Here is a 56,059-nt window from a genome sequence, read left to right on the forward strand (position 1 = left end):
CCGACTGCTCAAACGCCTCGCCGATCTCGGGTGTCAAGTGGTTCCCATGGCTCATGCTGTCTAGCGCTTCCTAGTAGTTCGATGACATGAGCCTTGCCGTCCTACGCAGCCGGGCGCTGACCGGCATCGCCGCGCCGCCGGTGCGGGTCGAGACCCACCTTGCCAACGGCCTGCCGGCCTTCACCATCGTCGGCCTGGCCGACACCGGCGTGCGCGAAAGCCGCGAGCGCGTACGCGCCGCCATCCTCAACAGCGGCTACGAGTTTCCCAACCGCCGCATCACCGTCAACCTGGCCCCGGCCGACCTGCCCAAGGAATCCGGCCGCTTCGACCTGGCCATCGCGCTCGGCATCCTGGCCGCCAGCGGCCAGATCCCGTCCGAGGCACTGGATGCGCATGAGTTCGCCGCCGAGCTGTCCCTGTCCGGCGAACTGCGCCCCGTGCGCGGCGCGCTGGCCATGGCCATGGGCCTGGCGCGCGACAACGCCGCCCGCGCCGCCTCCGGCGAGGCGCCGCGCGCCTTCCTGGTGGCCGCAGGCAATGGCGCCGAAGCCGCGCTGATCGAGGACCTGGCGGTGCATGCCGCCGCCACGCTGCGCCAGGCCTGCGACCACCTCTGCCCACTGCCGGAGGCGCGGCTGCCCCGCGCCATGCCGGCGTTGCTGCCCGCCACCACGGACCGCGGCCCCGACATGCGCGACGTGCGCGGCCAGGCGCAGGCACGCCGGGCCATGGAAGTGGCGGCCGCCGGCCAGCACTCCGCCCTGCTGGTGGGCCCGCCGGGCACCGGCAAGTCGATGCTGGCGCAGCGCCTGCCCGGGCTGCTGCCGCCGATGACGCTGCAGGAAGCACTAGAGTCCGCCGCGGTCATGAGCCTGACGCCGGGCGGCTTCCGCACCGCGCTATGGGGCCAGCGCCCGTGCCGGTCGCCGCACCACACGGCATCCGGGCCGGCCATGGGCGGCGGCGGCGGCAACCCGCGCCCGGGCGAGATCTCGCTGGCACACCACGGCGTGCTGTTCCTGGACGAGCTGCCCGAGTTCGACCGCAGGGTGTTGGAAGTCCTGCGCGAGCCGCTGGAATCCGGCCGTATCACCATCGCCCGCGCCGCCGGCCACGCCGACTTCCCCGCCTGCTTCCAGTTCGTCGCCGCGATGAACCCCTGCCCGTGCGGCTACCTCGGCCATCCCGACCGCCCCTGCCGCTGCACGCCCGACCAGGTGCGGCGCTACCAGTCCCGCATCTCCGGCCCGATGCTCGACCGCATCGACCTGCAGGTGGAAGTCCCCGCGCAGGACCAGGGCGAGATGCTCGACGGCCCGCCCGGCGAACCCAGCGCCATGGTGCGCACCCGCGTGCTGGCCGCGCGCGAGCGCCAGCTGGCCCGGCAGGGCAAGCCCAACAATGAACTGGGCGGACGCGAGATCGAACAGAACTGCACGATGGAACCGCAGGCGCAGGCGCTGCTGCGCGGCGCGATGACGCGGCTGGCGTGGTCGGCGCGGTCGTACTACCGCGTGCTGAAGGTGGCCCGCACCATCGCGGACCTGGAAGGTGTCGAGGTGCTGACCGCCGCGCACGTGGGCGAGGCGATCCAGTATCGGCGGGCGTTGCGGATGGCGGGCGGTTGAATGCCTAACCTACCAGCGAAGCCAGCGTCGCAGCCCCCACCGGATCCATCTCCTTTGGCACCTCGCGCCGCGCCAGGCACCCCTGCATGTCCGACGCGATCGCCTTGCCCAGTTCCACGCCCCATTGGTCATAAGCGTGGATGCCCCAGATCGCAGCCTGCACGAAGACCTTGTGCTCGTACAGCGCGATCAGCGCGCCCAGCGATGCGGCGTCGAGCGTGTCCAGCCAGAGCAGGCTGACCGGCACGTTGCCGGGGAAGGTGCGATGCGGCGCGAGCCGCTCGGCTTCCTGCGGCGGCAGGCCGGATGCCGACAGGGCGGCCAGCGTTTCATCGTGGCTGCGTCCGCAGGACAGCGCGCTGGCCTGCGCCAGCAGATTGGCCAGCACCAGCTGGTGATGCTTCTGCGCCTGCGGCAGCGGCACCTCGCAGCGGCGCATGCCGATCAGGTCGGCAGGCACCAGGTGCGTGCCCTGGTGCAGCAGCTGGAAGTAGGCGTGCTGCCCGTCCAGGCCCAGGCCGCCCCAGACGATGGGGCCGGTATCGTGGCCCACTACCCTGCCCGCCGCGTCCACGCGCTTGCCGCACGACTCCATGTCCTGCTGCTGCAGGTAGGCGGGCAGCCTGGCCAGCGGCGCCGCGTAGGGCGCGACCAGTTGCGTCGGCGCGCCCAGAAAATTGCGGTTCCAGATGCCGCATAGTGCCATCGCCACCGGCAGGTTTTGCGCCAGCGGGGCGCTGCGGAAATGCGTGTCCATGGCGTGCGCGCCATCCAGCAGCGCGCGGAACTGGCGCGGGCCGGCGGCGATCATCACCGGCAGGCCGATGGCCGACCACAGCGAATAGCGCCCGCCGACCCAGTCCCAGAAGCGGAACACCTGCTGCGGCAGGTAGCCCTCGGCCACCGCACGCGCGGCGTTGGCGGTGATCGCGGCGAACTGTGCCGGCACTTGCTCCTCCGGGCAGCCGTGGTCCAGCAACCATTGCCGCGCCGAGGCGGCGTTGATCAGCGTGTCGTGCGTGGTGAAGGTCTTGGACGAGACCAGGAACAGCGTGGCAGCGGGATCGGCATGGCGCAGCACGGCGTATAGCTGCGCCGGGTCCGGGTTGGAGACGAAATGCAGCTGCACGGCGCTGGCGTGCGCGGCCAGCGCCTCACAGGCCATGCGCGGTCCCAAATCGGAACCGCCGATGCCGAGGGTGACCACATGCCGGACCGGCGCGCCGCCGAAGCCGCGCACGCTGCCCTGGCGCACGGCATCGGCAAAGCCGCAGGCGCGCGTCAGTTCCGCTTCGATTTCCGCCGCCAGCTGGCTGCCCCAGGGTGGATCCGCGTCGGCGCCGCCACGCAGCGCGACATGCAGCACGGCGCGGCCCTCGGTGGCGTTGACGGGCTCGCCGGCGAGCATGGCGTCGCGCTGCGCTTCGATGCCCGCGTCTTGCGCCAGGGCCAGCAGCGCTTCATGGACAGCGCGGCTGATGCGCTGCCGCGTGAAGTCCAGTTCGATGCCGGCAGCCGACAAGCGCGCGTAGTCGCCGCGGCCCGGCTCGTGCACCAGTTCACGCAGATGCGGCAGCGGCTGCGCCGCCAGCGCGGCGAGAGCCCGCCATGCAGGGCGTTCGGTCAGCCGCATCACGCCTCCTCCGACCACTGCACGCCTTCGCGCGCCATGAACGCCGACGATGCCGCCGGGCCCCAGGTGCCGGCGGTATAGGGGCGCGGGTTCGCGTCCTGCTGGCGCCACGCTTCCAGGATCGGGTCGACCCAGGTCCAGGCGGCCTGCAGTTCATCGCGCCGCACGAACAGCGCCAGCCGTCCGCGGATCACGTCGAGCAGCAGGCGCTCGTAGGCTTCGGCGCGCCGGGAGGTGAAGGCCGAGTCCAGGTTCAGCGCCAGGCTCAGCGGTTTCAGCTTCATGCCCTCGCCCGGCTGCTTGACCATCAGCGTCAGCCGCACCGACTCTTCCGGCTGCAGCCGGATCACCATGCGGTTGGGCTGGAGCGTGCTGCCGGCATCGAAGATCGAATGCGGCACCTCGGCGAAGTTGATCACCACCTCGGTCACGCGCTCCTGCATGCGCTTGCCGGTGCGCAGGTAGAACGGCACCTTGTTCCAGCGCCACGTGCCCAGCTCGGCGCGCATCGCGACGAAGGTCTCGGTGCGGCTGTCGGGCGGAATGCCTTCTTCCTGCAGGTAGCCGCGCACCAGCTCGCCGGCGATGGCGCCCGCGGTGTACTGGCCGCGCACGGTATTGCGGCGCACGTCCTCGGGCGACATCGGCCGCAGCGAGCGCAGCACCTTGAGCTTTTCATCGCGCACCGCATCGGAGGTGAGCGATGCCGGCGGCTCCATCGCCAGGATGCTGACCAGCTGCAGCAGGTGGTTCTGCACCATGTCGCGCATGGCGCCGGCCTCGTCGTAGAAGCCGCCGCGCGTGCCAACGCCCACGGTCTCGGCCACGGTGATCTGCACGCTGCGCACGAACGGCGTGCGCCACAGCGGCTCGAAGATCGAATTGCCGAAGCGCAGCGCCATCAGGTTCTGCACCGTTTCCTTTCCCAGGTAGTGGTCGATCCGGTAGGTGCGGTCCTCGCTGAAGTAGCGGCTGACCACCTCGCCGATGCCGATGGCCGAGGCCAGGTCCACGCCCAGCGGTTTTTCCAGCACCAGCCGGGTGTCGTTGGCGATCAGGCCATGGCTGGCAAGGTTGTCGCAGGTGGCCGCGAACAAGCCGGGCGGCATCGCCATGTAGTAGATGCGCAGCGCGTCCTGGCGCAGCTGCGCGGCCAGCGCCGGATAGTCCCCGGACTGCGAGGCGTCAACGTGCACGAAATCCAGCCGCTGCAGGAAGGTCTGCCATTTGGCCGGCTCGAGGTAGCGCGCATCGACAAAGGGTTGCGCGCTTTCATCGGCAAAATTGACAAAGGCCTCGCGGTCCCAGCGGTGCCGGCCCACGCCGATGATGCGGGTGCCGTCGGGCAGGTTGCCGTCGCGGTGGCACATGTAGAGCGATGGCAGCAGCTTGCGCGCCGACAGGTCGCCGGCGCCGCCGAAGATGACGAGGTCCAGCGGCCGCGCGTCGGCAGTGCCGGAGGAAGAGGCGGTTCGGGTGGTTTGCATGACGGACTCCTTGCTTGCCGGGGCGGCGTGGGGCGGTATTGGGGGCAGTATGGGCCGGCTCAGCGCGTCTCGGTCACCTTGCGCAGGTACTGCGGCTGGTCGGGATTGCGGCCGCGCGCCAGCGCCAGCGCCTGCGCCGCGACATAGAAGCTCTGGATGGCGCAGATCGGATCGAGCAGCGGATGGCCGGCCGGCACCAGTGGCAACTCCAGGGGCAGCTCCGCATCAACCGTGCCAGGAGGCGCCGCCAGCAGCACGCGCGCACCACGCTTGCGCATCTCGGCGGCCAGCGCCAGCAGCCCGGCCTGTTCCGGTCCGCGCGGCGCGAACACCAGCAGCGGGTAGCCGTCGCCGATGATTTCCATCGGGCCGTGCCGCACTTCGGCGCCGGAGAAGGCCTCGGCCTGGATGCCGGAGGTCTCCTTGAGCTTGAGCGCCGCTTCCTGGGCGATCGCCAGGCCCGCGCCGCGGCCCAGCACGATCATGCGCTCGACGTCGCGCAGCGCGGGCACCAGCGCCGACCAGTCCTGCGCGGCCGCTTGCGCCAGCGCGGCCGGCAAGCCTGCGCAGGCATCGACCAGCTCGCGCTCGCCGCTGCGCGCGGCCTCGAGATGCCCCACCAGCAGCGCCGACATCGACAGCATGGCGATATAGCTCTTGGTCGCAGCCACGCTCTGCTCGGGGCCGGCGAGCAAGGGCAATTCATGCGCGCACGCCTGCGCCAGCGGCGAATCGGGCGCGTTGACCAGCGCCACGGTGGCGGCGCCGCCGTCGCGCAACGCCTGCATGGTCTCGACCAGGTCCGGGCTGCGGCCCGACTGCGAGAACGCCACTGCCAGCAGCCCGGCCACGCGCAGCGCGCTGTCGTGCAGCGTCACCGTCGACATCGGCAGCGAGGCCACCGGCACGCCCAGCCGGCGCGTGACCAGCGTGGCAAAGTAGCTGGCGGCATGGTCCGAGCTGCCGCGCGCCACGGTCAGCGCCGCGGGCCAGGCCTGCGCGGCGAGTTGCGCAGCCAGCGCGGCCACGCGCGGCGCCTGCGCCAACTGCGCGGCCACCACGGCCGGCGCGCTCAGCGCCTCTTCAAGCATTCTCGACACAGCATTCTCCTTCGACATAAACAGTGCGCACCGAGAGCGCGCGGTCCAGCACGACCACGTCAGCCCAGCAGCCCTGTGCCAGCATGCCGCGGTCGGACATGCCCAGGTACTGGGCCGGATAGAGCGACACGCGCCGCGACGCATCGGCCAGGTCCAGCCCGATCGACACAAAGTTGCGCAGCGCCTGGTCCATGGTCAGCACGCTGCCAGCCAGCGTGCCGTCGGCCAGGCGCACGCTGCCGTGGACCTTGTAGACGGTCTGGCTGCCCAGGTGGTACACGCCGTCCGGCATGCCCGCGGCGGCGGTGGCGTCAGTCACCGCATACAGCCGCGGAATCGCGCGCAGCGCGGCGCGGATCGCGCCCGGATGAACGTGCAGCAGGTCGGGGATCAGCTCGGCAAACTCGGCATGCGCCAGCGCTGCCGCCACCACGCCGGGCGCGCGGTGCTGCAGCGGGGTCATCGCGTTGAACAGGTGGGTGAAGCCACTGGCGCCGGCATCCAGCGCGGCTACCGCGTCCTCATAGGTGCCCAGCGTGTGGCCCAGCTGCACGCGCACCCCGCGCGCGGCCAGCAGGCGGATGATGCCCAGGTGCCCCGGCAGTTCGGGCGCCAGCGTCACTACCTTCAGCGGCGCGGCGCCCAGGTACTGCTCCAGTTCTTCGGGCGTGGCAGTGGCCGAGGTATCCGGCTGCGCGCCCAGCTTGCCGGGATTGATATACGGCCCTTCCAGGTGCACGCCCAGCATGCGCGCCGCGCCGGGCGGGCGCTGCGCACAGGCCCGGCCCAGCGCCTGCAGTGCGCGCAGCAGCACGTCGTGCGGCGAGGTCATGGTGCTGCCCAGCAGGCTGGTGGTGCCAAAGCGCACATGCGCGCGCAGGATCACCGGCACCGCGGCCTCGCCATCCATGAAGTCCTTGCCGCCGCCGCCGTGGTTGAGCAGGTCGACAAACCCCGGCAGCACGTACGGGGCATCGTTGTGCTCAGGCGTGGCGGGCACGCCCTCGATGCGCGCGATGCGTCCGTCCGGGCCGGCATGGATCTCTCCGAAGATCCAGCCGGCCGGCGTCAGGATGATTCCTTTCATGGCAATGCTCTCCAATAATGAATCACCGGCCAGCCACCGTCAGAACAGGTGGATGATGCCGGCATAGGCGTTCGCCCCGGCGCCCGGCATGGTGTCCGGCGACGCCTCCACCGAGAAGGTGGCATTGCGCGAGTTGAACACCGACGCCACCGTGCCATACAGCGAGGTGCGCTTCGAGAAGTCATACTTTGCGCCCAGTGTGACAAGCGTGCCATGCCCGCCGCTTTGGTTCAGGGTGGCGTAGTAGACGCCGGACAGCAGCGTCAGGGCGTGGCCAGTGGCGGCCAGGTGGACGATGGTGCCGTCGCAAGGCGCCACCAGCGTGTCGCTCAGGGGGTCGATGGCCAGGCCGTCGCCGAACATGCCGTCGGCAAAGACCGGGTCCGGCACCGCCGCGAGGGGAAGCAGCACTCCGCTTACCGGAGCCCGCAGCAACAGGGTTTCGCTCGTCTCAGCCATCTTGCTTCCAGAAATCGCGGCAGCCGGTGCGGGAATGCGGCGGCGCCAGGGTCAGGGGAAAGATAGACGGCCACTGACAATAAAAATACCAGTGAAAATCACTACGACGTAATTGTATCTAAGTGGCATCTTTATTGAGATAACGCAAAGCAGCCCTTGCACGGCTCTCACATTGGCCGGATTCATCGAAAAATCCTTGAATACGCCTAGGACGCCTAGGATTTCCCTGAATCCCGGCAGCGCTTTCCGGCAGCATAGTCAGCGAAACCATTCCAATACCAATTGACGAGGTGCAAGGCTGTGGCGTTTCCATCACCCAGGCAGCGCAAGTCCGGCCACATCGACTCGAAATGTCCTAAAGTGGTATCATCTCCCCCACATTCTGGTACCTACGAGGATTCGCAATGGATCAACGGCTGCAGGCGCTCAAGCCGGACGAAGCGGAGGCGACGCCGATCTACCTGCAAGTGGCGCGCAGGCTGGCTGCGGCCATCCAGGCCGGCCAATGGCGGGTGGGCGATGCGCTGCCGTCCGAGCGCACGCTGGTGGATTCACTGGGGATTTCACGCGTCACGGCCCGCCGCGCGCTGCAGGTGCTGGCGGAGGACGGCGCGATCACGCGCAGCCGCGGCGCGGGCACCTTTATCGCGCCGCGCCCTGAGCCGAAGGCGGCGCGGCTGGACAACTTCAGCGAGCTGGCGCGCCGGCGCGGCATGACGCCGGCCAGCGAGCTGGTGGCGTTCGAACGCCGCCGCGCCACGACGCAAGAGGCCACGGCACTGGCACTGCCGGAAGGCGATGAGATCGTCAGGCTGACCCGCCTGCGCAAGGCCGACGGGCAGATTTTCTGGATGGATGTCACCACGCTGGCGCTGGCCGTGCTGCCCGACGCCAGCGCCATCGGCGAATCGCTGTACGCCTACTTGGAGCGGATCGGCAAGCCAGTGCTGCGCGTCACCGAGAAGCTGCGCGCGATCGTGGCAACTGAGGAGCTGGCCGCACGCCTGGGCATCGAGCCGGGCGAGCCGCTGCTGCACATCCGGCGCACCGGCTACACCCATGGCGACCAGCCGGTCGAACTGACCGACGCGTACTGCCTGAACGACTTCTACGAACTGAAGCAGTAGCGCCCGGCATGCCCGGCCACCGGCGGCTCGACCGGGGGCGGGGTCGGGTCTTCCTCTGGCGGCAACGGCAAGTCCGGGGGGATGCCCGGCGGCCCGGGCTCTTCGACCGGGGGCACGGTATGGCGCGGCTGCAGGCGCGCACCGGCGTGGGGGTTCGGCAAGGCGGGCATGCGGGGTCTCCGTGGCCGGGTTTCCTCCTCATTGAAGCAAACCCGGCCGGTGCGCGCCAGTAATGATGCAGACCCTGCTCAGGCGTGTTGCCGGCGCACGAAGAACAGCGCCGCGCCCACCGCCATCAGCACGCTGCCAAAGAAGCGGTTCTGCCAGCGCACCGCGCGCGCATTGCGGAACAGCCCCTGCATGCGCGAAGCCAGCAGCGCATAGCCATGCATCACCAACAGGTCCACGCAGCACATGGTGGCGGCCAGGATCGCCAGCTGCAGCGCCAGCGGCCGGTTGGGATCGATGAACTGCGGCAGCACCGCGACCATGAAGATGATGCCCTTGGGATTGGTCACATTGGTCAGCAGGCCGGTGGCAAAGCGCCGGCGCCGGCTCATCACCGCCACGCGCACGGGGGCGGCGCTGCCACCCTGGTCCGCCCCACTCTCCATCTTCGCGCGCCATTGCTGCACGCCGAGGTAGATCAGGTACAGCGCGCCAATCGTCTTGACCACCATGAAGGCCTGCTCCGAGGCCAGCAGCAGCGCGCCCAGGCCGCCGCCCGCCACCAGCAGCACGATCACCAGCCCGGCCTGCAGGCCGAAGATGGTGGTGGTGGTCCTGCGCAGCCCGTATGAGAGCCCATGGCTCATCGACAGCACCGCGCCCGACCCCGGCGACACGGCGATCACCCAGCACGCGGCGAAATAAGCCAACCACACTTCCCAACGCATCCCAACTCTCCTTTGACAACAACCATGCCGGGGCCACGCTCCCGCAGCCACGGCACAAATAATCTTTCCTGCGGCGCGTCAGAACGGGTGGAAGCCGCCCAGGAACTGCTCCACCTGCTCGGCCTGGCGCGCGTCGCGCGCGGCATCGCCCGATTCCAGCACCACCGCCTGGTACGCGCGCGTACCCACGGCCACCAGGCGCGCCGTCAGCCGGCGCGGCGACTGGTCCTGCGGCGACACCCCGCTGGCCTGCACTTCCACGCCGGCAAGCGGGCGGCCCGGACGGTCGGCACTCATCACGGTGACGGGCCGCGCGCGCGGCTCGCCCGACGGCGTGCCAAGGTTGGCCAGCAGGCCGGCCTGCATCGCCGCCAGCGCCTCGCGCCGCAGCGCTTCGTCATCGGCGGGCAGCGTCACCACGCCCACGGCGAAGAGCGTGTCGTCGACGCGCGCGGCTTCCATCGTCATCGGCAGCTTGCGCCCGGCAATGGTCACGTCGCGCGCGGCGCTGGTGGGCTTGCCCGGATAGAGCGCGGCATAAGCGCCCTCGCCGGACTGGATGGTGCGCCAGTCATAGCGCGGCGAACAGGCGCACAGGGCCAATGCCAGCGCGGCGGCACAGCACAGCAGCGGCCGGCGGACAGCGGCAGGAAAGCTCGGCGGGGGCTGCACAAGACGCATCGGGGATCCATGGGGGGACGGCGCGCGCAGGCTGCGGGCGGCGCTGGCGGGCGCCATCGCCTGCGGGCGGAAACCGGTATTATCCCGAAAGCGGCGCGCCAGTGCTTGCCGCGCCGCTCCCGCTACCCCCTGCCCCCACGTTCCAGCCATGCCTGCCGCCCGCATCGCCCGCCACGCCTTTGCCATCACCAGCCTGCGCTGGGTGGCCGCGAGCGCGTTGCTGGCAGCCGCGGCCGGCATGCCCGCAGCCGCGGCCAGCCCCGCCCACCTGCCGCCGGCCACCGACCTGGGCGCCCACGGCACCGAGGCCGCGCGCCGCGGCGAGCCGCTGGTGGTGCTGGTGTCGATGCCGGGCTGCAGCTATTGCGACGCCGTGCGCCGCAACTACCTGGGCCCGCAGGCCGCCGCCGGCGAGATTGCCGTGCGCGAGCTCGACATGACCGCCGACACCCCGCTGCGCGATGCCGACGGCAGCCTGACCACCGCGCGCGCGTGGGCGCGGGCGCACCAGGTGCGGGTGGCGCCCACAGTGCTGTTCCTGGACCGCCAGGGCCGCGCTGCCGCCGGCCCGCTGCGCGGCATGCAACCGGATTTCTACGGCGCCTACCTGGAACAGGCGCTGGACCAGGCACGCGCCGCCATCGCCACCCGGCGCTGAATGGATGGGGCGCTTGCGGCAGATTGCCGCAGCCCGGCCCCGCGCAGCGCGCGAACGCCCACGGCATTAGAATGTCCCATTGCTGACCGAACCTGCCCGACCCGGATTCCATGACCACTGCTGCCCCTGCCACCAAATCCTCCCGCAAGCCCTGGCCCATCGTCGTGGCCGTGGTCGTGCTCGCGCTGCTGGGCTGGTTCGGCTACCGCGCGCTGTCGCCGGCCAACGCGGCCCCGGCGGCCACCTTCACGCTGCTGTCGGGCGAGAAGGTCAGCACCGCCGACCTCAAGGGCAAGGTCTACATGATCAACTTCTGGGCCACCAGCTGCGCCACCTGCGTCAAGGAAATGCCGGACATGGTCCGCACCTATGAGCAGTTCAAGGGCAAGGGGCTGGAATTCGTCGCCGTGGCGATGAACTACGACCCGCCCATGTATGTGATGAACTACGCCAAGACGCGCGGCCTGCCATTCAAGGTGGCGATGGATTCCGACGGCGCCGCGGCCAAGGCCTTCGGCAATGTGCAGCTGACGCCGACCACCTTCGTGGTCGACAAGGACGGCCGCATCCTGAAGCGCTATGTGGGCGAGCCCGAGTGGGACGCCCTGCACAAGCTGCTGGATGGCGCGCTGGCAAAGTCCGCGTAACGCTCCCGGCGGCAACCGCAGCGAAAAGGTGCTCATCGAGCACCTTTTTTTGTTTTTACGCACGATCGCCAGGGCAGCAGGTTGCGCGACGTCCCTGTATGGATATACAGTTGGCGCCAGCCTTTTCTGAGCCTTCCCCGAGCCCCGCCTGTGACTTTGGAACTAGCCCCCGCCGCCGACCTCGCTGCCCCTGAAGCCGATGACGTCCCCGCCTACCTGTCCCGGCTCAACCCGGAGCAGCGCGCCGCGGTGGAGCACGGCGGCGACGCGCCGCTGCTGATCATCGCCGGCGCCGGCTCGGGCAAGACCAATACGCTGGCGCATCGGGTCGCGCACCTGGTGCTGGCCGGCGCCGATCCGCGACGCATCCTGCTGCTGACGTTCTCGCGCCGCGCCGCGGCCGAGATGGGACGGCGCGTCGAGCGCATCGTCGACCAGGCGCTCGGCACCCAGACCGGCGCGGGGCGCGCGGCGCTGCAGTGGTCCGGCACCTTCCACGCCATCGGCGCGCGCCTGCTGCGCGAATACGCCGAGACCCTGGGCCTGTCGCCCGCCTTCACCATCAGCGACCGCGGCGATGCCGCCGACCTGATGCACGTGGTGCGCCACGACTTGGGCCTGTCGGAGACCGCCAGCCGCTTCCCGAAGAAGGAAACCTGCCTGGCGATCTACTCGCGCGTGGTCAACACCCAGGCGCCGCTGGAAGACGTGCTCAGGCAGCAGTTCCCGCGCTACGCGATGTGGGCCGATGCGCTGCGCACGCTGTTCGCCGGCTATGTCGAGGCCAAGCAGAAGCAGCATGTGCTGGACTATGACGACCTGCTGCTGTACTGGGCGCAGGCCATGGCCGAGCCCACCATCGCGCAGGACATGGGCGCGCGCTTCGACCATGTGCTGGTCGACGAATACCAGGACACCAATGCGCTGCAGGCGTCGATCCTGCTGGCCATGCGACCGGACGGCCGCGGCCTGACCGTGGTGGGCGACGACGCGCAGTCGATCTACGCCTTCCGCGGCGCCACCGTGCGCAATATCCTGGACTTCCCGGCGCAGTTCACGCCGGCCGCGCAGCAGGTCACGCTGTCGCAGAACTACCGCTCGACGCAGCCGATCCTGCAGGCCGCCAACGCCGTGATCGGGCTGGCGGCCGAGCGCTATACCAAGGACCTGTGGTCCGAACGCGCCTCGGCCGAAAAGCCCGGCGTGATCGTGGTCAACGATGAGGCCGACCAGGCCCGCTACGTGGTCGAGCAGGTGCTGGCGCGGCGCGAGGCCGGCCTGACGCTGATGGCACAGGCGGTGCTGTTCCGCGCCGCCGACCACAGCGCGCAGGTAGAGATCGAGCTGGCCCGGCGCAATATCCCGTTCGTGAAGTTCGGCGGGCTGAAATTCCTTGAATCAACCCACGTCAAGGACGTGCTGGCGGTGGTGCGCTGGCTGGAAAACCCGCGCGACCGCATGGCGGGCTTCCGCACGCTGCAGCTGCTGCCCGGTATCGGCCCCAAGACCGCGGCGCGCGTGCTCGATGCGATGGCGCTGGCCACCGAGCCCTTGTTCTCGCTGCAGGAATTCGAGCCGCCGCCGGCCGCAGCGCCCGCCTGGGCCGACCTGCTGGCGCTGGCGCGCGCGCTGATGGCGCCGACCTCGCCGTGGCCGTCGGAGTTCGAGCAAGTGCTGGCCTGGTACGCGCCGCACCTGGAGCGCCTGCACGACGATGCCGCCGCGCGCCAGGCCGACCTGCAGCAGCTGGAGCGCATCGCCGCCACCTACGGCGCGCGCGAGCGCTTCCTGACCGAGCTGACGCTGGACCCGCCCAGCGCCTCCAGCGACGAATCCGGCGTGCCCTCGCGCGACGAGGACTACCTGATCCTGTCGACCATCCACTCGGCCAAGGGCCAGGAGTGGAAAGCGGTATACGTGCTCAATGCGGTCGACGGCTGCATGCCGAGCGACCTGGCGACCGGCACCACCGAAGAGATCGAGGAAGAACGGCGGCTGCTCTATGTGGCGATGACGCGGGCCAAGGACCACCTGGATATCGTGGTGCCGCAGCGCTTCTACGTGCACCAGCAGGTGGGCTTCGGCGACCGGCATGTGTATGCGTCGCGCACGCGCTTCCTGCCGAATCGCGTGATGCCCAACTTCCACAGCCGTGCCTGGCCGCCGCCGCCGATGCCGGGCGAGGCGCCGGCAAGGCCGGCGCTGGCGCCGGTGGACCTGGCCAGCCGGATGCGCAATATGTGGCGCTGAGCCTGCGCGCTACCCCGGCGCCAGCGCGATGTGCTTGTACTCGACGAAGTCATCGATCGCGGCCACGCCGTTGAGCCGGCCCAGCCCCGACTGCTTGTAGCCGCCCTCCTCGAATTCGTCGTAGACCGACGCCCAGTGGTTGATCCACACGGTGCCCGCCTCGAGCGCGCGCGCCATGCGCAGCGCGCGGTCGACGTCGCGCGTCCACACGCTGGCGGCCAGCCCGTACTCGCTGTGGTTGGCCAGTGCCACCGCCTCGGCCTCGGTGTGGAAGACCTGCAGCGTCAGCACCGGGCCGAACACTTCCTTCTGCACGATCTCCATGTTCGGGTCGTCCACCTCCAGCAGCGTCGGGCGGTAGAACGCGCCGCGCGCAAGCGGGCCTTCGGTGACCGGCCCGCCGCGCACGAGCACGCGCGCGCCGTCGGCAATCGCCGCTTCCACCATGCCATCCACTCGCGCCACGTTGGCCTTGTCGATCAGCGGCCCCATCTGGCTGGCCGCCTCGGCGGCCGGGCCGACGCGTACCGCGGCCAGCCGGTCGGCCAGCCGCTGGCGCAGCGCGTCCGCCACGCCGCGCTGCACCAGCAGGCGCGAGCCGGTCATGCAGAACTGCCCGGCGAATACCGTGAGCGCCTTCTCCAGCACCGGCAGCGCCGCGTCGAGGCTGGCATCGTCGAACACGATCATCGGGGTCTTGCCGCCCAGCTCGAGCCCGAACCGCTTCAGGTGGCGCGCGCCCGCGGCGCTGATGGCGCGGCCCGTGGCCGAGCTGCCAGTGAAGCTGATCACCGGCACGTGCGGCGACTCCACCAGCGCGCGCGAGCCTTCCGCGCCCGACTCGCTGAACAGGTTGACCACGCCGCGCGGCAATGACGGCGCGCGCGCCATGATGCGCGCCACCAGCGCATTGGTCAGCGCCGTCTGCCCCGGCATCTTGATCACCGCGGTGCAGCCCGCCGCCAGTGCCGGCGCCAGCGAGCGCACCATCAGCACCACCGGCGAATTCCACGGCACGATGATGCCGGCCACTCCCATCGGCTCGCGCAGCACCAGCGACAGCCGCCCCCGCCGCGGCTCGGCGGCGCGGCCGTATTCGGTGAGCGCGAGCCCGGCGTAGTAGCGCAGCTTGGCCGGCACCATGCCGACCTCGAAGGCGGCCTCGGCGCGCACCTTGCCGTTCTCGGCGCAGAGCATGTCGGCCAGCGTGTCGGCATGGCGCTCGAAGGCATCGGCCAGTTCGTTGAGCACCCTGGCGCGCAAGGCGCGGTCGTGCCGCCACGCGCTCGCCTGCAGCGCGCGGGAGGCGGCGCCGATGGCCTGTTCGGCCTCGGCCCGGCCGGCGTCGGCGTAGCGGCCGATGACGGCGGAGGTAGCGGGGTCGATGGCGTCGCGGTACAGGCCGGAGTCCACCCATTCGCCGTCGATCCAGTTCAGTGCCGTGGGCATGGTCATGTCGTCGTTCTCCGGCTCAGGCAAAGCGGCTGGCGATGCGCTCGGCCGCGGCGATGGTGGTGATGTTGGTCGCTACCGAAGGCACGTCGGGGAAGATCGAGGCATCGACCACGCGCAGGCCCTGTACGCCGTGCACATTGCCCTCCAGGTCGACCACCGCCGCCGGATCGCCGGCCACGCCCATCGGCGCGGTCGAGGTGGGATGGTGATAGGTGTCGAGCGTGGCGCCCACCGCCTGCAGCACGGCCTCGTCGCTGGTGGCCTGCGGGCCGGGGTTCAGCTCGGCATGGATCAGGTCCGCCAGCGGCGCGGTGCGGCCCGGGCTGCGCGCCAGCCTGATGCCTTCCAGCAGGCGCTCGCGGTCCTGCTGCATCGAGAGGAAGTTCAGGTCGATCTTTGGCGCCACCGCCGGATCGCGGCTGGCCAGCCACAGGCGGCCGCGCGACTGCGGGCGCGTCAGCGCCACCGCCAGCACGAAGCCCACGCCGGTGGGGCTCTGGTCGTGCGGGAACAAGTGGGTGGCCGTGATGTGCAGGTCCAGTTCGCCGGGCGTGGCGCCGGTGCTGCGGGTCCACACCTTGGCGCCGATCGCCGGCGACTGCGCGCCGATCCGGTCCGGCCGGGCCGCGTAGGCGTTGTAGAAGAACGGATGGTCCACCAGGTTGCGCCCCACCGGCGCGTCCTTCACCACCGGGATGCCGAGTTCGCGCAGGTGGTCGAACGGACCCACGCCCGAGCGCAGCAGGATGGCGGCACTGCCGTAGCTGCCGGCCGACAGGATGACCTCGCCGGCATGGATCTGCTCGCCATTGGCCAGTTGCACGCCGATCGCGCGCCGGCCTTCGAACAGAACCTTGTCGACCAGCACATCGGCGCGGATGGCCAGGTTCGGGCGGGCCCGCACCTCGTCGGTCAGGTAGGCCATGCCGGTGTTCACGCGCACATGGTCTACCACGTTCATCGGATACGGGCCGACGCCGTGCGCATCGGCATCGTCGAAGTCGGCAATCGCACGGAAGCCGTTGGCCAGCGCCGCATCGATAAAGGCGCGCTGCATCGGCGTGACGTCGGCACGGTTCAGCTGGCGCACCGGCAGCGGCCCGCTGCGGCCGTGCAGCGCGTCGCTGCCGCCGGTGCGGCGCTCCAGCTTGCGGAAGAAGGGCAGCATCTCGTCGTAGCTCCAGCCTTCCAGGTTCCAGCGCCGGAAGTCCTCCGGGCGCGCACGCAGCGCCACCGCGCCGTTGACCGCCGAGCTGCCGCCCAGCACCTTGCCGCGCACCGCGCCGATCGGATGGTCGACGTAGCCGGGCTCGGACTTGTAGCCCCAGTCGAACGCGGCCGGCGCCACGCTGTCGCTGCTGGCGATCGCGTCGGGATAGCCTTGCGGCGCATAGCTGTGCCCGGCTTCGAGCAGCAGCACATTGCGCTGGCGGTTCTCGCTCAGCCGCCGTGCCATGACCGCGCCAGCCGAGCCGCCGCCGACCACGATCACATCAACGGCGCGGGCCGGCCCGGCAGTGCGCGGCTGGTCGGCACTGGCGGCCTGGGCGAGGCGGCCGAACGAGCCGCCGCAGGTGACGGCCGCGGCGGCCAGCGTCAGGCTGTGGCTGAAGAACTTGCGCAGGGAAGGCTTGGGGTTGCGATGCTTGGAGCGGGTCATGGTTGTCTGTGCGTTTCCGTTCTGGGGCGATGCCCCGGTGCACACAGACTAGTCAGACCACGCCGTCCGTAAAAGACGGCGGATACAGAATCCGGGGTTCGGGATTTACGAACCGAGACCGGCGCTGGCGAGATGGTTCGCGATCGCCAGCTCCCAAACCGGCGGCTGGCCGATCTGCGCGGCCAGGAAATCCGCCAGCGCATGGATCTTGGGCGAAGCCCGGTGCGAGCGCCGGTAGACCGCAGAAATCTGCCCGCCGGAGGGCTGGTAGCCGGGCAGCACGATGCAGAGTTCGCCGGCAGCGATGGCTTGCGCGGCGAGGAAGGCCGGCAGGATCGCCAGGCCCAGTCCGCCGCAGGCGGCGGCCAGCAGGTGATGGCCGCTGTCGGTGCGCAGGCGGCCGCGGATGCGGAACGACTGCAGCTCGCCCTGCACCGGCAGCTGCCACATGCCGTGCGGCTCGCGGTTGGAATAGAGCAGGCCCTCGTGGTGGCGCAGGTCGGTCGGGTGCGCGGGCGTGCCGTGCGCGGCCAGGTAGCCGGGGCTGGCGCAGATCAGGTGCAGGTTGGGCGCGATCGGGCGCGCGACCAGCGAGGAATCGGGCAGCTGGCCCATGCGGATGGCCACGTCGAAGTTGCCGTCGTGCAGGTTGACGTAGCGGTCGTCGGACTCCACATCCAGGCGCAGCTCAGGGTAGCGCAGCGAAAACGCCGACAGCATCGGGCCCAGCCAGGTATTGCATGCTGAAGGCCATCGGCACAGCCAGCCGCAGCGAGCCGCGCAGGCTGGTGTTGGCGGCCAGCACGGCGTCCTCGGCCTCGCCCACCTCGGCCAGGATGCGCACGCAGTATTCGTGGAAGACCTGCCCCGCTTCGGTCGGCTCGGCACCGCGCCCGCGTTGCAGCAGCATGGCGCCGAGCCGTTGCTCCAGCAGCTGCACACGCTGGCTGATCACCGACTTGGTCGTGCCCAGCCGCCGTGCCGCCTCGGTAATGCTGCCGGCATCGACCACGGCCACGAAGGCATGCATTTCAGAGAGTTTGTTCATGACTCGTGCCTGCCGTCCGTGTATGCGTGGCCTGACTGGCCTACGCCACCTTTTCCAGCAACAACCCCTTCAGGTACTCCCCTTCCGGGAACGCCGCCAGCATCGGGTGATCCGTGCCGGCGGACAGGCGCCGCAGGATGCGCGCATCGGCGCGCGCATCGGTCACCGCGCCCGCCACGATCTTCTGGAACAGCTCCATGCTGATCGCGCCCGAACACGAGTAGGTGAACAGCAGCCCGCCCGGGCGCAGCAGCTGCATGCCGACCAGGTTGATTTCCTTGTAGGCGCGCGCGGCGCGGTCGATATGCTGTGCCGACGGGGCAAACTTGGGCGGGTCCAGCACGATCAGGTCGAACTGGCGGCCCTCGGCACGGAACTCACGCAGGGTCTTGAACACATCGGCATCGAGCCAGGTGGCGCGCTCGGGTTCGAAGCCATTGAGCGTGACATTGCCCGCGGCGATCTTCAGCGCCTCGCCCGACGAATCGATCGAGGTCACCGAGGTGGCGCCGCCGCGCAGCGCCGCCAGCGAGAAGCCGCCGGTATAGCAGAAGCAGTTCAGCACCTCGCGCCCGGCGGCCAGGTCGCCCACCAGCTTGCGGTTGTCGCGCTGGTCGACGTAGAAGCCGGTCTTGTGGCCGTTGCGCACGTCGACGTAGTAGCGCACGCCGTGCTCGGTGACCGACAGCGCCGGATCCGGCTCGGCGCCGGCCAGCACGCCGGTCACCAGTTCCAAGCCCTCGCGCTGGCGCACGGCGGCGTCGGAACGCTCATAGACGTTGGGGCAGCCGGTCTCCTTGACCAGTGCCTGCACGATCGCGGTCTTCCAGTGTTCCACCCCGGCCGAATTGAACTGGCACACCAGCTGGCCCTTTTCACCATTGCCGTAGTAGTCGACGATCAGGCCGGGCAGCCGGTCGGATTCGCCGAAGATCAGCCGCACCGCGTCGCTGTCTTTCACCCATTGGCGCCGGTAGGCAATGGCCGCGGCCACGCGGCGCTTGAACAGGGCGTGGTCGACCGGCTCGTTTTCATCGAAGGTCCACGCGCGCGCGCGGATCTGCGACTCTGGGCTGTAGGCGGCCTTAGCCAGGAAGCGGCCGTCGGCGGCGCGCACGATCACGGTCGCGCCCAGCTCGCAGCGCCCTTCGGTCGTGGCAATGCCGGTGGCGTAGATCCACGGGTGGCGGCGCAGCAGGGATTTTTCCTTGCCGGGTTTCAGGGTGATGGTGTTCATGTTGATATGGGGAAACTGCAGGCCACCAGCAATTGAAACTGGCGCGAACGCATCAAGGCGGCTCCCCTCTCCCGCTTGCGGGAGAGGGGTGGGGGTGAGGGCGGGAGCGTCAACGAAGTGATGCGTGTCGGTAGGCCAGCGCCTGCCCTCACCCCCTGCCCCTCTCCCGCGTGCGGGAGAGGGGAGAAAACAATGCGGGAAGGACGCCTTAGAGGACGACCTTCACCATCGGATGCGAAGTCAGCGCCCGATACAAGTCGTCGAGCTGCTCGCGGCTGGTGACCCACACCGTCACGGTCAGGCCCAGGTAGTTGCCGCCGCTGGAGGGGCGCATTTCCATCTTGCCGGCGTGGAAGTCGGGATCGAACTCCTGCACCAGCGTGACGATGGCCTCGGCAAAGCCGTCCTGCATCGCGCCCATCACCTTGATGGGGAAGTGGCTGGGATACTCGATCAGCGACTGCTCCGGCGGGATATCGCCGGGCTTGTTGCCGCTGCCTTGGTTGTCGGTTGTCATGTCGGATTCTCCGGCACGAAACCGGCGCGCCACACGGCGCGCCGGCTTGCGCGCATTCAGGTCACTTGCGCTTGAACCACAGGCGGATGGTGTCCCACAGGCGGCCGAAGAAGCCGGCCTCGGGCACTTCTTCCAGCGCCACCACCGGGAACTCCGCCACCTTGTTGGTGCCGTCCATCAGCTTGACCATGCCCACCTGCTGGCCCGCCGAGATCGGCGCGATCAGCAGTTCCTGGCGCTCCAGCACCGGCTTGAGGCGCCCGCCGGTGCCCTTGGGCACGGTGACGAAGGTCTCGTTCTGCACGCCGATCTTGACCGTGCCGCTCTTGCCCTTGTAGATGTCCGGCGTGGCCAGCACCTGGCCCTTGTCGTACAGGCGCAGCGTGTCGAAGAACTGGAAGCCGTAGTTGAGGATCTTCAGGCTTTCCTGGGTGCGCACCTGTTCGGTGGTGGTGCCGATCACGATCGAGATGAGGCGGCGCGAGCCGTCCGGCACGTTGGCCAACGGCCGCTTGGCCGACGAGATCAGGCAGTAGCCGGCGGACTTGGTGTGGCCGGTCTTGACGCCGTCCACGGTCGGGTCGATGTACAGCAGGCGGTTGCGGTTGGGCTGCCTGATCTTGTTATAGGTGAACTCCTTCTGCGAGTACATGGCGTAGTACTCGGGGAAGTCCTTGATCAGGCGCGTGGTCAGCGTCGCCAGGTCGACCGCGGTGGTGTAGTGGTTCGGGTCGGGAATGCCGTCGGTGTTGGTGAAGTGGGTGTTCTTCATGCCCATGCGCTGGGCCTCGCGGTTCATCATCGCGACAAAGCCCTCTTCCGAGCCGCCCACGGCCTCGGCCAGCGCCAGCGCGGCGTCGTTGCCCGACTGCACGATCAGGCCCAGCAGCAGGTCCTGCACGGTGACCGGCTTGTTGGGCTCGATGAACATGCGCGACTCGTCGCTTTTGACCTTGAGCACGAGGCTGGTCGGCACCACCGACTGGTCCAGCGTCAGGCGCTTTTCCTTGAGTGCCTCGAACGCCAGGTAGGCGGTCATCAGCTTGGTCAGCGAAGCCGGCTCGATGCGCGCGTCGGCATTCTGCGACGCCAGGGCCTGGCCGCTGGTCACGTCATACAGCATCCACGACTTGGCTGCGACCTGCGGCATCGGCACGCCCTGCGCCAGGACGGCGGTAGGCGCGGCGGCCAGCACGACGGCGGCGGCGATGGCGGCGGGAGCAAAAGCGGACGAAAGGCGTGTCGTGGCTCTATTCAGCATGTTTCTGTTTTCCGACAGTAAGAAGGTGGCGCGGGGATGGTCCGGGTGGCGGCGTGCCGGCCTCACCGTTCCCACGCATTGACGACGAGCTGCTTGATCAGGTGCAGCTTGCGGTGAAAGAAATGGTCGGCGCCGGGGATCACGATCACCGGCAGCTCCTGCGGGCGGGCCCAGTCGAACACGCTGGCCAGCGGCACGGTGTCGTCCTGTTCGCCATGGATCACGATGGTATCGGCCGGGACCTCGGCCACCTGCCAGCGGCTGGCGGCAGTGCCCACCAGCACCAGGCGCTGCGCGGGCGTGCCGGCCTCGGCCAGGCGGCGTGCCACGTGGGTGGTGACGAAGCTGCCGAACGAGAACCCGCCCATGGCCAGCGGCAGCGTTGCGGCCTGAGCCGACCACGCGGTCTGCTGGCGCATCCAGGCCACCACGGCCAGCAGGTCGTCCTGCTCGGCGATGCCGTTGTCATGCTCGCCGGCGCTGCCGCCCACGCCGCGGAAGTTGGGGCGCACCGTGGCATAGCCCAGCTGCACGAAGCTGCGCGCCAGTGTCTGCGCGACCTTGTTGTCCTTGGTGCCGCCGAACAGCGGATGCGGATGCGCCACCAGCGCCAGGCCGCGCGGCTCACCTTGCGGCAGGTCTACCGAGAGATCGATCGCACCGGCGGGACCGGCAATGGAAAGTACCTGGGTATGCGCGTTCATGATGGCGGTCAGGATGGCGGTGAAGCAAGCGCCCGGCGGCAAGCCCGGGCAAAAATGAAAAAACCGTCCGGCTGGCGGGCGGCGGGGCAATACAGCAAAGCGGCAAAACAGGGAAACAACCAGCCGGCATGCGCCGGCTTCGGTTCGTTCAGCGGTCCACCATCAGCCGTTCGACAGGCTTGCCCTTCATCAGGTGGCTGTCGATGATTTCGTCGATGTCGTGCTCATCGACAAAGGTGTACCAGATGGCCTCGGGGTAGACCACCAGCACCGGGCCGAGTTCACAACGGTTCAGGCAGCCTGCCTTGTTGATGCGCACCCGGCCTTCGCCGCCGGCGATGCCCAGTTCCTTGCAACGCTTCTTGGCGTATTCCTGCATCGCCTGGGCGTTGTGGTTGGCGCAGCAGTTCTCGCCGGCCTCGCGCTGGTTCAGGCAGAAGAAGACGTGGTGCTGGTAGTAGCTGCTCATGCGTACGGTGTGAGAAGGCGGCCCCGGACGGCGGCACGGCCCGGACAGCATTGAACGGAAGCTCGGAATTATACGGTGTCGCGGCTGCATGGCCGCGAAGGCGGCGCCCTGGCACGGCCGTGAAAGTTGCCGCCGGCTCCCGGCGGGTGGCGCTTCGCGCACCTGCGACGCCTCCGGCATTCCGAAACCCCGGAGCCGCACCGTCCGGATTTCCGGAATCCCGGAGGCCGCGCGCCCCTGCCAGGCCGGCGTTTCCTTGTGAATCAACCAGTTAGCAATGCCGCTGTGACTGGCACGGCGGTTGCGAATTCACATTCCTGAACGCGCCGCAACCGTGACGGCGCGCAGCCCGCGCGGCCCCGCCGGGTACGGTCAACACCGAGGACGACATCATGAGAAAACCCTTCTACAAGATCCTGTACGTGCAGGTCCTGTTCGCCATCTTCGTCGGCATCCTGCTCGGCCACTACTGGCCCGACACCGGCGTGGCGATGAAGCCGCTGGGCGATGGCTTTATCAAGCTGATCAAGATGATCATCGGCCCGATCATCTTCTGTACCGTGGTGACCGGCATCGCCGGCATGAGCGACATGAAGAAGGTCGGCCGCGTCGGCGGCAAGGCGCTGCTGTACTTTGAAGTGGTGTCGACCTTCGCATTGCTGATCGGACTGGGCGCCGCGCACCTGCTCAAGCCGGGCGTGGGCTTCAACATCGACCCTGCCACGCTGGACACCAAGGCGATTGCCCAGTACGTGTCCAAGGCGCACGGCCAGAGCACGGTCGAGTTCCTGATGCACATCATCCCGGACACGGTCTTCAGCGCCTTCGCCAACGGCGACATCCTGCAGATCCTGCTGGTGTCGCTGTTCTTCGGCGCCGCGCTGGCCGTGCTCGGCGAGCGCGCGCGCATCGTGGTGCAGCTGATCGAGCAGGTCTCCAAGGTGTTCTTCCATATCGTCCACGTGATCACCAAGGTGGCCCCGATCGGCGCCTTCGGCGCGATGGCGTTCACCATCGGCAAGTACGGCCTGGGCTCGCTGGTGCCGCTGCTCAAGCTGATCGGCACCTTCTACTTCACGGCCATCGTCTTCGTGGTGTTCGTGCTGGGCACGGTGGCGCGCCTGACCGGCTTCAGCATCCTGCGCTTCATCTCGTACATCAAGGAAGAACTGCTGATCGTGCTGGGCACCAGCTCGTCGGAAGCGGCGCTGCCGCACATGATGGAGAAGCTGGAAAAGCTCGGCTGCTCGCGCTCGGTGGTGGGCCTGGTGGTGCCCACCGGCTATTCGTTCAACCTGGACGGCACCAACATCTACATGACGATGGCGGTGATCTTCATTGCACAGGCAACCGGCATCGAGCTGACGCTGATGCAGCAGCTGACCATCCTGACGGTGGCGATGATCACCTCCAAGGGCGCCAGCGGCGTGACCGGCTCGGGCTTCATCACGCTGGCCGCGACGCTGGCGGTGGTGCCGACCATCCCGGTGGCGGGCATGGTGCTGATCCTTGGCATCGACCGCTTCATGAGCGAGTGCCGCGCGCTGACCAACATCATCGGCAACGGCGTGGCCACGGTGGTGGTCTCGGCATGGGAGCGCGAGCTTGACCGCAAGAAGCTCAACCGTGAGCTGCAACACGGCGGCCGCGATGCTGAAGTACTGGCCGACGCCGGCCAGAACGTCTGACGCCATGCGGGTGGCTGCCCCGGCCACCCGCCAGCGAGTATCATCGGCGCGACAGCCTTCGCGCGCGCCGATGCCACACTCCGACGACTTTCTCGCCGTGCATGACCCCGCCGCCCCGTCTGCCGCGCATCCGGCCCATGCGCCGGACAGCGGCAACGGCCGCTGGTGGGGCTTTGCGGTCGCCCTGGCCGCGGGCCTGCTGCTGCTGTGCGCGCTGACCTGGCTGGTCTCGGTCCAGCGCGGCCTGGCCACCCTGCAGCAAAGCACAGCCACGCGCGCCGACCGCTACGCCGCCACGCTGGAAAGCACCCTCGACCGCTACGAATTCCTGCCCGCGCTGGTCTCGCTACACCCCTTCGTGCGCGGGCTGCTGGACTCCCCCAACGACCCGCAACGCGTGGCCGACGCCAACCAGTACCTGGTGGAGGTCAATCGCCGCGCGCATGCCTCGGCCACCTATGTGATCGCCGCCAACGGCATTGCGCTGGCGGCCAGCAACCACGGCCAGCCCGGCAGCTTTGTCGGCACCGACTACCGCTTCCGCCCCTACTTCCAGGCCGCCGCGGGCGGCAAGATGGGGCGCTTCTATGCCATCGGCATCACCAGCGAGGAGCCCGGCTACTACCTCGCGCAGCCGGTCGAGTCCGGCGGCAAGGTCATCGGCGTGACCGTGGTCAAGCTCAACCTGGAGTGGTTCCAGCGCGCCGGCAGCGGCGCCGAGCCGCTGATGGTCAGCGACGACCATGGCGTGATCTTCCTGTCGTCGGTGTCGGCCTGGCAGTACCGCACCCTGCGCCCGCTGCCGCCGGCGCTGCAGGCCGAGATGGAAAACACCCGCCAGTACCACGGCCGCGCGGTGACGCCGCTGCCGCTGGAGCCGCTGACCTCGCCGGTCACGCGCTGGCTGGCGGACACCACACTGACCGACGGCGCGCGGCTGGTGCGCGTGCGCGACGAATCGCCCGCCACCAGGACCACCTTTGCCCCGGACGGCGCCGAGCGCGCCGACCGCTACCTGGAACTGGGCCGCACGGTTGGCCCCGCTGGCTGGACCATGCAGGTGATGGCGCCGCTGGAGCCGGTGCTGGCCAATGCGCGCAACGCCACCGTGGCGGCGGCGCTGGCCTATGCCTGCATCTGCCTGCTGCTGGTCAACTGGCGCCAGCGCCGCCAGCGCGCGCGCGACATGCAGTACAGCCGCCGTCTGCTGGAGGCCGCCTACGACCAGCTGGAGCGCCGCGTCGAGGCCCGCACCGCCGACCTGATGGCGATCAATGAAAAGCTGGAAGATGAAGTGGCCGAGCGCACCCGTGCTGAAAGCGAGCTGCGCGAGGCCCAGGACGAACTGGTGCAGGCCAGCAAGCTGGCCGCGCTGGGGCAGATGGCGGCCGGCATCACGCATGAGCTGAACCAGCCGCTGGCGGCGCTGCGCACGTTCTCGGACAACACCCGCGTGCTGCTGGAGCGCGGCCAGCTGGCCGCGGCCGAAGGCAACCTCACCGCCATTGCTGACCTGACCGAGCGCATGGGCAAGATCACTGGCCAGCTCAAGCTGTTTGCCGGCAAGGCCCGCCCGGTGCGCCGGCCGGTGGCGCTGCGCGCGGCGGTCGATCACGTGCTGGCGCTGCTGGCGCCGCGGCTGGGCGCGGCCACGGTCAGTGTCACCGGCCTGGACGCCCTGCCCGGGCTGGCCGTGCGCGCCGATGAGCTGAAGCTGGAGCAAGTGCTGCTGAACCTGCTCGGCAACGCGCTGGATGCGATTGCGGCGGCCGCGCCCGCGCAGGGACAGATCGGTCTCGACGTGCAGGCAGAAGACCACGCCGTCACCATCGTCGTGCGCGACAACGGCACCGGCATCGCGCCGGAAGCGCTGCCGCGCCTGTTCGAACCCTTCTTCACCACCAAGGAAACCGGGCAGGGCCTGGGGCTCGGGCTGGCGATCTCGTCGTCGATCGTGCGCGAGTTCGGCGGCCAGCTGAGCGTGGCCAACGTGCCCGGCGGCGGCGCGCAGTTCACGCTGGTGCTGGCGCGCGCCCCCGCCATCGATCCGGCGCCGTCGGTTTCCGCCTCTCAATGAGTATTGCCATGCAAGACGGTCTGCGTGTCCTGTTTGTCGAAGACGAGCCGCTGGTGCGCCAGGCCACCGCGCAGAGCCTGGAGCTGGCCGGCTTCGCGGTGCTGGCGCTGCCCTCCGCCGAGGCCGCGATCCCGCACCTGCACGGCGCCTTTGCCGGCGTGGTGGTGACCGATGTGCGCCTGCCCGGCGCCAGCGGCCTGGACCTGCTGCAGCACTGCCGCAACGCCGCGCCGGGTGTGCCGGTGATTCTGGTGACCGGCCACGGCGACATCACCATGGCGGTGCAGGCCATGCGCGAAGGCGCCTACGACTTTATCGAAAAACCCTTCGGTGCCGACCGCCTCACCGACACCGTGCGCCGCGCGCTGGAACGCCGCGCGCTGGAACTGGAAAACCGGGCGCTGCGCCGCGAACTGGCCGGCCCTGCGGCGGGCACGCGCATCATCGGCCGCTCGCCCGCGATCGGGCAGGTGCGTGCGCTGGTGGCCAATGTCGCGCCCACCGACGTGCCGGTGATGATCAACGGCGAGACCGGCACCGGCAAGGAACTGGTGGCGCGCAGCCTGCATGCGCTGTCTGGCCGCGCCGAAGGCCCGTTTATCGCGCTGAATTGCGGCGCGGTGCCCGAGGCCATCTTCGAGAGCGAGATGTTCGGCCACGAAGCCGGCGCCTTCACCGGCGCCGGCAAGCGCCGCATCGGCAAGCTCGAACATGCCTCGGGCGGCACGCTCTTCCTCGACGAGATCGAGAGCATGCCGCTGGCGCTGCAGGTCAAGCTGCTGCGGGTGCTGCAGGAAGGCTCGCTGGAGCGGCTGGGGTCCAATGCCTCGGTGAAGATCGATGTGCGCATCGTCGCCGCGGCCAAGGGCGACATGGATGCGCTGGTGGCGCAGGGCAGCTTCCGTGAGGACCTGTATTACCGGCTGAATGTGGTCACCATCGCGCTGCCGCCGCTGCGCGAACGGCGCGAGGACATCGTGCCGCTGTTCGAGCATTTCTCGCTGGTGTCTGCGGTGCGCTACCAGCGGCCGGCGCCGATCCTGTCCGAGGCGCAACGCCAGGCACTGGCCCAGCGTCCCTGGCCGGGCAATGTGCGCGAGCTGCGCAATGCGGCGGATCGGATGGTGCTGGGCGTGCCGGAGGGCGGGCAGGCAGGTGCGCAGGCCGCGGGCCCCGATGAAGCCGCGCCGCTGCGCGAGCGGATGGAGCACTTCGAGCGCGCCGTGATTGCGGATGCACTGGCGCGCACCGGTGGCGCGGTCAGCCAGGCGGCGGACTTGCTGCAAGTCGGCAAGGCTACGCTGTATGACAAGATCAAGCGCTACGGGCTGTGATGTCACGCTGCCTTCATTGCGCTGCCATGGGGCCGTCACATTGGCGGACTATCCTTTGGTGGCGGTTGTGGCATTGGCAGGTGTCCGCCGTGTGTATCAATCTTCGTGGTAATTGATGGCCCCGCGTATGCGGGGCGTTTTTTTGGGCTGTTCAGGGGAAGAGCTTGGCTGGTGTGGCTGTTTCGCCGGTTTAGCCGGCGGGGCTGCTGCTGGTTGGCTTGGGTATGTAGTGGGGGTTCAATGTTGTCGTAGGTCGCCGGCTACGCCGGCGAAACAGCCCACGCCCGCCAAGAACGACAACCAACCGCACGGCGTCTGCCCCGCCGCTTCACACTGCCCACACACTCCCCTCACCCCCGCTGGCAACACTGGGTCCCTTCCATCTCCAAGGAACCCGCCATGCCCTCTTTCGACTACGACATCGTCATCGCCGGCGCCAGCTTTGCCGGCGCCGCCTGCGCCCTGGCCGCGGCACGCGTCGGCCTGCGCGTGCTGGTGCTGGAACGCAAGACCGATCCGGGCGACAAGCTCCACACCACCGGCATCCTGGTCAAGGAAGTCATCGAGCAAACCTGGCTAGGCCGCGCGCCCGCCGATTGCGTGCACCGGGTGGAGCGGGTGCGGCTGTACTCGCCCAAGCTGCGCAGCATCGACCTGAGCGCGCCGGGCTATTACTTCCACACCACGGATACGCCGCGGTTGATGCGCTGGCTGGCCGCCGAACTGGTGCGCCACCGGGTCGAACTGCGCCTGGGCCAGGCGTTTGTGGGCGCGGTGCCGCGCCACGGCGGCTGGCATGTGACCGGCGTGGGCAATACGCGCTATCTGGTCGGCGCGGACGGCGCCAAGTCGCGCGTGGCGCAATGTGCCGGGCTGGGGCGCGTGCACAGCTTCCTGTATGGCGTGGAGTACGAGTTCCCGGGACTGGTGCTGCCCGAGCCAGGCGCGCTGCACTGCTTTATCACCCGGCGCTTCGCGCCCGGCTATATCGGCTGGATCGCGCAGAACCCCACCGGCGTGCAGGCCGGCCTGGCGCTGCGCTACCTGCCGCGTCACGGCCGCGCGCCGGACCTGGACGGGCTGCTGGCGCATGTGCGCGAGCGCGCCGGGCTGCCACAGCTGGCGCAGCCTGCGGCGACGCGCGCGGGCCTGATCCCGTGCGGCGGCCCGGTCTTCCCGCTGGCGCGCGACGGCGTGATCCTGACGGGGGATGCCGCCGGCATCGTGTCGCCGGTCACCGCCGGCGGCATCCACTATGCCTTTGCCCATGGCGAGTCGGTCGGCCAGGCCGTGGCCGCGCACCTGCTGCGCGGCGGCCCGGCCCCGGAAGCCGTCGCCACCGCCAGCGCGCCGCGCTTTCGCGCCAAGCGTGCGCTGCGCTGGATGTTCGACCGCTTCCAGTGCGACTGGCCCTTCGACCTGATGCTGTACTCGCCGCCGCTGCGCTGGGCCGCGGAGCAGATCTATTTCCACAAGCGGCGGGGCGACGAACCCGCACCGCCGCCGCGCGCAGCCACCAGCGTCTGACCGGCTAGAATGCCGGGCATGGAACAACCGCGGATCCTGGTGGTGGAAGACGAGCAGGCCATCGCCGACACCATCCTCTATGCCCTGCGCACCGACGGCATGCTGGCCGAGCACTGCACGCTCGGCGGCGCCGCGCTCGAGCGCATGCGCGCCGGCGCGGCCGACCTGGTGATCCTCGACGTGGGCCTGCCGGACCTGAGCGGCTTCGAGGTCTGCCGCACGCTGCGCACCTTCAGCAATGCGCCGGTGGTCTTCCTGACCGCGCGCCATGAAGAGATCGACCGCATCGTCGGACTGGAGATCGGTGCCGACGACTATGTGGTCAAGCCCTTCTCGCCGCGCGAGCTGGCCGCGCGCGTGCGCGCCATCCTGCGCCGGGCGCGCGGCGGCAGCGCAGCGAAGGGCGACGAGGTCGCCGGCTTCACGCACGACAAGGACGGCGCGCGCCTGGCCTACCGCGGCCGCTGGCTGGAACTGACCCGCTACGAGTACCTGCTGCTGGCCTGGCTGGTGGCGCATCCGGGCCGTATCTACTCGCGCGCGCAGCTGATGGAGTGCGTCTGGGAAGATGCACTCGACACCAGCGACCGCACCGTCGACACGCATATCAAGACCCTGCGCGCCAAGCTGCGGGAGGCCTCGCCCGACGGCGCCGAGCGCATCCGCACCCATCGCGGCATGGGCTATTCGCTGGAACCCTGAGCGCACGCCATGCATATCGGCCTGCGCATCTTCTTCGGCTTCTTCCTGATCGTGGGACTGGCCACGGTGCTGACGTTGCGCGTGTTCGTGCAGGAGGTGAAGCCCGGCGTGCGCCAGGCCATGGAAGATACGCTGATCGACACCGCGCACGTGCTGGCAGCGCTTGCCGCCGACGACATGCAGGCCGGACGCATTGCCGACGGCGAATTCGCGCGGCACATGGCGGCGCTGCGCGACCTGCCGGTGGACGCCGATGTGTCGGGCCTGCACAAGGACAGCATCGGCTACCGCGTCTACGTGACCGATGCCAACGGCATCGTGCGCTTTGACTCCACCGGCACTGACGTGGGCCGCGACTATTCGCGCTGGAACGATGTCTACCTGACGCTGCGCGGCAAGTACGGCGCGCGCAGCACGCGCACCGACCCCGACGACGAGGCCAGCACCGTGATGCACGTGGCCGCGCCAATACGCGACGCAGACGGCGAGCGCATCATCGGCGTGCTGACCGTGGCCAAGCCCAATGCGGCGATGGCGCCCTTTATCGAGCGCAGCCAGCGCAAGATCCTGCTCTACGGCGGCCTGCTGATCGGCGCGGCTTGCGTGATCGGGCTGGCCTGCACGCTGTGGCTGGTCCATGGACTGAGCCGGCTGCGCGGGTATGCACGCGCGGTGGCGGCCGGCGAGCGCGCCGAGATGCCGCTGCGCGGCGGCAGCGAGCTGGCCGAGCTGGGCCGCGCGGTGCAGGGCATGCGCGAGCGGCTGGAAGACAAGCAATATGTCGAGCACTACATCCACACGCTGACCCATGAGATGAAAAGCCCGCTGGCCGCGATCGGCGGCGCCGCCGAGCTGCTGCAGGAAGAGATGCCGGCGGCGGACCGCCAGCGCTTCGTCGCCAATATCCGTGCGCAATCCGGGCGGCTTGAAACCATGATCCGCAAGCTGCTGGCGCTGGCCGACGTGGAGCAGCGCCAGCGCCTGGAAGTGCGCGAGCCGGTGCGGCTGGCCCCGCTGCTGGCGCAACTGGGCAGCGAGCTGGAACCGCGCGCGCGCCAGCGCGTCGTGACGCTGCGGCTGGCCGCCGACGCCAGCCCGGACCTGGTCGCCGGCGATCCGTTCCTGCTGCGCCAGGCCATCGCCAACCTGCTGGAGAACGCCATCGACTTCGCCCCGCCGGACAGCGAAGTCACGGTGCGGCTGGAGCGCCGCGGCGGCGCGCTGGCCATCGCCGTCGCCGACCAGGGCCCGGGCATCCCCGACTACGCCCTGCCGCGCGTGTTCGAGCGCTTCTACTCGCTGCCACGCCCGCACGGTGCGGACAAGAGCACCGGCCTGGGCTTGTGCTTTGCACGCGAGGTGGCAACGTTGCATCATGGCGATGTCACGCTGGCCAACCGCCCCGGCGGCGGGGCGCTGGCGGAACTGACCCTTCCGGCAGCATAGTTCCACGAGGTGACCGGACCGGCATAGACTGGGGCTTCTAACGTGATCGCGCTGAAACTCCCTATAATCGAACGACCGTTCATTTAGGGCACCTGCGACGTGCCCGTCAGTAGTTCAGGAGACACCATGCCCGCCGCCAAGCAACTGCCCCAGGCCCTGCAGAACCTGGCCTTGCCCGTCATCGCCTCGCCCATGTTCATCGTCAGCTACCCGGAGCTGGTGCTGGCGCAGTGCAAGGCCGGCATCGTCGGCTCGTTCCCGGCGCTCAATGCGCGTCCGGCGGAACTGCTCGACGAGTGGCTCACCCAGATCGAAGGCGAGCTGGCCACCTTCAAGGCCGCCAACCCGGGCGCGCAGGTGGGCCCGGTCGCGGTCAACCAGATCGTGCATACCTCGAACGCGCGGCTGGAACACGACGTGAAGGTGTGCGTGGACCACAAGGTGCCGATCTTCATCACCTCGCTGCGCGCCCCGGTCAAGGAAATGATCGACGCGGTGCACAGCTACGGCGGCATCGTGCTGCACGACGTGATCAGCCTGCGCCATGCCGAAAAGGCGATCGAGGCCGGCGTCGACGGCCTGATCCTGGTGGCGGCCGGCGCCGGCGGCCATGCCGGCATGCTGTCGCCGTTCGCGCTGGTGGGCGAGGTGCGCAAGATCTTCGACGGCCCGATCGCGCTGTCGGGTTCGATCGCCACCGGCGAGGCGGTGCTGGCCGCGCAGGCCATGGGCGCGGACTTTGCCTATGTGGGCACGCGCTTTATCGCCTCGCAGGAGGCCCACGCGGCAGAGACTTACAAGCAGTCGATCACCAGTTCGGCCGCCGCCGATATCATCTACACCAACCTGTTCACCGGCGTGCACGGCAATTACATCCGCGAAAGCATCAGCAACGTGGGGCTGGATCCGGACAACCTGCCGGTGGCTGACAAGAGCAAGATGGACTTCTCCAGCGGCGCCTCCAAGGCCAAGGCGTGGAAGGACGTCTGGGGCGCCGGCCAGGGCGTGGGCCAGATCCACGACATCCCCACTGCCGGCGAAATCGTCGTGCGCATGAAGGCGGAGTACGATGCCGCCAAGGCGCGCCTGGGTATCGCGCGCTAACTGAAGTCTTCACCGGGCCGCTATTGCGGCCCTTCATTCAACCATTGCCTGATCCAAGCTCTACACCCCCGCCCGATTCCGACGCCACGCTGAGCCGCCGGCAGCAGGCGCTGCGCGCCATGTGGGTGGTGCTGGGCGCGGCTTTCCTGCTGCTGGGGGTGATCGGCATCTTCCTGCCGGTGCTGCCGACCACGCCATTCGTGCTGCTGGCCGCGGCATGCTTCGCGCGGGGGTCACAACGCTTCCATGAATGGCTGCTGGGGCATCCCCGCTTCGGGCCGCTGGTCAGTGACTGGCAGCGCTATCGCAGCATTCCCTTCCGGGCCAAATGCCTGGCGTTGTCGATGATGTGGGCGTCGATGGGGACGACCGCGTGGCTGCTGCGGGCGCGGCCGATTGCTTCGGCGGCGCTACTGGCTTGTGCGGTGGGGGTGAGCGTGTGGATGGTCAGGCTGCCGACGCGGCCGGTGGAGGGGGGGAAGTCCTGACCTGCCCTGCATCAAAGGCCCCGCCCATGCGGGGCCTTTGACTTGTCTTCAGTCGTATCGCCGCGCATCCTCGATCAGCTTCCCATCCTGCGGCAACGACCCCGCCGCCACGAAGGCCACTTCACCGCGCAGCCGCATCACCTCGCGCAGCGATTCCGCCACCGCACGCTGCAAGTCACCATCCTCGCGCGTAGCCTCGCAGCGCAGCGTCATCACGTCCGCGCCAGGGTCGCCAGTCACCACCAGCCGCGCCGCGCGAATCTCCGGATGGCGCCGCAGCACGTCCGCCACCTGCCCCGGATGCACGAACATGCCCTTGACCTTGGTGGCCTGGTCGGCACGGCCCAGCCAGCCCTTGAGCCGGATATTGGTGCGCCCGCACGGGCTGGGCCGTTGCGACGACTCCGCGACGATGGCCGACAGGTCGCCGGTGCTGAAGCGGATCAGCGGGTAGTCGCCGTTGCCCAGCACTGTTACCACCACCTCGCCGGTCTCGCCCTCGGGCATCGGCCGTGAACCGCCGGGCTCGACAATCTCTACCAGCACGCCCTCGTCCACCACCCAGCCGTCGCCGCCCTCGGTCTCATAGGCAATCAGCCCGACATCCGCGGTGCCATACATCTGCTGCACGCGCACGCCGCGCGCCTGGAACCAGGCACGCAGCGACGGCGGCAGCGCCTCGCCCGAGACCAGCGCCTTGGCCAGGCTGGTGCAGGGCGTGCCCAGCTCGTCGCCGCGCTCCAGCAGCAGCTTCAGGAACGACGGCGTGCCGGCGTAGGCCGTGGGCTGCAGGCTGGCCAGCGCCTGCACCTGCGAATCGGTCTGGCCGACACCGGCCGGGAACACGCAGCAGCCCAGCCGGTGCGCGCCGGTCTCCATCATCATGCCGGCCGGGGTGAAGTGGTAGGAGAAGGTGTTGTAGACCAGCTCGCCGGCGCGGAAGCCCGCCGCATGCATGGCGCGGGCCACGCGCCACCAGTCGGCGTCATGGCCGTCGGGTTCGTGGATCGGGCCGGGCGACTGGAACACATGGCGCAACTTGCCCAGCGGGGTCGCGTTCAGGCCACCCAGCGGCGGCAGCAAGCGCTGGCGCGCGGTCAGGTCCGACTTGCGCGTGACCGGCAGCGCCGCCAGCGCCGCGCGCGAGGTCAGCAGCCGCGGATCGACCCCGCTCAGCATCTCGGCAAAGTAAGGGGCGTTGTCGCGCGCATGGGCCACCTGGCGTGCCAGGGCGGCAAGGAGCGCCTGCTCGCGGACTTCCGGCGCGCGGGTTTCGAGCGAATCGAAGTGTTCTGGCATGGTGCTGTGCGTCAGGGAATGGGATGCGGCATGCCGCCGCGCCACAGGCGCGTGGTGGCAATGCCGGATAAATTGGGTCGGCTTACGTCGACTCAGGCCAGCCAGCGCTTCCTGCGCCGGTAGCTCTTCACATCGCGGAACGACTTGCGCCCGGCACCGTCGTCCGCATCGTTGGCGGCCACGCCCAGGTAGAACTCCTTGACATCCTCGTTGGTGCGCAGCGACTCAGCGTCGCCGTCCATCACCACGCGGCCGTTTTCCAGGATGTAGCCGTAGTCGGCATAGCGCAGCGCCACCATGGTGTTCTGCTCGGCCAGCAGGAAGCTGACGTTCTCGCGCGAATTCAGGCCGCGCACGATCTCGAAGATCTCCTCGACGATCTGCGGCGCCAGCCCCATCGAAGGCTCGTCCAGCAGGATCATCGCGGGCTTGGCCATCATGGCCCGGCCGATCGCACACATCTGCTGCTCGCCGCCGGAGGTGTAGCCGGCCTGCGACTTGCGGCGCGTCTTCAGGCGCGGGAAGTACTCGTAGATCTTTTCCAGCTCGTCGCGCGTCTGGCCGCGCGACAGGCCGCGCGTGTAGGCGCCGGTGAGCAGGTTCTCTTCGATGGTCAGGTGCGCGAAGCAGTGGCGCCCCTCCATCACCTGGATCACGCCGCGGCGCACCAGGTCGTTGGGCGTGAGCTGGTCGACGCGGTCGCCGCGATATTCGATCGAGCCCTTGGTGACATCGCCGCGCTCGGCCTGCAGCAGGTTGGAAATGGCCTTGAGCGTGGTGGTCTTGCCCGCGCCGTTGGCGCCGAGCAGCGCCACGATCTTGCCTTCCGGCACTTCGAGCGAGACGCCCTTGAGCACCAGGATCACGTGATCGTAGATGACTTCGATATTGTTGACGGACAGAAGGCTCATGGTGCGGCTCGTGTTGGTAAGACGGTTCGGCTCAGGCGGGCACGCGGCGCCAGGCACCGCATGCCCGCCAGGTTGCTATCAGGACTTCGAACAAGCCGGCGTAATCCCCTTCTCCTTCGCGTACTGCGCCGCCGTGGCCTTGAACAGCGGGTGGATCAGGCTCTTGTTGCCCTCGATCCAGTCCGACACCACCACCCACTTGGTGCCATCCCACTGCTGGATCTTCACCTTGCCCGAACCCTCGTGGTTGTCACAGCTGGTTTTGATCTCGGGCAGCAGGCCAGTGGCGCCCAGTTGCTGCAGGCGCGCGTTGGTCAGGTTCAGGTTCTCGAAGGCCCAGCGCATCTGCTCGCCGTTCATGGGCTTGCCCTTGCCGAACTTGGCCTGCGCCACGCGCACCGCTTCCACCGTCACCACCGCCGCCGAGACGCCGCGGTTGTACAGCACCGAACCCACCTTGTTCTTGTCCTGCATATTGCCCTTGCCGGCACCGTAGACCACCTTGTCGATGTCGGCGATCAGCGGCACATTGCGGCCGGCGACGTTCCAGGTGGCGCTCATGTAGCCCTTGGAGGCATCACCCGCCGGCACCGTGTCTTCTTCCGAGCCGGCCCACCACGAACCGATTATCTTGTCGCGCGCAAAACCCACCTTCTGCGCGGCCTTCAGCGCGGTCTGGTTCATCACGCCCCAGCCCCAGAAGATCACGTAGTCGGGGTTCTCCTGGCGAATCTTCAGCCACTGCGCGCCCTGCTCGTTTCCCGGGTGCGCCACCGGGATCTCCACCAGGTTGAACTTGCCCAGCTTGGCCTCGGCCTGCAGCGCCACGATCGGCTCCTTGCCATAGGCCGAGTCGTGGTACAGGTAGACGATCTTCTTGCCCGCCAGCGAGCCGCCGTTCTTAGAGGCCAGGTACTTGACGATGGCCGAGACCTGCATCTGGTACGTGGTCACCAGCGGGAACGCGTACGGGAACACCGAGCCATCCACCGCGTCGGTGCGGCCGTAGCCCATCATCACCAGCGGCACCTTGTCGGCGGCGGTCTTGTCGACCAGCGCGTACGAGATGCCGGTGGACATGGCGTGGTAGGCCGTGCCCTTGGTGGTGGCGTTCTTGGACTTCAGGCGTTCATAGCACTCCACGCCCTTGGCGTTGTTGTACTCGGTCTCGCACTCTTCCCACGACAGCTTGACGCCGTTGACGCCGCCTTCCTTCAGGTTGACGTAGTTGAGGTAGTCGATGAAACCGCCATACCAGGACTGCCCGTTGGCGCCATACGGCCCCACGCGGTAGCTTGGCAGCGCCACGAACTGCTCGTTGCTCTGCGCCATGGCCGGCGCCGCCGGCGCCAGCAGTGCCGCCGCGGCGCTGACCACCAGGGCGGCGCGTTGCACATTGCGAATCAGGTTGGTCATGACAGTCTCCATCGCCCTCAAGGGAGCGTTTCGTTATGCGTAAGCTTCAGAACTTCACACAGGAACTTCGGTAACACAGGCACCCCTCCCGTCAATGAGGGAACGGCCACAGCCTCAGCTTCTCCTTGGCGATCTGCCACAGCCGGGCCAGCCCGTGCGGCTCCACGATCAGGAAGAAGATGATCAGCCCGCCGAACACCATCAGCTGGATGTGCGACACGGTGGCATTGGTGAACGGCAGGTGCAGCAGCGCGGCCAGCGGCGGAAGCAAGTTGTCCAGGAAGATCGGCAGCAGCAGGATGAAGGCCGCGCCCAGGAACGAACCCAGGATGCTGCCCACGCCGCCGATGATGATCATGAACAGCACGCGGAACGACAGGTCCAGCGAGAAGCCGTCGGGCTCGACCGAGCCCAGGTAGCAGAACGCGTACAGCGCGCCGGCCACGCCGCAGTAGAACGAGCTGACCGCGAACGCGAGCAGCTTGGTGCGCATCAGCGGGATGCCGATCACCTCGGCCGCCACGTCCATGTCGCGCACCGACATCCACGCGCGCCCGGTGGCCGAGCGCACCAGGTTCTTGGCCGCCAGCGCCAGCACCGTGACGATGGCCAGCACGAACAGGTACTTCTTCAGCGGGGTGTCGATGGCGACGCCGAACAGGTCCAGCCGCTGCGCCGTGATCACGCCCGACGAGCTGTTGTTGGAGAACCAGGGGAACTTGGTCAGCGCCCACACCACGAAGAACTGCGCCGCCAGCGTCGCCACCGCGAGGTAGAAGCCCTTGATGCGCAGCGACGGCAGGCCGAAGGCCACCCCCACCAGCGCCGCCGACAGCCCGGCCAGCAGGAATGACAGCAACACCGGGATGCCTTCGATGCGCAACTGGAAGTTGTAGGCCGCGTAGGCACCCACCGCCATGAAGGCCGCGGTGCCGAGCGACAGTTGGCCGGCATAGCCGGTCAGGATATTCAGCCCCAGCGCCGCCAGCGAAAAAATCAGGAATGGGATCAGGATGGCCGAGAACCAGTATTCCGACCCGACGAACGGGATCGCCACGAAGGCCACGGCCATCAGCACGGCAAAGCCGATGCGGTCCTGGCGGATGGGGAAGATCTGGCTGTCGGCGACGTAGCTGGTCTTGAACTGCCCGGCTTCACGATAAAACATGGTAAGTCTCCTGTGCGAAGTCGGTCAGACGCGATCGATGTGTTTCTCGCCGAACAGCCCTTCGGGCCGCACCAGCAGGAACAGCAGGGCGAACACATACGGGAACCACCCTTCGATGCCGCCGAAGTTGCCCCCGAACATCGACTGGAACACCGGCGGGATATAGATCTCGGCCAGCTTCTCCGAGGCGCCGATGATCAGCCCGCCGACGATGGCGCCGGGCACCGAGGTGAAGCCGCCCAGGATCAGCACCGGCAGCGCCTTGAGCGCGGTCAGCGTGAGCGCGAACTGCACGCCATTGCGCGAGCCCCACAGCATGCCGGCCACCAGCGCAACGAAGCCCGCCACGCCCCATACGATGGCCCAGATGTTCTGCAGCGGAATGCCCAGCGACAGCGCCGCCTGGTGGTCGTCGGCCACCGCGCGCAGCGCGCGGCCGACCTTGGTGTACTGGAAGAACAGCGCCAGCGATCCCACCAGCACGCCGGCGATGGCCGCCGCCGCGATGTCGAACTTGGACAGCACGATATTGAAGTTGGTCAGGATCGACTCGATCGGCTCATCGACGATGCCCAGGTTGATCGGGCGCACTTCATTGCCGAACAGCAACGGCCCCAGGCCTTCGAGGAAGAACGACAGGCCGATGGTCGCCATGAACAGCGTGATCGGCGGCTGGTTGACCAGCTTGCGCAGCACGAAGCGCTCGGTGCTCATGCCGACCAGGATCATCACCACGAAGGCGCCGATCACCGCGGCCCACATCGGCAGGCCCTTGTCCATCAGCCCCACCACCGCCAGCGCGGCAAAGTACACCATCGCGCCCTGCGCGAAGTTGAACACGCCCGAGGCCTTGTAGATCAGCACGAAGCCCAGCGCCACCAGCGAGTACATCAGGCCAGACAGCAAGCCGCCGATCAGGATTTCAAAGAAGAACGTCATGGTTCAGAGCCTCAGTGCGAAGTGCCCAGGTACGCCTTGATCACGTCAGGGTTGCCCTTGACCTCGTCCGGCGTGCCGTCGCCGATCTTCTTGCCGTAGTCGAGCACCACCACGCGGTCGGAGATATCCATCACCACGCCCATGTCGTGCTCGATCAGCACGATGGTGGTGCCGAACTGCCGGTTCACATCCAGGATGAAGCGGCACATGTCCTGCTTCTCTTCCACGTTCATGCCGGCCATGGGCTCGTCCAGCAGCAGCATCGAGGGCTCGGCCGCGAGCGCGCGCGCCAGCTCCACGCGCTTCTGCAGGCCATACGGCAAGCGCCCCACCGGGGTCTTGCGGATCGACTGGATCTCGAGGAAGTCGATCACTTCCTCGACCTTCTGGCGATGGCGCATCTCTTCGTTGCGCGCCGGGCCCCACCACAGCGCGTGGGCGAAGAGCCCGGTGCGGAACTGCGTGTTGCGCCCGGTCATGATGTTGTCCAGTACCGTCATGCCCTTGAACAGCGCGATGTTCTGGAAGGTGCGCGCGATGCCCTGGCGCGCCGCGGCGGTCGGGTGCATCTGCTTGCGCTCCTCGCCGCGGAACACGATGCGTCCCTGCTGCGGGTGGTAGACGCCGTTGATCACATTGAGCATCGAACTCTTGCCGGCGCCGTTGGGGCCGATGATGGCGCGCACCTCGTGCTCGCACACATCGAACGAGATATCGGTCAGCGCCTTGACCCCGCCGAACGACAGCGAGATATGCTGCAGGTCCAGGATCACCTCGCCGCCGGTGCGCGCCTGCTCGCCGGTGCGCTGTGCGCGCTGCGTGCCGGGATACGCGCCGCTGTCATCCGCCAGACCCGCGGGAGACATCGGGCCTGCCGGGGCGATCGCGCCGCCGCTGCCCGTGCCGCTGGCATCCGTGCGTGCCGTCCCCGCCCATTCGCGCTGCCTCGCGCCTTGCCAGGCTACTTGCGTCATCTTGCTGCCCTCGCTCATGCCGCGCGCGCCGCCACAGGCAGGCGCTTCGCATTGACCAGCTTCAGCGTGGCCGACACGCTGCCCTCGCGTCCGTCTTCAAACTTGACGCGCGTCTCGATGAACTGCTCGGACTTGCCCGCATAGAGCGCGTCCACCAGCACGCCGTATTTGTCGGCGATAAAGCCGCGGCGCACCTTGCGCGTGCGCGTGAGCTCGTCGTCGTCCGGATCCAGTTCCTTGTGCAGCACCAGGAAGCGTGCCACCTGCGATCCGGCCAGCATCGGGTCATTGGCCAGGTCGGCATTCACCTGGTTCACGCACTCGCCGATCATTTCCAGCACCTCTGGCTGCGCGGCCAGGTCGACATAGCCGGCATACGGCAGGTGGCGGCGCTCGGCCCAGTTGCCCACGGCCTCGAAGTCGATATTGATAAAGGCGCAGACCTGGTCGCGGTCGCTGCCGAAGGCCACCGCTTCCTTGATGTACGGGAAGAACTTGAGCTTGTTCTCGATGTACTTGGGCGCGAACATCGAGCCATCGGCCAGCTTGCCCACATCCTTGGCGCGGTCGATGATCTTCAGGTGGCCGTCGGCGTCGATCACGCCGGCGTCGCCGGTCATGAAGTAGCCCTCGTCGTTGATGGCCTCGCGCGTGGCATCGTCCCGCTTGTAGTAGGACTTGAGCAGGCCCACGCCGCGAACCAGCACCTCGCCGTTGTCGGCAATGCGGATTTCCATGCCGGGCGCGGCCGGCCCGACTGAATCGAACTTGACCTTGCCGTCCGGCTGCAGGCAAACATAGGCGCAGGTCTCGGTCTGGCCGTAGAACTGCTTCAGGTTCACGCCGATCGAGCGGTAGAAGCGGAACAGGTCCGGTCCGATCGCCTCGCCCGCGGTATAGCCCACGCGGATGCGGCTCATGCCCAGCACATTGCGCAGCGGGCCGTAGACCAGCACTTCGCCCAGGGCGTAGCGCGCGCGGTCCGCGAGCGATACCGGCTGGCCGTCAAGGATATCGGTGCCGCAGCGCTTGGCCACATCCATGGCCCAGTGGAACAGCTTGCGCTTGATCCAGCCAGCATCCTCCATGCGGATCATCACCTGCGTCAGCAGCCCTTCATAGATGCGCGGCGGCGCAAAGTAGTAGGTGGGGCCGATCTCGCGCAGGTCGGTCATCACCGTTTCACGCGATTCCGGGCAGTTCACCGTGAAGCCCGCCACCATCGCCTGCGCGTACGAGAACAGGTTGTCGCCCACCCATGCCATCGGCAGGTAGGACAGTACGTCGTCGTCCGCGCTGAGCTTGTCGAAGGCGCAGCCGTTGCGCGCCGCGCCGATCAGGCCGTAATGCGAATGGCATACGCCCTTGGGCTTGCCGGTGGTGCCGGAGGTATAGAGGATGATCGCGGTGTCGTCGGGCTGGCCGGCGGCGATGGCCTCGTCATAGAAGCCCGGGTGCGCCTGGTCGAACTCGCGGCCCAGTTCCTGCAGCTGTTCATAAGACATCAGCGACGGATGGTCGTAGTCCATCAGGCCGCGCGGGTCTTCAAAGATGACGTGGCGCACGGCGCGGCCGGACTCGGCCAGCTGCGCTTCCACTTCCAGCAGCTTGTCGACCTGCTCCTGGTCCTCGACGATGGCGAACTCGATTTCCGCATCGTTGAGCACGTAGACCATCTCGTTGGCGATGGCGTCCTGGTACAGCGGCACCGGCACGCCGCCCAGCGCCTGCGCCGCGGTCATGGCCCAGTACAGCCGCGGGCGGTTGTCGCCCACCACCGCCAGGTTCATGCCGCGCCTGAAACCGAGCGCGGCCAGCCCGCAAGCCAGTGCCCTCACCTGCTGCGCCGCCTGGGCCCAGCTGTATGTCTGCCAGATGCCGAGATCCTTCTCGCGGTGAGCCGGATGATCCGGCCGCTGCTGGGCGTGCGCCAGCAGCCATCGCGGGAAGGTCGTCGCCGACGATTCCTGCATCGCTGTCTCCTGTCCCTCCGGCGTGGGGGTCCACGCTGGTGTCAAGCACCGGTCCGGTCGTTATACTTGGCTTGCTTTGCCCGGCAGCGATTGCCGCCTGGCATCAAGCCCGGTGTGCCTTGCATCAGGCCGCCGGGAAAGCGTTTTCGCCTTGCCCCGGCGTGCCGCTGGTGGCACCCGCGGTTCCGTTGTGATCGTACGATAGCCCATGCCAACAACCCCGGTTGTCACGCCGGTGACAATTCCGGGTTAATCCCTACCGGAGCAATTCCAGGCCATGCTGAACGATTTTGTCGACCGCTGCGTGTGGGCAGCAGACCTGAGCCCGGAACAGCGCGAGCGCGTGCGCCGCGCCATGTTCGTGCACGAGTTCAGCCAGGGCGACTACGTCTGCCACAAGGGCGACATCGCCGAGCACTGGCTGGGCGTGCTCGAAGGCATCGTCAAGATCACCACGGTGTCGCCGTCCGGGAAGTCGGTCACCTTCACCGGCGTGCCCACCGGCGGCTGGTTCGGCGAGGGCGCGGTGCTCAAGTCGGAGATCCGCAAGTACGACGTGATGGCGCTGCGCCGCTCGACCATCGCCTTCCTGCCGCGCGACACTTTTCAGTGGTTGCTGGATACCAGCCTGCCGTTCACGCGTTTCCTGCTGACGCAGTTCAACGAGCGCCTGGGGCAGTTCATCGCGGCCGTGGAATACGAGCGGCTGCTCGACATCGATTCGCGCGTGGCGCGCGCGGTGTCGTCGCTGTTCAATGAGCACCTGTATCCGGGGATCGGCACGACGCTGGAGATCTCGCAGGAAGAGATCGGCCTGCTTGCAGGCATTTCGCGCCAGCGCGCCAACCAGGCGCTCAAGGTGCTGGAACAGCAGGGGCTGGTGCGGGTGGACTACGGCGTGATCGAGGTGCTGGACCTGGAGGGGTTGCGGCAGTACGGCGAATAACATGGCCAGCGCCATCGATGCCGCCACGCTGCAGGCCTATCGCGAGACGCATTACCGCGTGCTGGGCGACCTGCCGATGATATTGCGGGTAGACCAACCCAGCACCCCGCTGGCGGCGCTGCACCGCGCGCTGGGCGTGGCATCGAGCGCCTTCATTACCGCCGCCAACCCGTTCAGCCTGCGCTGCGACGACGACGCCAACGCAAGGCGCCAGCAGGCGCTGGCACGGGACGTGGCAGAGATGGGGTTGCGCGCGATCGAAGCCGCCGGCGAGCATCCGGCCAACGGCTGGCCGGCCGAGCCGAGCTTCCTGGTGCCGGGGCTGTTGCTGGAGGATGCCCGGGCACTCGGCGAGAAATACGAACAGAACGCGGTGGTCTGGAGCGGCGCGGACGCGGTGCCGCGTCTGGTGCTGCTGCGCTGAACGCCGCGACGCGCCGCGTCGTGGCGGCGCGTCAGCCGGCGAGAGGGTCAGTGGCCGTGGCCGCGGTGCCCGTGCCCGTGCCCGTGCCCGTGCCCGTGGCCGCGCCCGTAATGGCGATCGTAGTCCCGATAGTAATGAGGGTGGTGATGCCGCCCGCGCCACTCACCGCGGCCATACCAGCGGCGTCCGTCCCAATAGCGGTCGCCATGCCAGCCGTGATAGCGCGGCGCATAGACCACGGGCGGCGGGGGCGCCACATACACAGGGGCCGGGGCCACATAGACCGGCGCGCCGACCTGCACGCCCACATCCACATGAGCCATCGCCGAACGGGCCGCCAGCAGGGACATTGCGCCCGCGAGCAGCGCAGCAAAGAGAATCGGGTGAGCCATGGACCTTGTCTTGTCGTAAACGGAAGGGTGCACTTTACCGCGCATTCCTGTTACCGGATGCGGCGGAGTGTTTCGGCATATAACGCCGTGTAAGCGGGATTTGGCGGCGACCGGAACCGGCACTGGAAAAAGCGGCGGCCGCCCGCAGGCGGCCGCCGTGCCACGCGGCAAGTGCCGGGCAGCTTACTTGCTATAGACGTACACGCCGCGACCGGTCTTGCGGCCGAGGTAGCCGGCGGCCACCATCTCACGCATCAGCATCGCCGGGCGGTACTTCGGATCGGCAAACTCCGTGTATAGCACCTCCATCACGGCCAGCATGGTGTCCAGGCCGATCATGTCGGCCAGCGCCAGCGGCCCGATCGGGTGGTTGCAGCCCAGCTTCATGCCTTCGTCGATCTCTTCCGGAGAGGCCAGGCCTTCGCCCAGCACGCAGAAGGCCTCGTTGATCATCGGGCACAGGATGCGGTTGACGACGAAGCCCGGGCTGTTCTTGACCGTGATCGGGTACTTGCCGAGCTGCTTCGACAGGGCCTCGACGGCGGCGTGGGTGGTGTCGCTGGTCTGCAGGCCGCGGATCAGTTCCACCAGCGCCATCACCGGCACCGGGTTGAAGAAGTGCATGCCGATAAAGCGGTCGGCGCGCGAGGTCACGGCAGCCAGCTTGGTGATCGAGATCGACGAGGTGTTGGACGCGATGATCACGTTCTCGCCGACGATGCTGTCGATCTGCTTGAGGATCTTGACCTTCAGGTCGTAGTTCTCGGTAGCGGCCTCGATCACGATATCGGTGGCCTTGAGATCGTCATACGAGGTGCTGCCCTTGATGCGCGCCAGCGCGCTGGCCTTGTCGGCCTCGGTCAGCTTTTCCTTCTTGATCAGCCGGTCCAGGCTGCCCGCCACGGTGGCAACACCCTTCTGCACGGCGGCATCGCTGATGTCGACCATCACCACGTTGAGACCTACCACTGCGCAGGCCTGGGCGATGCCATTGCCCATGGTGCCGGCACCGACGATGCCCACTGTCCTGATGCTCATCTTGTCTTCCTCTGCTTGGTTGGATTGCTGATAAATCGGTTCAGGCGCCCTGCTCGCGCAGCGCGGCAATGATGCGCTCGGCATGGCCCTTGAGCTGTTCCGGGTCCTGCATCTCGCGCGCGTGGCCGCGCAGCGCGCTGTCGGCATAGCGCGGCACGATATGGAAATGCACGTGCGGCACGGTCTGGCCCGCGGCCGCGCCGTTGAACTGGCCGATGGAGATGCCGTCGGGCGCAAACGCCGCGCGCACCGCGCGCGCCACCCGCTGCGTGGCAACGATGGCGGCCTGCGCGCCCTGCTCGGACAGGTCGAACAGGTTGACCGCGGCTTCCTTGGGCACCACCAGCGTATGGCCGTCGGCCTGCGGCATGATGTCCATGAAGGCGATGGTGTCGTCGTCCTCGTAGACCTTGATGCACGGCAGCTCGCCGCGCAGGATCTTCGCGAAGATATTGGTCGGGTTGTACTGGGTGTTCATGGTCTCTGGCTTGCTGTTGTCTCGAATACGTTTGCCGTGGCGCGGCCGCCGGCGCAGCCTTCGAGTGTAACGCAGGGCGGCCCTTCACTGCGGCCGCCCTGCGCGGTAATCGGGCACTGCTTGCTGCGCGGTGCCGCCGGGTCTACATATTGCGCCGGTACTGCCCGCCCACCTCGAACAGCGCGTGCGTGATCTGCCCCAGCGAGCAAACCCGCACCGCGTCCATCAGCACCGCAAACACGTTCTGGTTGTCGATCACCGCCTGGCGCAACTGCGCCAGCATGGCCGGGGCCTCGGCCGCATGGGCCTGCTGGAACGCCTGCAGGCGGTCGAGCTGGCTCTGCTTCTCGGCCTCGCTGGAGCGCGCCAGTTCCAGCTTCTGCGGGGTCGGGTCGCCGTCCGGATTGCGGAACGTGTTCACGCCGATGATGGGCAGCGTGCCGTCGTGCTTGAGCTGCTCGTAGTAGAGCGACTCTTCCTGGATCTTGCCGCGCTGGTAGCCGGTCTCCATCGCACCGAGCACGCCGCCGCGCTCGGCGATGCGCTCGAACTCCTGCAGCACCGCCTCTTCCACCAGGTCGGTCAGCTCTTCGATTAGGAAGCTGCCCTGGTTGGGGTTCTCGCACTTGGCCACGCCCCACTCGCGGTTGATGATCAGCTGGATCGCCAGCGCGCGGCGCACCGACTCGCCGGTGGGCGTGGTGATGGCCTCGTCGTAGGCGTTGGTGTGCAGCGAATTGCAGTTGTCGTAGATCGCGATCAGCGCCTGCAGCGTGGTGCGGATATCGTTGAAGTCGATCTCCTGCGCATGCAGCGAGCGGCCCGAGGTCTGGATGTGGTACTTGAGCTTCTGGCTGCGCTCATTGGCGCCGTACTTGTCGCGCATGGTCACGGCCCAGATGCGGCGCGCCACGCGGCCCAGCACGCTGTACTCCGGGTCCATGCCGTTGGAGAAGAAGAACGACAGGTTGGGCGCGAAATCATCGATATGCATGCCACGGGCCAGGTACGCCTCCACATAGGTGAAGCCGTTGGACAGCGTGAACGCCAACTGCGAGATCGGGTTCGCGCCGGCCTCGGCGATGTGGTAGCCGGAGATCGACACTGAGTAGAAGTTGCGCACCTGGTGGTGGACAAAGTACTCCTGGATATCGCCCATCACCTTGAGCGAGAACTCGGTGGAGAAGATGCAGGTGTTCTGGCCCTGGTCTTCCTTGAGGATGTCGGCCTGCACCGTGCCGCGCACGTTCTGCAGCACCCAGGCGCGGATCTTGGCTTCCTCGTCGGCGGTGGGCTCGCGCTGGTTGTCGGCGCGGAACTTGTCGAGCTGCTGGTCGATGGCGGTGTTCATGAACATCGCCAGGATGGTCGGGGCCGGGCCGTTGATGGTCATCGACACCGAGGTGCTCGGGCTGGTCAGGTCGAAGCCGTCGTACAGCACCTTCAGGTCGTCGAGCGTGGCGATCGACACGCCCGAGTTCCCGACCTTGCCGTAGATGTCGGGGCGCACGTGCGGGTCTTCGCCATACAGCGTGACCGAGTCGAACGCGGTCGACAGGCGCTTGGCATCCATGCCTTCGGACACCAGCTTGAAGCGGCGGTTGGTGCGGAAGGCATCGCCCTCGCCGGCGAACATGCGCGTGGGATCCTCGTTCTCGCGCTTGAAGGCGAACACGCCGGCGGTGTAGGGAAAGCTGCCGGGCACGTTCTCGCGCATCAGCCACTTCAGCACCTCGCCGTCGTCCTCGAAGCGCGGCAGCACCACCTTGCGCACCTTGGTGCCGGACAGCGTGGTCGTAACCAGCCCGGTACGGATCTCCCGGTCGCGGATCTTCACTACGTACTCGTCGCCGCTGTAGGCTTCGCGCATCTGCGGCCACATCGCCAGCAGCTTGCGCTCGACCTGGCCGAGGGCGTTGTCGCGCTCGGCGGCCAGCACGTCCAGCGCCGCGCCATCGCCTTGCGCGGCCTGCAGCATGCGGCTCGATTCACGCAGTTGCTGGCGCTCGCGTGCAATGCGGCTCTGCTCCATCACGCGGCGGTGGTAGCCGCGCACCGTGTCTGCCAGTTCCGCCAGGTAGCGGCTGCGCGCCGGCGGCACGATCACATTCTGGCCGGTGGAGATGCGCCCCGCCTGCGCCGGCAGCACGCCCGGCTGCAGCTTCAGGCCGCGTTCGGCCAGCGCCGCGCGCAGTCCCTGGTACAGCATGGTCACGCCATCGTCATTGAAGCGCGACGCCTGCGTGCCGTAGACCGGCATGTCTTCGGCCTTGCCATGCCATTGCTCGCGGTTGCGCTGCACCTGCTTGGCCACATCGCGCCACGCGTCCTGCGCGCCCTTGCGGTCGAACTTGTTGATGGCGACGAAGTCGGCAAAGTCCAGCATGTCGATCTTCTCAAGCTGGCTGGCCGCGCCGAACTCGGGCGTCATCACATAGAGCGACAGGTCCACGTGCGGCACGATGGCTGCATCGCCCTGACCGATGCCCGAGGTCTCGACGATCACCAGGTCGAAACCGGCCACCTTGCACGCGGCGATCACGTCCGGCAGCGCCTGCGAGATCTCCGAGCCCGCCTCGCGCGTCGCCATCGAGCGCATGAAGATGTTCGGGTGGTTGATCGCGTTCATGCGGATGCGGTCGCCCAGCAGCGCGCCGCCAGACTTGCGCCGCGACGGGTCGATCGAGATCACGGCGATGGAGAGCGCATCCTGCTGGTCCAGCCGGAAGCGGCGGATCAGTTCGTCGGTCAGTGACGACTTGCCGGCGCCGCCGGTGCCGGTGATGCCGAGCACCGGAATCGATGCCTGCTTTGCCTGCGCATGCATCGCGTCCACCAGCGCGGGATCGGCCTTGCCGTTCTCCAGCGCGGTGATCAACTGGGCCAGCGCGCGGCGGTCGCCACCGGCAACGGGTTCCAACGTGGCCGGCGCATAGCGCGACAGGTCGATGTCGCAGCGCTGCACCATGTCGGCAATCATGCCGGCCAGCCCCATGCGCTGGCCGTCCTCGGGGCTGAAGATGCGCGCCACGCCGTAGGCCTGCAGCTCGCGGATCTCGTCCGGCACGATCACGCCGCCGCCGCCGCCAAAGACCTGAATGTGCTCGCCGCCCTTCTCGCGCAGCAGGTCGACCATGTACTTGAAGAACTCGACATGTCCCCCCTGGTAGCTGGAAATCGCGATGCCCTGCGCGTCTTCCTGCAGCGCCGCCGTCACCACTTCCTCGACCGAGCGGTTGTGGCCGAGGTGGACCACCTCGCAGCCATGCGACTGCAGGATGCGGCGCATGATGTTGATCGAGGCGTCATGGCCATCGAACAGCGACGCCGCCGTGACAAAGCGCACCTTGTTGACCGGACCGCGGCCTTGCGCGGTGGGCTTGGGCTGGGGCGCACCGCGGCGCACATCATGCACATCGGAAAGGTCGGTCATTGTCTCCACCGTTTCTGGTGTTGGCTGCTGCCGCGGCGTGCGCCGGAAGTGCCGTTCTGTGCCGGCCTGGCTGCAAATGCGCGGGCTGCCCCCCGGGTCGGGGCCGATCGATTATATGAAGTTGACGTTAACGTAAAGCAATGGGGCGGAACCCCGATACCGGCGTGCGTGGGGCGGGGCAGTCCTTATAGAGTAGGCGCCCGCGGCAGGCGCCGCGCAAGCCCCGGGCAAACAAAAGGCCACCCGCAGGTGGCCGTTCCGGCAAAGCGTGAGTGGCCGCTCAGGCCCAGATCCTCGGGCACTCCCCGAACGCATCGGTGCTGTGCTCCTCCACCCGGTGCCGCATCGCCCGCAGCCACGCCGCCAGCCGCCGCAGCGACCACGGCGCCGGCACCTGTGCCAGCGTGAAGCGCGCGCCCGCGCCATCGCCCGACAGCCACACCCGGTAGCCCTCCGGCAATGGCAGTTCGGCGCCCGGCTCCAGCCAGATGTCAGTGGGATTGCCTTCCACCGTCACCCACAGCTTGCCCGCCGCCGCGCAGACGGTCTGCCCGTAACCGGCGCGCCAGCTCACTGGCTGTCCGGGCTCGTCCAGTTCGAAAGTCCGTAGTTCGCGCATGTCGCACTCCTCATCAGCCCGGCGGTCTGGTCCGGTGCCGACTCCTGGATGCCGAATGACCACAGGAGCCGGCGCCTTTCTCCGCCACGCTTCCATTATTCGCATCCCTCACTACAATCCCATGTACAGTTGTGAACAGTTTTCGATGAACTGTTCAGTAGTTTTCCCTGACAGTTGCGTCCTCCGGTTTCCCCCGGCTGCCCTGCCTTATGAAACTAATCTTAGATGCTTCTACCGGAATTCCACTGACCGATCAGATCGTCAACGGCGTGAAGTCGTGGATCGGCAACCGCGAGGCCCGGCCCGGCGCAAAGCTGCCGTCGATCCGTCAGCTGGCAGCCGCGAACGGCATCAGCCGCTTCCCGGTGATCGAAGCCTATGACCGGCTGGTATCGCAGGGGCTGCTGGATTCGCGCCAGGGTTCGGGCTTCTACGTGGCGGACAGTCCGCTGGCGGGGCGCTCAGCGTGCGGCTGGTCGGATCCGAGCCTGGCCGAGGATCTTTCCGACCACATCCTCGAGCAGTTCAACCACCCCAGCGGCACGCTCAAGCTGGCCGGCGGCTTCGTGCCCGAAACCTGGCGCGACGTTGAGGGGCTGACGCAGGCGATCCGCGCGATCTCGCGCAACGAGATCGACAGCGTGATCCACTACGCCACGCCGATGGGGCATCCGGAACTGCGCCGCCAGGTGTTGCTGCGCGTGCGCCAGCTGGGCATCGCCGCCGAACTGCCGCAAGTGCTGATCACCACCGGTGCCAGCCAGGCGCTGGACCTGGTGGTGCGCCACCTGCTCAAGCCCGGCGATACGGTGTTCGTGGAAGATCCCGGCTACTACAACCTGTTCGGCCTGCTGCGGCTGCACGGGGTGCAGCTGGTGGGCGTGCCGCACACGGCCAACGGCCCCGACCCGGACGCCACCGAGGCGCTGCTGCGCCAGCACAAGCCCAAGCTGTTCTTCACCAACAGCGTGCTGCAGAACCCGACCGGGTCGACGCTGGCGCCGCCGGTGGCGTTCCGGCTGCTGGAGCTGGCGCGCCGGCATGGCTTCCGCTTTGTCGAGGACGATATCTTCTCGGACTTCCAGACCCACTTCACCGACCGGCTGGCCACGCTGGATCAGCTTGAGCACGTGATCTACATCGGCGGCTTTTCCAAGACGGTGTCGGCCTCGCTGCGGGTCGGCTACCTGGTGGCCGACAAGGCGCTGGTCAAGGACCTGGTCGATGTGAAGGTGCTGACCAGCGTGGCCGGCTCGCACTTCGCCGAGGCGGTGACGGCGGCGCTGCTGGAACGCGGCGGCTACCGCAAGTATGTGGAGCGGCTGCGCCTGCGCGTGCGCGAGGCCTCGGCCAATGCCGTGCGGCAGCTGACCGGCAACGGCTGGGAGGTGTTCTGCCAGCCGTCCGGCGGCAACTTCCTGTGGGCGCGCCCGCCCGGCATCGAGGATTCGCGCGAACTGGTGACGCTGGGCGAGGCATACGGCGTGACGCTGGCGCCGGGCAACTACTTCCGCCCGGGCGGCGAGACTTCGGCATGGATCCGGATCAACGCCGCCTATGCCAACGAGCCGCGCGCGGTGGCCTTCATGAAGGCCGCGGCCGGGCGCGGCAGCTGAAGGCGCTCAGCCGCCGTGGTTATGCAGCACGGCATTGCGCCGCGCGTAGCCGAAGTAGATCACCAGCCCCACCGCCAGCCACACCAGGAAGGCGATCCAGGTCAGCGCCTGCAGGTGCGCCATCAGGAACAGGCAGAAGCCGATCGACAGCAGCGGCACCACCGGCACGCCCGGGCAGCGGAACGCGCGCGGCAGTTCGGGCCGGGTCTTGCGCAGCACCAGCACCGCCACCGAGATCAGCGTAAAGGCCGCCAGCGTGCCGATATTGATCAGCTCGGCCAGCACGTTCAGCGGCACGAAGGCGGCAATCGCGGCAAACACGATGCCCACGGTCCAGGTGGCGAAATACGGCGTGGCATGCACCGGGTGCACGGAAGACAACCGCTCGGGCAGCAGGCCGTCGCGCGACATCGCAAAGATCACGCGGGTCTGGCCGTAGGTCATCACCAGGATCACCGTGGTCATGCCCAGGATCGCGCCCAGGTCGACAAAGCCGGCCACCCAGTTCTGGCCCGCGAACTGCAGCGCCAGCGAGACCGGGTGGTCCACGCCGGCAAACTTCGCGAACGGCACGATGCCGGTCATGATGGCGGCCACCACCACATACAGCACCGTGCACACCGCCAGCGAACCGATAATGCCGATCGGCAGGTCGCGGCGCGGGTTGCGCACCTCTTCCGCGGCCGAGGTCACCGCGTCGAAGCCGATAAAGGCAAAGAACACCAGCGCCGCCGCATTGAAGATGCCGGCAAAGCCGAATGGCGCAAACGGCTGCCAGTTGGCCGGCTGCACATGCCACACGCCCACCGCGATAAACAGCAGCACCACGCCGATCTTGACCGCCACCATCAGGTTGTTGATGCGCGTGGATTCGCGCACGCCATATGACACCACCCAGGTGATGGCCAGCATGATCAGGCACGCCGGCAGGTTCAGCATGGTCTTCACCCCCGGCACGGACCCTGGCGCCGCGCTCAGCACCGCCGGCAGCTTCAGCCCGAAGCCCGCCATCAGCGACTGGAAGTAGCCCGACCATCCCACCGACACGGCGGACGTGGCCAGCCCGTATTCCAGCAGCAGGTCCCAGCCGATCATCCACGCGACGATCTCGCCCAGCGTGGCGTAGCTGTAGGTATAGATCGATCCCGACACCGGGATCGCCGAGGCGAACTCCGCGTAGCACAGCGCGGCAAAGCCGCAGGCCAGCGCCGCGATCACGAACGACACCGTCAGCGCCGGCCCCGCGGTCAGCGCGCCGGTGCCGGTCAGCACGAAAATGCCGGTGCCGATGATGGCGCCGATGCCCATCATCACCAGGTCGATCGGACCCAGCACCTTCTTCAGGCCGTCATCGCGCGCGACGGCCAGCATCGCGTCGATGTCCTTGGTTCGGAACAAGCTCATTCAGACTCCCTGCAACTATGGCCGGGCACGAGGCGGCAAGGCGGCGGCCCGGAAAAAGGGCGGTAGTTTACGCCCGCGGCGGCGCGAAGGCGTCACATTGCGCGCCCCGCGCGGGGCAGGCACGTCATCGAATGATAGGAAAGGCCGGGCTGGCCGGCACTGACCGCAGGCAAAACGACAGAAGGAGCATGTCAGCCGCCGCAGCCGGGCGCCGACAGGATGCCGTCCACGCGCGCCAGTGCGGCGGCAAGCGGATCGAGCGCCAGCAGTGCGGCGCCGGCAAGGGCCTGTGCCGCCAGCGCGGCAATCCTTGCGCGCAGCGCCCACGCCATCGCCCAGGCCGCCAGACCCAGCGGAGCAAGGGCCGCGCAGGCAAGCAGGAGCCGCGGCAGCATCAGCACTTCAGCGGCTGGCAGCCTCGGGCGCCGCGGCGTGCGCCGGGCCCTTGGCCAGTGCCGGCAACGGTCCCGCGCGGCGCAGGCCAAACCACGAGCACGCGGCGGAGCACAGCGTCACCGCCACCAGCGCCGTGATGCTGTGCTGGTAGCTGCGTGTGGCATCGAACGACCACGCCCCCAGCTGCACCGTCAGGAAGGCGCCCAGCTGGTGCCCCAGGAACAGCAGGCCGAACACCTTGCCCTTGATCCGGCTGACGTAGCGCTCGAAGCAGAACATCGAGGTCAGGATCACCGTGCCCAGGTAACTGGCGCCAAAGCCGACCGCAAACGGCAGCACGCCCAGGCCCGGCACCAGCAGCAACAGCATCGATGCCGAGCGCAGCGCGTAGAACGCGGCCAGCAGCCGGTGCTTATCCCAGCGCAGCGCCAGCGCGCCGGAGACCAGGCCGCTGGCCAGCTCCAGCGCGCCGAGCGTGCTCATCGCATAGCCCATCGCCAGCCGCGGCACGCCCTGCCCCTGCCAGTACGCGATCAGGTGCACGTCGATAAAGGCCATGGTGGCGCCGCAGCCGAAGAAGCCGGCTGCCAGCGCATAGAACACCGGGTCATGCCGCACCACCGTCCATGCCGGGAGGTCGGCCTCGGTCGTGCGTGGCGCCGGTGCGGACGCCGGCTCCCAGCGCGAAGCCAGCCACAAGGCGCCGGCCACCGGCAACGCAAACACCGCACCCGCCACGCCGAACGCCGTGATCCAGCCCGCCTGCGGCTGCAGCCAGATCCACAGCGGCGACAGCACGACAAAGCCGATCGCGGTGCCGTTGGTAACCACCGCATAGGCCAGCCCCTTCCTGCGTTCCTCGAACAGCCGGTCCACCAGGATGCCCATCGGCACAAAAGTCATGGCCGCCAACCCGAACGCGCCGGCAAGGCCGAACATCAGCACGAAGAACGTCAGCGATCCCGGCCACAGCGCCGCGCTGCCCAGCGCAATGCCTGCCGCCAGCGCACCGGCGGCCGCGGTGCGCAGCGGGCCGACGCGATCGCTGAGCGCGCCGACCACCGGCGACATCAGCCCGGTGGCCAGCATAAAGACACTGCCGGACCAGGCAAACTGCGCACGGCCCTGCCCGAAGTGCGTGGCGAGGTCGACGAAGTACACCTGGTAGAGGCCCTTCACCGCGGTCGACACGAACATCACGGCAAAGCCGATGGCGACCAGGACCACGGTGACGGCGGGCAGGCGGGTGCGGTGCATGGCGATCTCTCTTTGGCAGGGGTTCGTTGACCATGCTAAGGAAAGCCGGCCGCCTGCCGGGGCAACGCCATGGACCAGAAAAGCAAATTTTCGGCCATCGGCGATACAAAGCCTGTCATTCGCGCGAGAATGCCGGCATCGTCCTCGCGATCTCCACACTGGTGATGACTACCGCCTATTTCCTGGTGCTGCCCAATGTCCACATGCTCGACCTCGGCGGGCCGCTACAGATCCTGTCGAGTGTGGCCGAACTTGGGCTTGCGCCACTCACTGTGCGTTGCGTCGGCCCGCATTCCAGCGTCACGTCCTTCCAGGGTCCGGCGCTTGGCCGCGTTGAACGCCTGCCCGCCCGGCTCGAAGCCGGCGATGTGGTGATTGCCGTTGGCAGCAAACTTCTGGACACATTGACGAGATCGCCTGCGTGGCACGATAGCGCGGCATGGTTGAGGGAAAGCTTTGGTGAGGGCAGGAATGGCGGGGTGCAGGTGGCCGCAGTCTGCACCGGCGCCTTCCTGCTCGGCGCAGCGGGCCTGCTCGACGGGCGCCTGTGCACGACACACCATGCACATATCAAGCGCCTGCGCGCGCGCCATCCGGATGCCTCGGTGATCGACAACCGGGTGTTCGTCCGCGACGGCAATGTCTGGACCTCGGCCGGCGTGGCCTCCGGTATCGACCTGGCGCTGCGGCTGGTGGCCAACGCCTGCGGCGACGAGGCCGCGATTGCGGTGGCGCGCGATAACGTAGTGCCGTTCCGGCGCTTCGGCGCCGATCCGCAGCTTGATCCGCAGTTCAGCGCACGCTCGCACGGCAACCCGCTGGTGCATGCAGTGCAGGATGCGATCTCGCGCGACCTGGAAGCCAACGTCGCTGACCCGCGCTTTGCGCAGCGCTTCGCGGTCAGCGTCAGGCACCTGTCGCGCCTGTTCCATGAGGAAACCGGCCTCACGCCGAAGCAATACCAGCTTACCCTGCGCATGGCACGCGCGCGCAAGCTGCTGGCCGCATCGACGCTGCCGGTGGAAGCGATCGCGTTGAAGAGCGGCTTCGCCAGCGTGCAGGCCTTCCGCGCCTGCTGGAACAAGGGAGAAGCCGGCACGCCGAGCGCCTACCGGCAGGCCAGCACGCGCAGCGCGGAATAGCCGCACTCAGGCGTGAAACAAGCGGCCGCTGGCGCCTGAACGGAGCGGGGACCGTCAACCGGTCCCCGCCCGATAGGCACAACAACCTACTTAGCCACCGGCATGGTGAACTCAGCGCCCTTGGCGATCGAATCCGGCCAACGCTGCATCACGCTCTTGTAGCGCGTGTAGAAGCGCACGCCCTCTTCGCCATAGGCATGGTGGTCACCGAACAGCGAGCGCTTCCACCCGCCAAAAGAGTGCCAGGCCATCGGCACCGGGATCGGCACATTGATGCCGACCATGCCCACCTGGATCTGCCGCGCGAACGCGCGCGCAATGCCGCCGTCGCTGGTGTAGCACGACACGCCGTTGCCGTACTCGTGCGCATTGATCAGCGACACCGCTTCGGCAAAGTCATGCACGCGCACCACCGACAGCACCGGGCCGAAGATCTCTTCCTTGTAGATCGCCATGTCCGGCTTGACGTTGTCGAACAGCGTGCCGCCGACATAGAAGCCGTTCTCATGGCCATCGACCTTGTGGCCGCGGCCATCGGTGACCAGCGTCGCGCCCTCTTCCACGCCCTTGGCGATATAGCCCTCCACCTTCGCCTTGTGCGCTGCAGTTACCAGCGGACCCATTTCGGCGTCGGACTCCATGCCGTTGCGGATCTTCAGCGAGCTGGCGCGTTCGGCGAGCCGCGGCACGAGCTTGTCGGCGACGTCGCCCACCGCTACGGCTACCGAGATCGCCATGCAGCGCTCGCCGGCAGAACCATACGCGGCACCGATCAGCGCATCGACCGCCTGGTCGAGATCGGCATCCGGCATCACCACCAGGTGGTTCTTGGCACCGCCCAGCGCCTGCACGCGCTTGCCGTGCTTGGTCCCTTCCGTGTAGATGTATTCGGCGATCGGCGTCGAGCCAACGAACGACAGCGCCTGGACGTCCGGATGCGCGAGCAGCGCGTCTACGGCTTCCTTGTCGCCCTGCACGACATTGAACACGCCATCGGGTAAGCCAGCCTGGCGCAGCAGGTCGGCAATCAGCAGGCTCGGCGACGGATCGCGCTCCGACGGCTTCAGCACGAAGGTATTGCCACACGCCAGCGCCACCGGGAACATCCACATCGGCACCATCACCGGGAAGTTGAACGGCGTGATGCCAGCCACCACGCCCAGCGGCTGGCGCAGGTTCCAGTTGTCGATGCCGCCGCCGATGTTGTCGGTGAAATCGGTCTTGAGCAGGTTGGGGATGCCGCAGGCAAATTCCACCACCTCGATGCCGCGCGTGACTTCGCCCTTGGCGTCCGAGAACACCTTGCCGTGCTCGCGCGTGATCAGCGCGGCCAGGTCGTCGTGGTGCTGGTCGAGCAGTTCCTTGAACTTGAACAGGATGCGCGCGCGGCGCAGCGGCGGGGTGTCGGCCCAGGCCGGGAATGCGGCCTGGGCGGCGGCGACGGCATCGGCCACGTCCTGCGTGGTGCCGAGCGCCACGCGTGCCGCGACCTCGCCGGTGGCGGGATTGAACACGTCCGCCAGGCGTTGGCCGCCGGCGCGGCGCACGGCGCCGCCGATGAAATGGTGGATCTCGGCCAGTTGCCGGTTTTCTGCGATGCTCACTTGGGATTTCCTTCGATTGCCGCGGCACGCAAGTCAGCGCGCGCCCCGGCGTGCAGTCAGGGAGGCCGGACCCGCAGGTCCGGCGGCAATGCGATGTGGCGCGCGCCGCTTACTTGATGTCCTGCAGCGCCTTCTTCACCGTATCGAACATTTCGCCGATCTGGGCTTCAGAGATGATCAGCGGCGGCGAGAACGCCAGGATGTCGCCGGTGTAGCGCACCAGCACGCCGAGTTCCAGGCACTTCAGGAAGGCCTCA

50 protein-coding genes and 1 pseudogene (1 of these 51 cut by a window edge) are annotated in these 56,059 nt (G+C 68.2%); 17 read left to right on the forward strand and 34 right to left on the reverse strand.

Annotated elements, in window-relative coordinates:
* Positions 1–86 precede the first annotated feature (86 nt).
* A complete protein-coding gene (locus tag AC07UK_RS34880; RefSeq protein WP_494687733.1) occupies positions 87–1,631 on the forward strand; it encodes a YifB family Mg chelatase-like AAA ATPase in 1,545 nt (514 codons plus the stop codon).
* Between the two features lie 4 nt (positions 1,632–1,635).
* Here AC07UK_RS34880 and pgi read toward each other — a convergent pair whose 3' ends face one another.
* From pgi to AC07UK_RS34905, 5 genes and pseudogenes are all read right to left on the reverse strand, one after another.
* Complete coding sequence (pgi, locus tag AC07UK_RS34885) at positions 1,636–3,264, reverse strand: glucose-6-phosphate isomerase (protein ID WP_494687732.1); 1,629 nt, start codon at positions 3,262–3,264, stop codon at positions 1,636–1,638.
* Positions 3,264–4,751, reverse strand: coding sequence for a glucose-6-phosphate dehydrogenase (gene zwf, locus AC07UK_RS34890; RefSeq protein WP_494687731.1), 1,488 nt, complete (start codon positions 4,749–4,751; stop codon positions 3,264–3,266). The genes pgi and zwf overlap by 1 nt, the downstream gene beginning before the upstream one ends.
* A 59-nt stretch (positions 4,752–4,810) precedes the next feature.
* Entirely contained in the window at positions 4,811–5,842 is a 1,032-nt protein-coding gene (locus tag AC07UK_RS34895; RefSeq protein WP_436223030.1) for an SIS domain-containing protein, read from the reverse strand.
* Positions 5,835–6,938, reverse strand: a complete 1,104-nt coding sequence (gene nagA, locus AC07UK_RS34900) for an N-acetylglucosamine-6-phosphate deacetylase (protein ID WP_494687730.1) — start codon at positions 6,936–6,938, stop codon at positions 5,835–5,837. The genes AC07UK_RS34895 and nagA overlap by 8 nt, the downstream gene beginning before the upstream one ends.
* A 258-nt stretch (positions 6,939–7,196) precedes the next feature.
* Positions 7,197–7,397: pseudogene (locus AC07UK_RS34905) on the reverse strand (PTS sugar transporter subunit IIA); the annotation flags it as partial.
* Positions 7,398–7,801: 404 nt separating this feature from the next.
* Here AC07UK_RS34905 and AC07UK_RS34910 point away from each other — a divergent pair.
* The gene (locus AC07UK_RS34910) at positions 7,802–8,524 is read left to right on the forward strand and encodes a GntR family transcriptional regulator (protein ID WP_436220719.1); all 723 of its coding nucleotides are present in this window, start codon (positions 7,802–7,804) and stop codon (positions 8,522–8,524) included.
* On the opposite strand, the gene AC07UK_RS34915 is transcribed toward AC07UK_RS34910, so the two are convergent.
* The 3 genes from AC07UK_RS34915 to AC07UK_RS34925 all read right to left on the reverse strand — a co-directional run bounded on the left by AC07UK_RS34915 (position 8,506) and on the right by AC07UK_RS34925 (position 10,101).
* Positions 8,506–8,694, reverse strand: a complete 189-nt coding sequence (locus tag AC07UK_RS34915; RefSeq protein ID WP_436220718.1) for a hypothetical protein — start codon at positions 8,692–8,694, stop codon at positions 8,506–8,508. The two genes, AC07UK_RS34910 and AC07UK_RS34915, sit on opposite strands and share 19 nt — an antisense overlap.
* A gap of 78 nt (positions 8,695–8,772) precedes the next feature.
* On the reverse strand, positions 8,773–9,420 hold the full coding sequence (locus AC07UK_RS34920) for a LysE family transporter (RefSeq protein WP_494687729.1): 648 nt from the start codon (positions 9,418–9,420) through the stop codon (positions 8,773–8,775).
* A gap of 78 nt (positions 9,421–9,498) precedes the next feature.
* Complete coding sequence (locus tag AC07UK_RS34925; RefSeq protein WP_436220716.1) at positions 9,499–10,101, reverse strand: hypothetical protein; 603 nt, start codon at positions 10,099–10,101, stop codon at positions 9,499–9,501.
* A gap of 148 nt (positions 10,102–10,249) precedes the next feature.
* On the opposite strand from AC07UK_RS34925, the gene AC07UK_RS34930 reads away from it, so the two are divergent.
* The 3 genes from AC07UK_RS34930 to AC07UK_RS34940 all read left to right on the forward strand — a co-directional run bounded on the left by AC07UK_RS34930 (position 10,250) and on the right by AC07UK_RS34940 (position 13,656).
* Positions 10,250–10,759 carry a SoxW family protein gene (locus AC07UK_RS34930; protein WP_316152608.1) on the forward strand — a complete coding sequence of 170 codons (510 nt, stop codon included), beginning with the start codon at positions 10,250–10,252 and terminating at the stop codon, positions 10,757–10,759.
* Between the two features lie 110 nt (positions 10,760–10,869).
* Entirely contained in the window at positions 10,870–11,406 is a 537-nt protein-coding gene (locus AC07UK_RS34935; RefSeq protein WP_436220715.1) for a TlpA disulfide reductase family protein, read from the forward strand.
* A gap of 150 nt (positions 11,407–11,556) precedes the next feature.
* On the forward strand, positions 11,557–13,656 hold the full coding sequence (locus AC07UK_RS34940) for an ATP-dependent helicase (RefSeq protein ID WP_494687728.1): 2,100 nt from the start codon (positions 11,557–11,559) through the stop codon (positions 13,654–13,656).
* A gap of 9 nt (positions 13,657–13,665) precedes the next feature.
* On the opposite strand, the gene AC07UK_RS34945 is transcribed toward AC07UK_RS34940, so the two are convergent.
* The 9 genes from AC07UK_RS34945 to AC07UK_RS34985 all read right to left on the reverse strand — a co-directional run bounded on the left by AC07UK_RS34945 (position 13,666) and on the right by AC07UK_RS34985 (position 22,007).
* A complete protein-coding gene (locus tag AC07UK_RS34945) occupies positions 13,666–15,111 on the reverse strand; it encodes an aldehyde dehydrogenase family protein (RefSeq protein WP_494687727.1) in 1,446 nt (481 codons plus the stop codon).
* Between the two features lie 16 nt (positions 15,112–15,127).
* A complete protein-coding gene (locus AC07UK_RS34950) occupies positions 15,128–16,771 on the reverse strand; it encodes a GMC family oxidoreductase (RefSeq protein ID WP_494687726.1) in 1,644 nt (547 codons plus the stop codon).
* 105 nt (positions 16,772–16,876) lie between these two features.
* Positions 16,877–17,491, reverse strand: a complete 615-nt coding sequence (locus AC07UK_RS34955; RefSeq protein ID WP_494687725.1) for a substrate binding domain-containing protein — start codon at positions 17,489–17,491, stop codon at positions 16,877–16,879.
* Entirely contained in the window at positions 17,460–17,819 is a 360-nt protein-coding gene (locus AC07UK_RS34960) for a LysR family transcriptional regulator (protein WP_494687724.1), read from the reverse strand. Before AC07UK_RS34960 ends, AC07UK_RS34955 begins: the two co-directional genes overlap by 32 nt.
* 40 nt (positions 17,820–17,859) lie before the next feature.
* Complete coding sequence (locus tag AC07UK_RS34965) at positions 17,860–19,056, reverse strand: class I SAM-dependent rRNA methyltransferase (protein ID WP_494687723.1); 1,197 nt, start codon at positions 19,054–19,056, stop codon at positions 17,860–17,862.
* 208 nt (positions 19,057–19,264) lie between these two features.
* Positions 19,265–19,573 (reverse strand): YbeD family protein, encoded by a 309-nt coding sequence (locus tag AC07UK_RS34970; RefSeq protein WP_436220709.1) that lies wholly within the window; start codon positions 19,571–19,573, stop codon positions 19,265–19,267.
* Positions 19,574–19,634: 61 nt separating this feature from the next.
* Complete coding sequence (locus AC07UK_RS34975) at positions 19,635–20,834, reverse strand: D-alanyl-D-alanine carboxypeptidase family protein (protein WP_494687722.1); 1,200 nt, start codon at positions 20,832–20,834, stop codon at positions 19,635–19,637.
* A gap of 62 nt (positions 20,835–20,896) precedes the next feature.
* Positions 20,897–21,538 carry an alpha/beta hydrolase gene (locus AC07UK_RS34980; RefSeq protein WP_494687721.1) on the reverse strand — a complete coding sequence of 214 codons (642 nt, stop codon included), beginning with the start codon at positions 21,536–21,538 and terminating at the stop codon, positions 20,897–20,899.
* Between the two features lie 148 nt (positions 21,539–21,686).
* Complete coding sequence (locus AC07UK_RS34985) at positions 21,687–22,007, reverse strand: (2Fe-2S) ferredoxin domain-containing protein (RefSeq protein ID WP_010814863.1); 321 nt, start codon at positions 22,005–22,007, stop codon at positions 21,687–21,689.
* Between the two features lie 389 nt (positions 22,008–22,396).
* Between AC07UK_RS34985 and AC07UK_RS34990 the strand changes: the two genes are divergently transcribed.
* The 8 genes from AC07UK_RS34990 to AC07UK_RS35025 all read left to right on the forward strand — a co-directional run bounded on the left by AC07UK_RS34990 (position 22,397) and on the right by AC07UK_RS35025 (position 32,373).
* On the forward strand, positions 22,397–23,695 hold the full coding sequence (locus AC07UK_RS34990; RefSeq protein ID WP_494687735.1) for a dicarboxylate/amino acid:cation symporter: 1,299 nt from the start codon (positions 22,397–22,399) through the stop codon (positions 23,693–23,695).
* 70 nt (positions 23,696–23,765) lie between these two features.
* Entirely contained in the window at positions 23,766–25,772 is a 2,007-nt protein-coding gene (locus AC07UK_RS34995; RefSeq protein WP_494687720.1) for a sensor histidine kinase, read from the forward strand.
* Between the two features lie 8 nt (positions 25,773–25,780).
* Complete coding sequence (locus AC07UK_RS35000; protein WP_494687719.1) at positions 25,781–27,106, forward strand: sigma-54-dependent transcriptional regulator; 1,326 nt, start codon at positions 25,781–25,783, stop codon at positions 27,104–27,106.
* A 399-nt stretch (positions 27,107–27,505) separates the two neighbouring features.
* Positions 27,506–28,633: an NAD(P)/FAD-dependent oxidoreductase gene (locus AC07UK_RS35005; protein WP_494687718.1), complete on the forward strand. Its 1,128-nt coding sequence runs from the start codon at positions 27,506–27,508 to the stop codon at positions 28,631–28,633.
* Positions 28,634–28,642: 9 nt separating this feature from the next.
* Entirely contained in the window at positions 28,643–29,335 is a 693-nt protein-coding gene (gene creB, locus AC07UK_RS35010) for a two-component system response regulator CreB (RefSeq protein ID WP_494687717.1), read from the forward strand.
* Positions 29,336–29,344: 9 nt separating this feature from the next.
* Positions 29,345–30,781 (forward strand): two-component system sensor histidine kinase CreC, encoded by a 1,437-nt coding sequence (gene creC, locus AC07UK_RS35015; RefSeq protein WP_494687716.1) that lies wholly within the window; start codon positions 29,345–29,347, stop codon positions 30,779–30,781.
* A gap of 126 nt (positions 30,782–30,907) precedes the next feature.
* On the forward strand, positions 30,908–31,885 hold the full coding sequence (locus AC07UK_RS35020) for an NAD(P)H-dependent flavin oxidoreductase (protein ID WP_114133818.1): 978 nt from the start codon (positions 30,908–30,910) through the stop codon (positions 31,883–31,885).
* A 119-nt stretch (positions 31,886–32,004) separates the two neighbouring features.
* Positions 32,005–32,373: a YbaN family protein gene (locus tag AC07UK_RS35025; protein WP_035819827.1), complete on the forward strand. Its 369-nt coding sequence runs from the start codon at positions 32,005–32,007 to the stop codon at positions 32,371–32,373.
* Positions 32,374–32,421: 48 nt separating this feature from the next.
* On the opposite strand, the gene AC07UK_RS35030 is transcribed toward AC07UK_RS35025, so the two are convergent.
* The 7 genes from AC07UK_RS35030 to AC07UK_RS35060 form a co-directional block, all read right to left on the reverse strand.
* Positions 32,422–33,672 (reverse strand): phenylacetate--CoA ligase family protein, encoded by a 1,251-nt coding sequence (locus AC07UK_RS35030; protein WP_494687715.1) that lies wholly within the window; start codon positions 33,670–33,672, stop codon positions 32,422–32,424.
* Between the two features lie 92 nt (positions 33,673–33,764).
* Positions 33,765–34,583 carry an ABC transporter ATP-binding protein gene (locus AC07UK_RS35035; protein WP_010814873.1) on the reverse strand — a complete coding sequence of 273 codons (819 nt, stop codon included), beginning with the start codon at positions 34,581–34,583 and terminating at the stop codon, positions 33,765–33,767.
* A 78-nt stretch (positions 34,584–34,661) separates the two neighbouring features.
* Positions 34,662–35,999, reverse strand: a complete 1,338-nt coding sequence (locus tag AC07UK_RS35040) for an ABC transporter substrate-binding protein (protein WP_436220702.1) — start codon at positions 35,997–35,999, stop codon at positions 34,662–34,664.
* A 91-nt stretch (positions 36,000–36,090) separates the two neighbouring features.
* Entirely contained in the window at positions 36,091–37,167 is a 1,077-nt protein-coding gene (locus AC07UK_RS35045) for a branched-chain amino acid ABC transporter permease (protein WP_114133815.1), read from the reverse strand.
* A 24-nt stretch (positions 37,168–37,191) separates the two neighbouring features.
* A complete protein-coding gene (locus AC07UK_RS35050) occupies positions 37,192–38,106 on the reverse strand; it encodes a branched-chain amino acid ABC transporter permease (RefSeq protein WP_013955386.1) in 915 nt (304 codons plus the stop codon).
* Between the two features lie 11 nt (positions 38,107–38,117).
* Complete coding sequence (locus AC07UK_RS35055) at positions 38,118–39,080, reverse strand: ABC transporter ATP-binding protein (protein WP_436223029.1); 963 nt, start codon at positions 39,078–39,080, stop codon at positions 38,118–38,120.
* A 14-nt stretch (positions 39,081–39,094) separates the two neighbouring features.
* On the reverse strand, positions 39,095–41,053 hold the full coding sequence (locus tag AC07UK_RS35060) for an AMP-dependent synthetase/ligase (protein ID WP_494687714.1): 1,959 nt from the start codon (positions 41,051–41,053) through the stop codon (positions 39,095–39,097).
* A 277-nt stretch (positions 41,054–41,330) separates the two neighbouring features.
* Between AC07UK_RS35060 and AC07UK_RS35065 the strand changes: the two genes are divergently transcribed.
* Both AC07UK_RS35065 and AC07UK_RS35070 read left to right on the forward strand, forming a co-directional pair.
* Positions 41,331–41,999 (forward strand): Crp/Fnr family transcriptional regulator, encoded by a 669-nt coding sequence (locus tag AC07UK_RS35065; RefSeq protein ID WP_436220700.1) that lies wholly within the window; start codon positions 41,331–41,333, stop codon positions 41,997–41,999.
* Position 42,000: 1 nt separating this feature from the next.
* Positions 42,001–42,423 carry a DUF3293 domain-containing protein gene (locus AC07UK_RS35070; RefSeq protein WP_494687713.1) on the forward strand — a complete coding sequence of 141 codons (423 nt, stop codon included), beginning with the start codon at positions 42,001–42,003 and terminating at the stop codon, positions 42,421–42,423.
* Positions 42,424–42,470: 47 nt separating this feature from the next.
* On the opposite strand, the gene AC07UK_RS35075 is transcribed toward AC07UK_RS35070, so the two are convergent.
* The 5 genes from AC07UK_RS35075 to AC07UK_RS35095 all read right to left on the reverse strand — a co-directional run bounded on the left by AC07UK_RS35075 (position 42,471) and on the right by AC07UK_RS35095 (position 48,383).
* The gene (locus tag AC07UK_RS35075) at positions 42,471–42,815 is read right to left on the reverse strand and encodes a hypothetical protein (protein ID WP_494687712.1); all 345 of its coding nucleotides are present in this window, start codon (positions 42,813–42,815) and stop codon (positions 42,471–42,473) included.
* Positions 42,816–42,998: 183 nt separating this feature from the next.
* A complete protein-coding gene (locus tag AC07UK_RS35080; RefSeq protein ID WP_494687711.1) occupies positions 42,999–43,853 on the reverse strand; it encodes a 3-hydroxybutyryl-CoA dehydrogenase in 855 nt (284 codons plus the stop codon).
* A 40-nt stretch (positions 43,854–43,893) separates the two neighbouring features.
* Positions 43,894–44,331, reverse strand: a complete 438-nt coding sequence (locus tag AC07UK_RS35085) for an HIT family protein (RefSeq protein WP_436220696.1) — start codon at positions 44,329–44,331, stop codon at positions 43,894–43,896.
* A gap of 142 nt (positions 44,332–44,473) precedes the next feature.
* Positions 44,474–47,764, reverse strand: coding sequence for a fused isobutyryl-CoA mutase/GTPase IcmF (gene icmF / locus AC07UK_RS35090; RefSeq protein ID WP_494687710.1), 3,291 nt, complete (start codon positions 47,762–47,764; stop codon positions 44,474–44,476).
* Between the two features lie 280 nt (positions 47,765–48,044).
* Positions 48,045–48,383 carry a DUF2917 domain-containing protein gene (locus AC07UK_RS35095; RefSeq protein ID WP_436220694.1) on the reverse strand — a complete coding sequence of 113 codons (339 nt, stop codon included), beginning with the start codon at positions 48,381–48,383 and terminating at the stop codon, positions 48,045–48,047.
* 209 nt (positions 48,384–48,592) lie between these two features.
* Between AC07UK_RS35095 and AC07UK_RS35100 the strand changes: the two genes are divergently transcribed.
* The gene (locus AC07UK_RS35100) at positions 48,593–49,999 is read left to right on the forward strand and encodes an aminotransferase-like domain-containing protein (protein WP_013955375.1); all 1,407 of its coding nucleotides are present in this window, start codon (positions 48,593–48,595) and stop codon (positions 49,997–49,999) included.
* 6 nt (positions 50,000–50,005) lie between these two features.
* Here AC07UK_RS35100 and bcaP read toward each other — a convergent pair whose 3' ends face one another.
* The 3 genes from bcaP to AC07UK_RS35115 all read right to left on the reverse strand — a co-directional run bounded on the left by bcaP (position 50,006) and on the right by AC07UK_RS35115 (position 53,056).
* Positions 50,006–51,403, reverse strand: coding sequence for a branched-chain amino acid transporter BcaP (gene bcaP, locus AC07UK_RS35105; protein ID WP_494687709.1), 1,398 nt, complete (start codon positions 51,401–51,403; stop codon positions 50,006–50,008).
* Between the two features lie 191 nt (positions 51,404–51,594).
* The gene (locus tag AC07UK_RS35110) at positions 51,595–51,798 is read right to left on the reverse strand and encodes a hypothetical protein (RefSeq protein WP_494687708.1); all 204 of its coding nucleotides are present in this window, start codon (positions 51,796–51,798) and stop codon (positions 51,595–51,597) included.
* A gap of 7 nt (positions 51,799–51,805) precedes the next feature.
* Entirely contained in the window at positions 51,806–53,056 is a 1,251-nt protein-coding gene (locus AC07UK_RS35115; RefSeq protein WP_494687707.1) for an MFS transporter, read from the reverse strand.
* 164 nt (positions 53,057–53,220) lie between these two features.
* Between AC07UK_RS35115 and AC07UK_RS35120 the strand changes: the two genes are divergently transcribed.
* Positions 53,221–54,198, forward strand: coding sequence for a GlxA family transcriptional regulator (locus AC07UK_RS35120; protein ID WP_494687706.1), 978 nt, complete (start codon positions 53,221–53,223; stop codon positions 54,196–54,198).
* An 86-nt stretch (positions 54,199–54,284) separates the two neighbouring features.
* On the opposite strand, the gene AC07UK_RS35125 is transcribed toward AC07UK_RS35120, so the two are convergent.
* Both AC07UK_RS35125 and aptA read right to left on the reverse strand, forming a co-directional pair.
* Positions 54,285–55,802: a CoA-acylating methylmalonate-semialdehyde dehydrogenase gene (locus AC07UK_RS35125; protein ID WP_494687705.1), complete on the reverse strand. Its 1,518-nt coding sequence runs from the start codon at positions 55,800–55,802 to the stop codon at positions 54,285–54,287.
* A 109-nt stretch (positions 55,803–55,911) separates the two neighbouring features.
* Positions 55,912–56,059 carry the 3' end of an omega-aminotransferase AptA gene (gene aptA, locus AC07UK_RS35130; RefSeq protein WP_436220688.1) on the reverse strand. 1,184 nt of this gene lie beyond the right edge of the window, so 148 of the gene's 1,332 nt are visible here — the last part of the coding sequence; its start codon lies beyond the right edge, outside the window; its stop codon occupies positions 55,912–55,914.

It is taken from the genome of Cupriavidus sp. GW821-FHT07C08, from assembly GCF_059419025.1.

Excerpts from the sequence above, each read along its gene's own strand:
- AC07UK_RS34880 (WP_494687733.1), top strand. The coding sequence starts at position 87 with ATGAGCCTTGCCGTCCTACGCAGCCGGGCGCTGACCGGCATCGCCGCG.
- pgi (WP_494687732.1), bottom strand. The coding sequence starts at position 3,264 with ATGCGGCTGACCGAACGCCCTGCATGGCGGGCTCTCGCCGCGCTGGCG.
- zwf (WP_494687731.1), bottom strand. The coding sequence starts at position 4,751 with ATGCAAACCACCCGAACCGCCTCTTCCTCCGGCACTGCCGACGCGCGG.
- AC07UK_RS34895 (WP_436223030.1), bottom strand. The coding sequence starts at position 5,842 with ATGCTTGAAGAGGCGCTGAGCGCGCCGGCCGTGGTGGCCGCGCAGTTG.
- nagA (WP_494687730.1), bottom strand. The coding sequence starts at position 6,938 with ATGAAAGGAATCATCCTGACGCCGGCCGGCTGGATCTTCGGAGAGATC.
- AC07UK_RS34910 (WP_436220719.1), top strand. The coding sequence starts at position 7,802 with ATGGATCAACGGCTGCAGGCGCTCAAGCCGGACGAAGCGGAGGCGACG.
- AC07UK_RS34915 (WP_436220718.1), bottom strand. The coding sequence starts at position 8,694 with ATGCCCGCCTTGCCGAACCCCCACGCCGGTGCGCGCCTGCAGCCGCGC.
- AC07UK_RS34920 (WP_494687729.1), bottom strand. The coding sequence starts at position 9,420 with ATGCGTTGGGAAGTGTGGTTGGCTTATTTCGCCGCGTGCTGGGTGATC.
- AC07UK_RS34925 (WP_436220716.1), bottom strand. The coding sequence starts at position 10,101 with ATGCGTCTTGTGCAGCCCCCGCCGAGCTTTCCTGCCGCTGTCCGCCGG.
- AC07UK_RS34930 (WP_316152608.1), top strand. The coding sequence starts at position 10,250 with ATGCCTGCCGCCCGCATCGCCCGCCACGCCTTTGCCATCACCAGCCTG.
- AC07UK_RS34935 (WP_436220715.1), top strand. The coding sequence starts at position 10,870 with ATGACCACTGCTGCCCCTGCCACCAAATCCTCCCGCAAGCCCTGGCCC.
- AC07UK_RS34945 (WP_494687727.1), bottom strand. The coding sequence starts at position 15,111 with ATGACCATGCCCACGGCACTGAACTGGATCGACGGCGAATGGGTGGAC.
- AC07UK_RS34950 (WP_494687726.1), bottom strand. The coding sequence starts at position 16,771 with ATGACCCGCTCCAAGCATCGCAACCCCAAGCCTTCCCTGCGCAAGTTC.
- AC07UK_RS34955 (WP_494687725.1), bottom strand. The coding sequence starts at position 17,491 with ATGCTGTCGGCGTTTTCGCTGCGCTACCCTGAGCTGCGCCTGGATGTG.
- AC07UK_RS34960 (WP_494687724.1), bottom strand. The coding sequence starts at position 17,819 with ATGAACAAACTCTCTGAAATGCATGCCTTCGTGGCCGTGGTCGATGCC.
- AC07UK_RS34965 (WP_494687723.1), bottom strand. The coding sequence starts at position 19,056 with ATGAACACCATCACCCTGAAACCCGGCAAGGAAAAATCCCTGCTGCGC.
- AC07UK_RS34970 (WP_436220709.1), bottom strand. The coding sequence starts at position 19,573 with ATGACAACCGACAACCAAGGCAGCGGCAACAAGCCCGGCGATATCCCG.
- AC07UK_RS34975 (WP_494687722.1), bottom strand. The coding sequence starts at position 20,834 with ATGCTGAATAGAGCCACGACACGCCTTTCGTCCGCTTTTGCTCCCGCC.
- AC07UK_RS34980 (WP_494687721.1), bottom strand. The coding sequence starts at position 21,538 with ATGAACGCGCATACCCAGGTACTTTCCATTGCCGGTCCCGCCGGTGCG.
- AC07UK_RS34985 (WP_010814863.1), bottom strand. The coding sequence starts at position 22,007 with ATGAGCAGCTACTACCAGCACCACGTCTTCTTCTGCCTGAACCAGCGC.
- AC07UK_RS34995 (WP_494687720.1), top strand. The coding sequence starts at position 23,766 with ATGCCACACTCCGACGACTTTCTCGCCGTGCATGACCCCGCCGCCCCG.
- AC07UK_RS35000 (WP_494687719.1), top strand. The coding sequence starts at position 25,781 with ATGCAAGACGGTCTGCGTGTCCTGTTTGTCGAAGACGAGCCGCTGGTG.
- AC07UK_RS35005 (WP_494687718.1), top strand. The coding sequence starts at position 27,506 with ATGCCCTCTTTCGACTACGACATCGTCATCGCCGGCGCCAGCTTTGCC.
- creB (WP_494687717.1), top strand. The coding sequence starts at position 28,643 with ATGCCGGGCATGGAACAACCGCGGATCCTGGTGGTGGAAGACGAGCAG.
- creC (WP_494687716.1), top strand. The coding sequence starts at position 29,345 with ATGCATATCGGCCTGCGCATCTTCTTCGGCTTCTTCCTGATCGTGGGA.
- AC07UK_RS35020 (WP_114133818.1), top strand. The coding sequence starts at position 30,908 with ATGCCCGCCGCCAAGCAACTGCCCCAGGCCCTGCAGAACCTGGCCTTG.
- AC07UK_RS35025 (WP_035819827.1), top strand. The coding sequence starts at position 32,005 with ATGTGGGTGGTGCTGGGCGCGGCTTTCCTGCTGCTGGGGGTGATCGGC.
- AC07UK_RS35030 (WP_494687715.1), bottom strand. The coding sequence starts at position 33,672 with ATGCCAGAACACTTCGATTCGCTCGAAACCCGCGCGCCGGAAGTCCGC.
- AC07UK_RS35035 (WP_010814873.1), bottom strand. The coding sequence starts at position 34,583 with ATGAGCCTTCTGTCCGTCAACAATATCGAAGTCATCTACGATCACGTG.
- AC07UK_RS35040 (WP_436220702.1), bottom strand. The coding sequence starts at position 35,999 with ATGACCAACCTGATTCGCAATGTGCAACGCGCCGCCCTGGTGGTCAGC.
- AC07UK_RS35045 (WP_114133815.1), bottom strand. The coding sequence starts at position 37,167 with ATGTTTTATCGTGAAGCCGGGCAGTTCAAGACCAGCTACGTCGCCGAC.
- AC07UK_RS35050 (WP_013955386.1), bottom strand. The coding sequence starts at position 38,106 with ATGACGTTCTTCTTTGAAATCCTGATCGGCGGCTTGCTGTCTGGCCTG.
- AC07UK_RS35055 (WP_436223029.1), bottom strand. The coding sequence starts at position 39,080 with ATGACGCAAGTAGCCTGGCAAGGCGCGAGGCAGCGCGAATGGGCGGGG.
- AC07UK_RS35060 (WP_494687714.1), bottom strand. The coding sequence starts at position 41,053 with ATGCAGGAATCGTCGGCGACGACCTTCCCGCGATGGCTGCTGGCGCAC.
- AC07UK_RS35065 (WP_436220700.1), top strand. The coding sequence starts at position 41,331 with ATGCTGAACGATTTTGTCGACCGCTGCGTGTGGGCAGCAGACCTGAGC.
- AC07UK_RS35070 (WP_494687713.1), top strand. The coding sequence starts at position 42,001 with ATGGCCAGCGCCATCGATGCCGCCACGCTGCAGGCCTATCGCGAGACG.
- AC07UK_RS35075 (WP_494687712.1), bottom strand. The coding sequence starts at position 42,815 with ATGGCTCACCCGATTCTCTTTGCTGCGCTGCTCGCGGGCGCAATGTCC.
- AC07UK_RS35080 (WP_494687711.1), bottom strand. The coding sequence starts at position 43,853 with ATGAGCATCAGGACAGTGGGCATCGTCGGTGCCGGCACCATGGGCAAT.
- AC07UK_RS35085 (WP_436220696.1), bottom strand. The coding sequence starts at position 44,331 with ATGAACACCCAGTACAACCCGACCAATATCTTCGCGAAGATCCTGCGC.
- icmF (WP_494687710.1), bottom strand. The coding sequence starts at position 47,764 with ATGACCGACCTTTCCGATGTGCATGATGTGCGCCGCGGTGCGCCCCAG.
- AC07UK_RS35095 (WP_436220694.1), bottom strand. The coding sequence starts at position 48,383 with ATGCGCGAACTACGGACTTTCGAACTGGACGAGCCCGGACAGCCAGTG.
- AC07UK_RS35100 (WP_013955375.1), top strand. The coding sequence starts at position 48,593 with ATGAAACTAATCTTAGATGCTTCTACCGGAATTCCACTGACCGATCAG.
- bcaP (WP_494687709.1), bottom strand. The coding sequence starts at position 51,403 with ATGAGCTTGTTCCGAACCAAGGACATCGACGCGATGCTGGCCGTCGCG.
- AC07UK_RS35110 (WP_494687708.1), bottom strand. The coding sequence starts at position 51,798 with ATGCTGCCGCGGCTCCTGCTTGCCTGCGCGGCCCTTGCTCCGCTGGGT.
- AC07UK_RS35115 (WP_494687707.1), bottom strand. The coding sequence starts at position 53,056 with ATGCACCGCACCCGCCTGCCCGCCGTCACCGTGGTCCTGGTCGCCATC.
- AC07UK_RS35120 (WP_494687706.1), top strand. The coding sequence starts at position 53,221 with ATGACTACCGCCTATTTCCTGGTGCTGCCCAATGTCCACATGCTCGAC.